General features: G+C 57.5%; 35 protein-coding genes and 2 pseudogenes. 15 read left to right on the forward strand and 22 right to left on the reverse strand.

Annotated elements, in window-relative coordinates; all coding sequences use genetic code 11:
- Positions 1–200 precede the first annotated feature (200 nt).
- Together RW023_RS07005 and RW023_RS07010 are read right to left on the reverse strand one after the other, a co-directional pair.
- The gene (locus tag RW023_RS07005; RefSeq protein ID WP_315580514.1) at positions 201–989 is read right to left on the reverse strand and encodes a hypothetical protein; all 789 of its coding nucleotides are present in this window, start codon (positions 987–989) and stop codon (positions 201–203) included.
- Positions 986–1,906, reverse strand: coding sequence for a hypothetical protein (locus RW023_RS07010; protein ID WP_315580515.1), 921 nt, complete (start codon positions 1,904–1,906; stop codon positions 986–988). Before RW023_RS07010 ends, RW023_RS07005 begins: the two co-directional genes overlap by 4 nt.
- 168 nt (positions 1,907–2,074) lie before the next feature.
- Between RW023_RS07010 and RW023_RS07015 the strand changes: the two genes are divergently transcribed.
- The 3 genes from RW023_RS07015 to aroD all read left to right on the forward strand — a co-directional run bounded on the left by RW023_RS07015 (position 2,075) and on the right by aroD (position 5,676).
- Positions 2,075–3,469 carry a glycine--tRNA ligase gene (locus tag RW023_RS07015; protein ID WP_399499474.1) on the forward strand — a complete coding sequence of 465 codons (1,395 nt, stop codon included), beginning with the start codon at positions 2,075–2,077 and terminating at the stop codon, positions 3,467–3,469.
- A gap of 84 nt (positions 3,470–3,553) precedes the next feature.
- Complete coding sequence (dusB, locus tag RW023_RS07020; RefSeq protein WP_315580547.1) at positions 3,554–4,792, forward strand: tRNA dihydrouridine synthase DusB; 1,239 nt, start codon at positions 3,554–3,556, stop codon at positions 4,790–4,792.
- 26 nt (positions 4,793–4,818) lie between these two features.
- Positions 4,819–5,676: a type I 3-dehydroquinate dehydratase gene (aroD, locus tag RW023_RS07025; protein ID WP_315580517.1), complete on the forward strand. Its 858-nt coding sequence runs from the start codon at positions 4,819–4,821 to the stop codon at positions 5,674–5,676.
- Positions 5,677–5,807: 131 nt separating this feature from the next.
- Here the strand turns inward: aroD and RW023_RS07030 are convergent, their stop codons facing one another.
- From RW023_RS07030 to RW023_RS07045, 4 genes are all read right to left on the reverse strand, one after another.
- Positions 5,808–6,263: a DNA starvation/stationary phase protection protein gene (locus RW023_RS07030; protein ID WP_315580518.1), complete on the reverse strand. Its 456-nt coding sequence runs from the start codon at positions 6,261–6,263 to the stop codon at positions 5,808–5,810.
- A gap of 177 nt (positions 6,264–6,440) precedes the next feature.
- Entirely contained in the window at positions 6,441–8,447 is a 2,007-nt protein-coding gene (locus tag RW023_RS07035) for a helicase HerA-like domain-containing protein (RefSeq protein WP_315580519.1), read from the reverse strand.
- A 35-nt stretch (positions 8,448–8,482) separates the two neighbouring features.
- Positions 8,483–9,088 carry a type II toxin-antitoxin system PemK/MazF family toxin gene (locus RW023_RS07040; protein WP_315580520.1) on the reverse strand — a complete coding sequence of 202 codons (606 nt, stop codon included), beginning with the start codon at positions 9,086–9,088 and terminating at the stop codon, positions 8,483–8,485.
- Between the two features lie 53 nt (positions 9,089–9,141).
- Positions 9,142–10,245 carry a hypothetical protein gene (locus RW023_RS07045; RefSeq protein ID WP_315580548.1) on the reverse strand — a complete coding sequence of 368 codons (1,104 nt, stop codon included), beginning with the start codon at positions 10,243–10,245 and terminating at the stop codon, positions 9,142–9,144.
- A 68-nt stretch (positions 10,246–10,313) separates the two neighbouring features.
- Here RW023_RS07045 and RW023_RS07050 point away from each other — a divergent pair, with 68 nt between their 5' ends.
- Together RW023_RS07050 and dnaG are read left to right on the forward strand one after the other, a co-directional pair.
- Entirely contained in the window at positions 10,314–11,576 is a 1,263-nt protein-coding gene (locus RW023_RS07050; RefSeq protein WP_315580521.1) for a deoxyguanosinetriphosphate triphosphohydrolase, read from the forward strand.
- A 63-nt stretch (positions 11,577–11,639) separates the two neighbouring features.
- Positions 11,640–13,598, forward strand: coding sequence for a DNA primase (dnaG, locus tag RW023_RS07055; protein WP_315580522.1), 1,959 nt, complete (start codon positions 11,640–11,642; stop codon positions 13,596–13,598).
- A 15-nt stretch (positions 13,599–13,613) separates the two neighbouring features.
- Here dnaG and RW023_RS07060 read toward each other — a convergent pair whose 3' ends face one another.
- Together RW023_RS07060 and RW023_RS07065 are read right to left on the reverse strand one after the other, a co-directional pair.
- Positions 13,614–14,108 (reverse strand): hypothetical protein, encoded by a 495-nt coding sequence (locus tag RW023_RS07060; RefSeq protein WP_315580523.1) that lies wholly within the window; start codon positions 14,106–14,108, stop codon positions 13,614–13,616.
- A complete protein-coding gene (locus RW023_RS07065) occupies positions 14,105–15,037 on the reverse strand; it encodes a hypothetical protein (protein ID WP_315580524.1) in 933 nt (310 codons plus the stop codon). The genes RW023_RS07060 and RW023_RS07065 overlap by 4 nt, the downstream gene beginning before the upstream one ends.
- Positions 15,038–15,179: 142 nt before the next feature.
- On the opposite strand from RW023_RS07065, the gene rimP reads away from it, so the two are divergent.
- The 4 genes from rimP to infB all read left to right on the forward strand — a co-directional run bounded on the left by rimP (position 15,180) and on the right by infB (position 20,012).
- The gene (rimP, locus tag RW023_RS07070; RefSeq protein ID WP_315580525.1) at positions 15,180–15,650 is read left to right on the forward strand and encodes a ribosome maturation factor RimP; all 471 of its coding nucleotides are present in this window, start codon (positions 15,180–15,182) and stop codon (positions 15,648–15,650) included.
- 8 nt (positions 15,651–15,658) lie between these two features.
- Positions 15,659–16,711 (forward strand): transcription termination factor NusA, encoded by a 1,053-nt coding sequence (nusA, locus tag RW023_RS07075; protein WP_315580526.1) that lies wholly within the window; start codon positions 15,659–15,661, stop codon positions 16,709–16,711.
- A 19-nt stretch (positions 16,712–16,730) separates the two neighbouring features.
- Positions 16,731–17,027, forward strand: coding sequence for a YlxR family protein (locus RW023_RS07080; protein WP_315580527.1), 297 nt, complete (start codon positions 16,731–16,733; stop codon positions 17,025–17,027).
- A 108-nt stretch (positions 17,028–17,135) separates the two neighbouring features.
- Entirely contained in the window at positions 17,136–20,012 is a 2,877-nt protein-coding gene (infB, locus tag RW023_RS07085; protein WP_315580528.1) for a translation initiation factor IF-2, read from the forward strand.
- A 135-nt stretch (positions 20,013–20,147) separates the two neighbouring features.
- On the opposite strand, the gene RW023_RS07090 is transcribed toward infB, so the two are convergent.
- Complete coding sequence (locus RW023_RS07090) at positions 20,148–21,740, reverse strand: TrkA C-terminal domain-containing protein (protein WP_315580529.1); 1,593 nt, start codon at positions 21,738–21,740, stop codon at positions 20,148–20,150.
- Between the two features lie 488 nt (positions 21,741–22,228).
- Between RW023_RS07090 and RW023_RS07095 the strand changes: the two genes are divergently transcribed.
- From RW023_RS07095 to RW023_RS07110, 4 genes are all read left to right on the forward strand, one after another.
- Entirely contained in the window at positions 22,229–23,992 is a 1,764-nt protein-coding gene (locus RW023_RS07095) for an acetolactate synthase large subunit (protein WP_315580530.1), read from the forward strand.
- Positions 23,992–24,498 carry an acetolactate synthase small subunit gene (gene ilvN, locus RW023_RS07100; RefSeq protein WP_315580531.1) on the forward strand — a complete coding sequence of 169 codons (507 nt, stop codon included), beginning with the start codon at positions 23,992–23,994 and terminating at the stop codon, positions 24,496–24,498. The genes RW023_RS07095 and ilvN overlap by 1 nt, the downstream gene beginning before the upstream one ends.
- A gap of 2 nt (positions 24,499–24,500) precedes the next feature.
- Positions 24,501–25,526 carry a ketol-acid reductoisomerase gene (gene ilvC / locus RW023_RS07105; protein ID WP_315580532.1) on the forward strand — a complete coding sequence of 342 codons (1,026 nt, stop codon included), beginning with the start codon at positions 24,501–24,503 and terminating at the stop codon, positions 25,524–25,526.
- A gap of 554 nt (positions 25,527–26,080) precedes the next feature.
- Positions 26,081–28,450, forward strand: a complete 2,370-nt coding sequence (locus tag RW023_RS07110) for an exo-alpha-sialidase (RefSeq protein ID WP_315580533.1) — start codon at positions 26,081–26,083, stop codon at positions 28,448–28,450.
- 163 nt (positions 28,451–28,613) lie between these two features.
- Here RW023_RS07110 and RW023_RS07115 read toward each other — a convergent pair whose 3' ends face one another.
- Entirely contained in the window at positions 28,614–29,015 is a 402-nt protein-coding gene (locus RW023_RS07115; protein ID WP_315580534.1) for a hypothetical protein, read from the reverse strand.
- Positions 29,016–29,103: 88 nt separating this feature from the next.
- On the opposite strand from RW023_RS07115, the gene RW023_RS07120 reads away from it, so the two are divergent.
- Complete coding sequence (locus RW023_RS07120; RefSeq protein ID WP_315580535.1) at positions 29,104–29,616, forward strand: PH domain-containing protein; 513 nt, start codon at positions 29,104–29,106, stop codon at positions 29,614–29,616.
- A gap of 432 nt (positions 29,617–30,048) precedes the next feature.
- Positions 30,049–30,543, forward strand: a pseudogene (locus RW023_RS08405) (Abi family protein); the annotation flags it as partial.
- 171 nt (positions 30,544–30,714) lie between these two features.
- On the opposite strand, the gene RW023_RS07125 reads toward RW023_RS08405, so the two are convergent.
- The 12 genes and pseudogenes from RW023_RS07125 to RW023_RS07180 form a co-directional block, all read right to left on the reverse strand.
- Positions 30,715–31,557, reverse strand: a complete 843-nt coding sequence (locus RW023_RS07125; RefSeq protein ID WP_315580536.1) for a type ISP restriction/modification enzyme — start codon at positions 31,555–31,557, stop codon at positions 30,715–30,717.
- Between the two features lie 278 nt (positions 31,558–31,835).
- On the reverse strand, positions 31,836–32,393 hold the full coding sequence (locus RW023_RS07130; RefSeq protein ID WP_315580537.1) for an SLATT domain-containing protein: 558 nt from the start codon (positions 32,391–32,393) through the stop codon (positions 31,836–31,838).
- Positions 32,371–33,264 carry an SMODS domain-containing nucleotidyltransferase gene (locus tag RW023_RS07135; protein WP_315580538.1) on the reverse strand — a complete coding sequence of 298 codons (894 nt, stop codon included), beginning with the start codon at positions 33,262–33,264 and terminating at the stop codon, positions 32,371–32,373. Before RW023_RS07135 ends, RW023_RS07130 begins: the two co-directional genes overlap by 23 nt.
- Before the next feature lie 174 nt (positions 33,265–33,438).
- Positions 33,439–34,011: a restriction endonuclease subunit S gene (locus RW023_RS07140; protein ID WP_315580539.1), complete on the reverse strand. Its 573-nt coding sequence runs from the start codon at positions 34,009–34,011 to the stop codon at positions 33,439–33,441.
- A gap of 176 nt (positions 34,012–34,187) precedes the next feature.
- A complete protein-coding gene (locus RW023_RS07145) occupies positions 34,188–34,937 on the reverse strand; it encodes a restriction endonuclease subunit S (RefSeq protein WP_315580540.1) in 750 nt (249 codons plus the stop codon).
- Positions 34,934–36,406 (reverse strand): class I SAM-dependent DNA methyltransferase, encoded by a 1,473-nt coding sequence (locus tag RW023_RS07150; protein WP_315580541.1) that lies wholly within the window; start codon positions 36,404–36,406, stop codon positions 34,934–34,936. The genes RW023_RS07145 and RW023_RS07150 overlap by 4 nt, the downstream gene beginning before the upstream one ends.
- A gap of 16 nt (positions 36,407–36,422) precedes the next feature.
- The gene (gene hsdR / locus RW023_RS07155; protein ID WP_315580542.1) at positions 36,423–38,825 is read right to left on the reverse strand and encodes an EcoAI/FtnUII family type I restriction enzme subunit R; all 2,403 of its coding nucleotides are present in this window, start codon (positions 38,823–38,825) and stop codon (positions 36,423–36,425) included.
- Positions 38,809–39,054 carry a helix-turn-helix transcriptional regulator gene (locus RW023_RS07160; RefSeq protein WP_315580543.1) on the reverse strand — a complete coding sequence of 82 codons (246 nt, stop codon included), beginning with the start codon at positions 39,052–39,054 and terminating at the stop codon, positions 38,809–38,811. Before RW023_RS07160 ends, hsdR begins: the two co-directional genes overlap by 17 nt.
- Positions 39,041–39,796 (reverse strand): hypothetical protein, encoded by a 756-nt coding sequence (locus RW023_RS07165; RefSeq protein ID WP_315580544.1) that lies wholly within the window; start codon positions 39,794–39,796, stop codon positions 39,041–39,043. Before RW023_RS07165 ends, RW023_RS07160 begins: the two co-directional genes overlap by 14 nt.
- Before the next feature lie 411 nt (positions 39,797–40,207).
- Complete coding sequence (locus RW023_RS07170) at positions 40,208–40,531, reverse strand: nucleotide pyrophosphohydrolase (protein WP_315580545.1); 324 nt, start codon at positions 40,529–40,531, stop codon at positions 40,208–40,210.
- A gap of 51 nt (positions 40,532–40,582) precedes the next feature.
- Complete coding sequence (locus RW023_RS07175) at positions 40,583–41,248, reverse strand: hypothetical protein (RefSeq protein WP_315580546.1); 666 nt, start codon at positions 41,246–41,248, stop codon at positions 40,583–40,585.
- Between the two features lie 65 nt (positions 41,249–41,313).
- Positions 41,314–41,498: pseudogene (locus RW023_RS07180) on the reverse strand (hypothetical protein); the annotation flags it as partial.

A 41,498-nucleotide genomic window follows, 5' to 3' on the forward strand; every position in this document is an offset into this window, starting at 1 on the left:
AGATAAAACAAACCACGACACGCCCATCCCATACACACATTTCGGGCATTAACCCACACTCTTAGTGCCAGTGCCCGCGGGCGCGGCCTCGAGAGACAAAACTAGAGTTCGACCTTGAGCTTCGTGAACATCTTTGAAATGTCTTCCGCGACAGTTGCAAAGAGCACGGCGGAGGCTGTCCACGCGATGGCATACAACGCCTAGGGCACAACAAAACGAGCGAGCTTTGCCCACAGCTCTGTTCGCGTGCACTTCTCCAAGTCTCCTACCGGGCATAAAGGCTGAGCAAGATCGTGCGCATTGGAGGGCCGTGTCAGATAGCTATCGGGAAGCGTGCGTGCACTCACCACGTATGCCGCCCAAGGAACAGAGAGAACAGTGTAACTGCGGTGCACATGATAGCCCTGGTGGGTTCGCATCCAGCTTGTCCACACGGCGTATTCCCAGTTCTTTTCCCTAACGAAGCGAGTAAAAGATGACCTCTTCTTCGATTTCTGCAACTCTTCAAGAAGGATGTCATGCGCGGTCACTACATCGCCGGAATTTGCCGCATCAATGAACTCGACGGGCACGCGTTTGGGACCATCGAAACGATTCTTGAGTGAGGGAAAGGTTGAAAACTCTGCGATGATCTGCGGTACATCGTGCGTCTCCGCACGATAAACCTGGGTTGTTTCAGGTTCTTTTAAACTACTGAGAATGGTCGACTGTCCCGGAGCAATGAAGGCACACTGCCTGCGAACTCCGGAAGAGGGGTAACGCGGTGACAGCGCAAATTGCGTGAGGGGAGTACTGTCCTCGCGGATCGGAGCAAGGAGCATCTGCGCTTGCTCGTTCAAAGCACCATCGGCCTCGAAAATCTTGTCGAGGCCCATCTGGGTTTCCCCCGAATTGCCTTCCCGCGCGGACTCTTCGGGGCCTGCGAGAGCAATGAACGCGGGAACCGAGGCTGTCGGTAGGCTCAGGGGAGCGGAGAAATAAGTGCTCATGGTGCCACGCTCATCTTCGTCACCATCGTGCCTATATCCTTGAAATGCTCGGGAAACATGCGCGTCGTTGTTGTTGCTGTGGCGGTGATCCTGACAAATGTCGACGAGTCGAGTTTTTCAACCCATGACCATTGAATAGCTGTCAAGGAAACGCCTTCATCAGTGTATGTTCCCGTGCACATGAGGGAGGCTTTAGGCTTGCGCTGCGTGATCTCGTCGAGCGTGAACCACCCCGGAATCTGCCTGGAAATTGCCTCGCTCAAAGTTCCTAGCGGTAGACGTTGCTCGCTGCTTGCCGGAGTTGCGCAGACTGACAGCGTTGATGGACGCAGATTCTTGTAATCCATAGGTCCTTGGGCGACCAGAACAACGGGGGCCAAAGGAACAGGCGTGAGATAAGAGGGCATTTCCTCAACGTGCTGCCAGCCTAGAGGAAGGTCAATACGAGTTGAGAACTCTCTTTTCTGGCTACCGCCCAGCGTGAGCTCTGTCGTGGTACGAACCCTGCCGCCGCGGGGAAGAAGGTTTCCTAATTCGTCAACAAGCCCTTTGCGGACACTGTCGTGCCATCTGGGATCCAGCCACGTCGGAAAGTCCAGAGGCAGACGGCACAGTGGGATTAGAAGAATAGAAGCGAACGTACTCCAGCCAAGAAAAAGCACGATGTGCATGGAGAAGCCGTGCTGCCGAGCAAAAACCGTCATTCCAGCAAGGAACGCAAAGAAAGTCCACGCGCAAAGGCGTAGAAAATTCGCCGGATCTAATGTGTGGACGTTCGTCAAGGGCCAGGCTCGCTGCGCTAAACGCGACTTACTGAATGCGACAAAAAGTATGAAAAGAAGACGCAGAGCAAAAGCAAGGACCCACACGATGACCCATTCGCGCGGGATCGTGTAGGCCAAGGTCGAAATCACCATGCGCACGCCTTGATGCTATGACAAGGGAATATTGCAAAGCAATCTGCTGACTTTTCAGCAATTATTGGCTCGCGTGACACTCTCCAAGCTCCCCAAGCATTCACCGGCTAAAATATGCACAGACCACTGCGCCGGCCAGGTGCGGTGAGCCCTAATAAAGGAGTTTTTGTGGCACAGCCATCCACCTCTCGTCTTGATTCCGTGATTTCTCTTGCCAAGCGCCGCGGCTTTGTTTTCCCCTGCGGTGAGATTTATGGCGGTACTCGCTCTGCCTGGGACTACGGCCCGCTGGGAGTGGAACTCAAAGAGAACATCAAACGTCAGTGGTGGAACTACATGGTTCGCCGCCGCGCAGACGTTGTCGGACTGGACTCCTCGGTGATTTTGCCGCGCGAGGTGTGGGTTGCTTCCGGGCACGTCAAGGCCTTCACCGACCCCCTCATCGAGTGCCTGAACTGCCACAAGCGCTCTCGCGAAGATCAGCTCATCGAAGAACTGGCTGATAAGAAGGGCGTTGAAGAATCCTCCCTGTCCCTGGAAGACATCGCCTGCCCCAACTGTGGCGTTCGTGGCCAGTGGACTGAGCCCAAGGCATTCTCGGGTCTGCTGAAGACCTTCCTTGGCCCCGTTGATGACGAGGCCGGCCTGCACTACCTGCGCCCCGAAACCGCGCAAGGCATCTTCGTGAACTTTGCCAATGTCATGACCGCTGCACGTAAGAAGCCGCCTTTTGGCATCGGTCAGATTGGTAAGTCTTTCCGCAACGAAATTACTCCCGGTAACTTCATCTTCCGTACCCGTGAATTCGAACAGATGGAACTTGAGTTCTTCTGTGAGCCCGGAACTGACGAAGAATGGCACCAGTACTGGATCGACTACCGCAAGGCATGGTACGTCGGCCTGGGTATTGATCCCGAAAACCTGCGTGAATACGAGCACCCCAAGGAAAAGCTTTCACACTACTCCAAGCGAACCGTTGACCTGGAATACCGCTTCGGTTTCCAGAACTCCGAATGGGGCGAACTTGAAGGTATCGCTAACCGAACCGACTACGACCTCGGCGTTCACGCCGAGGCCAGTGGCGCCAAGCTCGACTACTTCGACCAGACGACCGGCGAGCGCTGGACCCCCTACGTCATCGAGCCTTCCGCAGGCCTGACCCGCTCCCTCATGGCCTTCCTCATCGAGGCCTACCACGAGGACGAAGCCCCCAACGCGAAGGGCGGCGTCGACAAACGCGTTGTCCTCAAGCTCGATCCGCGTCTGGCTCCCGTCAAGGTTGCTGTCCTGCCGCTGTCGCGTAAGGATGAACTGACTGGTCCGGCTCAGGAACTGGCTCAGGAACTGCGCGACCTGTGGAACATCGAGTACGACGATGCCGGTGCCGTTGGCCGCCGTTACCGTCGCCAGGACGAAATCGGAACCCCCTTCTGCATCACTTACGACTTTGATTCCGTTGAGGATCACGCCGTCACCATTCGTGAGCGTGACTCGATGGAGCAGGTCCGTATCCCGCTCGACCAGGTCAAGTCCTACCTGATTGAGCGCTTGGGAGTTTGCTGAGTGACCTCGCAGTCTCACGCTAGTGGCCCAGCCTGCTTGCAGGTTGGGCCACTGCGGCTGTTTACTCCCGTCGTCTTGGCTCCAATGGCCGGAGTAACGGATGCACCTTTCCGCCGATTGTGTCGCATGTTTGGTGAAGAGGCCTTGGGCGGGCCTTCACCCTTGACCGGGATTCCCAGCCCGGCCGCTCTTCCCGGCGTTGCTGAAAGCACTCGCCCCGCCTCTGCCTCGAAAAACGGGAAAGAAAGTTGCGCGGGTGAAGAACTGACGCGCCACGTTGACGCCCCTGCGGGCCTGTACGTCATGGAAATGGTGACCTCGCGAGCCCTGGTCGAGGGCAACGCGCGGACGATGGCAATGATTCGGCCTGACCCCGCCGAACGCGTGCACTCCGTGCAGCTGTACGGAGTGAACCCCCAGGTCATGGCGCGCGCAACCCAGATCATGATCGAAGGCAAATACGCCGACCATATCGACCTCAACTTCGGCTGTCCCGTCCCCAAAGTGACGCGAAAGGGCGGGGGAGCGGCGCTTCCGTGGAAACGGGACCTCTACACCGACCTGCTGCGTGCGGTTGTTACCCAGGCGCAGGTCAGCGGGGATGCGTGTGGCCGCGAGATCCCGGTGACGGTGAAGATCCGCATGGGAATTGATAGCGAGCACGAAACCGGCCTCGAGGCCGCGCAGATCGCTCAAGAACTTGGCGTCGCAGCCGTGACGATCCATGCGCGCACCCAGACCCAGCATTACGCGGGCCAAGCGCATTGGGATTACATTGCGCGCATCAAAGAAGCCTTGGATATTCCGGTCTTTGGTAACGGCGATGTTTTCGAGGCCGCGGATGCGATGGAGATGCTACGCCAGACCGGCTGCGACGGTATTTCGGTTGGCCGAGGCGCCCAGGGGCGTCCGTGGATTTTCCGCGATATCGTCGCCGCCTACCACGGGCAGCCGGCTTTCCCGCCGCCGTCCCTTCGCGAGGTTGCCTCCATCATCGAAACCCATGCGCACTGGTGCGTGGAAGAAGAAGGCAACGAAGACCGGGCGATGCGTGAAATGCGCAAACACATCGGCTGGTACCTGCGTGGTTTCAAGGTGGGTGGGCCTCAGCGTCACGCGCTTGGTATGGTTTCCACTCTCGATGAGCTCAGCGCTCGCCTAGCGGACTTGGACCTTGATCAAGATTTTCCCGAGGCCGCGCGTGGGCCTCGCGGGCGCGCTGGGGGAGAGAAGACCCCGCACCTGCCCGACGGGTGGCTGGATCACCGATACTTGACCGACGCCGAGAGGGCGTCGATTCATCATGCAGAAGTTGGCTACTAAAAGGTTACTGAGTAGAAGGGAACGTCATGGAGCCTGTAGTTATTGGACGCAGTGATTTGGGTGAGGCCTACGGTGCAGCGCCTTCAGGAGTGGGCACGGGATTGCTTGACCCCGCGGGGGCCATTCCTCCGCGAGGCCGAGTGCTTCTGGGTGGCGGGCAGCCGGTAGTTTTTATTGTTCCTCTGATGGCGGGGGACGTGAGTGGAGTCGTTGAACAAATCGAGGCTGCCGCATCTGAGCCGCACGATATGTTCGAGTGGCGCGTGGACTACTTGGATGTTCTTAGGGGGCTTTCAGGTGAGGAACTGAGTGACCAGGCCCGCGAAGAAATTTCAAGGTCTGCGCGAGAAGTCTTGGATGCTTCGGATGTGCCCGTTTTGGCTACTATTCGAACAGTTGCTCAGGGTGGAAAAGCTGAAGTTTCGGCACCGATTTATGGCCAGATCGTTGAGCTGCTGGCTGAGTGCGGGATGGACGCGGTAGATGTGGAAATGGCTCCGGCTGCGCATGCATTGACCGAGAAGGTGCACGCTGCGGGTGCGAAGGTCGTCATGTCCTTCCATGACTTCGAGGTGACTCCCGAATCGGAGATCATGCGAGAGCTTCTGGAAACTATGGCAGTATTGGGCGCAGACGTCGCAAAGCTTGCGGTTTTGGCCAATTCGGAGCGCGACGCGCTCAATGTTGAATTGCTGCAGAGGTGGGCAGCTGAGTACGTGCCGGTTCCCTCAATCGTTTTAGCGATGGGAGAGTTTGGACGCCAGACGCGTGCGACTCAACCTGAAGATGGGGGAGTTGCCTCTTTCGTTGCCGTGAGCGGACGTGAGAGCGCGCCCGGTCAGTGGGGTGCTCGGGAATTGACGGAGAGGCTCGGGCGCGAATAAAGGCCCTCCCGGGGTGCTTTTCAGGGGTGAAATGCGCCTTGAGGGGTTATTGAGAGTGAAAGACAAAAGACTGAAAAACAAAACTGGGGCGTCTCGAAAGAGACGCCCCAGTTGAAGCCAGACTCAACTAATCAGTTGAGATCCTTGGTTGCTGCGCGCAGCATCCAGGCCTGCTTCTCCAGGCCGGTTGCAATGCCGATCAGCAGGTCGTTGGACAGGTGATCGTGCTCGTCAACGGGATCAAGGGTTGCCTTGATGCGCTCGGAGGTCGCCAGCAGGCGCTCTTCGTACTGGCGAGCAGTCTTATCGGTGGGCAGGAAGCCGGGCTCCATCGGATCAACCAGCGAGGTCGCTGCAACGGTCGCCGCACGCGCATCGGGTGCAACCTCGATGGCTGCCATACGCTCAGCAACATCATCAGCGGCAAGGCGAACCTCGTCGATGATTTCATCCAGGTGCAGGTGGAGCGAACGGAAGCCGGGGCCTTCGATGTTCCAGTGTGCCTGCTTGCCCTGAAGCGACAGATCGGTCAGATCAACAAGAGCCTGCTGCAAAGCTGCTGCAACAACCGGGTGTGCTTGAGTCATATTGTTCTCCTAAAACCTATCTGCAGGTGCGAACCGCAAGGGCCGCACCACTGCTATCACTTCTGACAACTCTATTTTTGGCGATCGCATTCCCTTTCGCACCATAAGGTGAAATATCCGACAAGGGTTGTGACACGACGTCGATAAAGCGTCAGAAGCGCTCAAAAATTGTGGAATTTACTTAAATAGTGTTCCCAAAATTGAACGCGTCAGTGAGCGCGCTGCAGTCGTTCCAACGGACTTGACTGTCGACTCAATCACGCGCTGCGTGGCGCGTGCGCGACGCTCCTCAGCCTTTTCGGCCTCGCGACGCTTACGCTCTTCGGCCTTCTCGACCTCACGCTGCAGGCGCTCAAGTTCCTTCTGGCGCGCTGCCTCTTCCTTCGCTGCCTGCTTCTCGGCTTCCTTCTGCGCCTTCGCTTCTTCAAGCTGACGCTGTGCCTCAGCGGCCTTCTCTTCCGCGGCTTTAGCGGCATCTGCAAGACGGGCTTGCATCAATTCGAATGCCGATTCGTTATCGACCGCGTCACGGTAACGCGACAGGAGCGGTGAGGAATTGATGATTGAAGAGACAACACCGGGATCAGCCGGGCCCATGACAGCGGCGGGTGCATCCAACATGGTCGGAGCAACCGGGGTCGGGCGACCCTTCTCATCCAGAACCGTCACGACAGCCTGACCGGTACCCAGCGAAGTCAGCACCTCAGCCAGATCCAGGGGAGAGGTCGGGAAGGTCGAAACTGCCTTCTTGAGGTTTGCCGCATCGTTTGGAGTGTGCGCGCGCAGTGCGTGCTGAACGCGTGAACCGAGCTGAGCCAAGACCTCGTCGGGAACATCGGTGGGGGACTGCGTAACAAAGACAATGCCCACGCCCTTAGAACGAATCAAACGCACTGTCTGCACGACCGCCTGGAGGAACTGCTTCGAGGCATCTGTGAAGAGCAGGTGGGCCTCGTCAAAGAAGAAGACCAACTTCGGCTTATCGGGGTTGCCCACTTCCGGCAAAGTCTCGAAGAGCTCAGCCAAGAGCCACATGAGGAAGGTCGAGAACAAAGCGCCCTGGCTGCCCAGGTCGGGAAGTTCCAGCGAGGAAATGACGCCGCGACCATCCATTGATACGCGCATGAGATCAGCGATATTGAAGGCGGGCTCACCGAAGAAAACATCGCCGCCCGAGGCCTCCAAAGCAGCGAGCTCACGCAGGATTACGCCTGCAGTTGCTGGGGAAACACCACCGATTCCCTTGAGCTCTTCCTTGCCTTCGTCATTGTTTGTCAGGTAGTCGATGACTGAACGCAGGTCCTTGAGGTCAATCAGCGCGAGCTGTTGACCATCGGCCCAGTGGAAGATCAACTGAAGGGCTGAGGCCTGGGTGTCGTTCAACCCCAGCACGCGCGAAAGCAGAAGCGGGCCAAATTCGGTGATGGTTGTACGGATCGGCACGCCTTCGCCGCGGCCACCCAGAGTGAGCAGTTCCGTGGGGAACGCCTTTCCTTCCCAGTTCTGGCCAATGCTTGCGCAACGTGCAAGGAGCTTCTCTGAAGAGGTGCCCGCCCGAGCCAGACCGGTGAGGTCGCCCTTGATATCGGTGACAAAAACGGGAACTCCGGCTTCTGAGAGGCGCTCGGCCATCAGCTGCAGGGTTCGTGTCTTACCGGTACCGGTTGCGCCCGCAACCAAGCAGTGACGGTTCATGAGTCCCAGCGGGATTCCGACAGGTGCGCCGGGAACCGGAGTATCACCATCCAAGAAAGCACCCAGTCGCATTGAGGGCGAGGTGAAGGAGTAGCCCGCGCGGACCTGCTCCGCGTAACCCTGCAGTTCGCCTTCACTTGCCGAGGCCTGGGCCGGGGTGGCGGGAGCGGCTTGTACAGGTGCAGCCGGGGCGGCCGGTGCACTTTCCGCAGGCATAGCTGTCGGGGTTTCTGCGGGAGCTGCTTCAGAAGGTGCTGCCTGCTCAGCCAAAGCGGTATCGAGGGCTGCCTGTGCGGCCTCGGCCTTTTCGGTTGCCGCATCGGCAGCGGCGGCCTGGGATGCGGCCTCGTTCTGGTCGCCCTGGCCACCTTGGGCGGCAAGAGCAGCATCGAGGGCAGCCTGCGCGGCCTGAGCCTTTGCGGCAGCGGCTTCGGCGGCGGCCTGCGCGGCCTCGGCCTTCAGACGTGCAATTTCAGCGGAATCGGTCATCGTGGGTCCTCGCAGTGTTGTGGTGGAAGTGGTTGTTAGGCATTCCAGTGCTGGCGCAGAGCGTCGCACACGGCATTGTAGGTTGAGTGGTCTACGGTCGCTCCTTCACGGCGAACATCGCCGGGGGCAACAATGAGCAGGCGGTCCAGGCGTACCTGACTGGGGCGGCCCTGCGGATCCCACGCGCCGGTTCCGATGGGGAACCAGTAGCGTCCCCAATGTGCCTCTTGCTCGGCATCCTTGCGGTGGTCCTTGGACGTCAACTGGGCAACAACAAGCCCCTGCTGTACTCGCGAAAGCACGACAACGGGACGATCTTTGCCCCGGGTTGGGTCCTCTTCATAGGACACCCACGTCCACACGACCTCGCCGGGATCCGCATCCCCATCGGGATCCGGCCTGTATTGGAAAGGAGGGAGTCCGTGTGTGCGAACGTCCCACACTTTGTTTCCCTTTCCCGAGGCCTGGGCGGCGGAGGAAGAAGAATTGCGTGCGGTGTCTGAACTGTGCGAAGACGAAGAGGAGCGTGAGGATGAGCGCGACGAGGAACGTTTGCGTCCCTTCGAGGAACCCATTTCCTCTTTCATGCTTTGGCCTGCGGCCTGGATAAAGATCGCGAGAAGTCGCTTAATGAAGTCCACGTGGTCTCCAGGTTTGATGGAACAATACCCTAAGTGTAAAGGGACGGAGGCGCTTATTCTGTGGCAAAAACGCGAGGTCGAACGCGCGCGGTTTCAAACCATGCACACTCCCCGGGCGCAAGTGGGGTATCGCTGTTGAGCTGAGTGGGTAAAACCCCCGTTGAGACAAGCGGTCGGTGCTCGGAAGGCACAACGACAGTGGAGTCCGAGGTATTGAAAACAACTAAAACTTGAGCGCTCATATGGACCAGACAATCCGGACCAGCCCAAGCGAGGCCTCGTACGTGGGCAAGAGAGCCCGTTCCCATTCCGTGCTCAGCTCGGGTTCGCAAAGCTTGCTGGACCATCAGCACAAAGGGACTGGAAATGTCGTCTTTTGGCGGCGAATTAAAATAGGTAGCTCCCGGAAGGGCCAGCGCAAAAAGAGTGCGCGCACGATGAATCTCACTGTCATCGTAGGGAAGCGCTGGCCATGCGGCCACGTGCCCCACAGGGTCGCGGTTGGCAAAAGTGTTGACGATGGCATCGCACAGCTGCGGGTTCTTCCACTCAATGTCGAGCAAAGTGTCGTTGCGCAGGTGATGGAACCAGGATTCTTGAAGAATTTCCTTCAGATCTGCATCATCCATATGCGGCAGGCTGGAGGTGAGAATAGGCAGAGTATCCGTATTAGCAACCTCGGCCATCACTAGGCGAAGTAGATGCATGAACTCTTGGCGTTCAGATGAATTCGGTCCGTAGTGCGTGAGCGGCAAAGTTCCAAGATCAATCCCGTCGACTTCCGCATCAACGCATGCCCGTACGCGGCCAAGCAGAGTCGTCACCGTTTCGTCAGCGGAGTATGGACCGTTGAAATCGCGTGTATCCCAGTCAGCTGCACCAGGAAGATGGACGATGATCTTGATGCCGACCCGATGGAAATGTTTGACAAGAGCAGCGAGTTCCGGATTAACGCCCCAGATCATTTGGGGAATCGGGGAAAGCGCGAGAGCATCTACGCCCGCTCGAGCGAACTGAATTGTTTCCTTGCTCAGCAGTTGAGCAAGATCATGGTCAACGCGTTGGGGGATACGGCAAATTGCAGGTGAATGCCACCAAGGATGGGTGCCTTTCCGGGCAGGATGAACCAACGTCGTTACTACCCGGGTCCCCTTCATTGCATTCACAGAACTATTCTTGCAGTTTTAGGCATCGAAAGGGTACTTGAAGCAGTTAGGCTTATCACGTGCACACTCAGTATCCGTATAGCTCCGCAGACCGTGAGCGTTTCGTTTCAGAGACTCAGAAGTCCTCTGTTCGTACAGATTTTGAACGCGATCGAGCCAGGGTGTTGCATTCCTCAGCGCTGCGACGTTTGGGTGAAAAAACGCAGGTCCTGGGGCCAACCTCTGATGATTTCGTGCGCACGCGCCTGACTCACTCCCTTGAGGTTGCGCAGGTCGGACGCGAGCTTGGAAAAGAACTCGGGGCCAACCCCGATGTTGTTGATGCTGCATGTCTGTCCCACGACCTCGGCCATCCGCCATTTGGACATAACGGTGAACGCGCGCTTAACGAACTTGCGGCTGAAATCGGTGGCTTTGAAGGGAATGCCCAGACACTACGAATCGTCGCGCGCCTTGAACCAAAGGTCATCGCAGAGGAAGGCCCCGCTGGACTGAATCTTACGCGCGCAACTCTTGATGCGATTTGCAAGTACCCCTGGGCGAAGGGCGAAGGTCCGAACCGGGAAAAATCCCTGCGGAAGTATTCGGTCTACGACGATGATCGTCCGACTTTTGAATGGATGCGTGAAGGTGTAACTCCCGGGGCGCGTTGCTTGGAAGCTCAAATTATGGATCTTTCCGATGACATTGCGTACTCGGTGCACGACGTCGAAGACGCGGTTGCAACTGGAAAGATGGATCTTGAGCACTTGCGCAGCGATGCACACACCCGCGGTGTTATCGACTCAACTATGAAGTGGTACGGGACCTCGGTTTCTGAAGACGATCTGATTCAAGCATTTGAGCGCCTGGTGACCATGCCTGAATGGCTCAGTGCTTTCAGTGGCTCGTATGCGGATTTGGCCGCCTTAAAAGATCTCACCAGCGAGCTGATCGGGCGATTCTGTAACGCGACAGTTGCGGCCACCCGTGAAATTGCAGGAGACGAACCCCTGGGCCGGTATCGCGCGGAGCTTGTTGTTCCGGCGCAAACCCGGGCGGAAATCCAGGTTCTTAAGGGGATGGCTGTCCACTACGTCATGAGTCCGCGCGAAAGCGAACCTGTTTACTATCAGCAGCGCACGCTGCTCAATGACTTGGTTGATGCCCTTATCAACGCAGGCCCCGAATATCTTGAACCTCCTTTTGCCGCTCAATGGCGCGCAACCACGGATGAGGGGAAGCGTTTGCGAGTCGTTATCGACCAAGTCGCCTCGTTGACCGATATCTCTGCCTCGCGCTGGCACGCGAAGCTGTGTGGGATGCTCTCCTCCCAGCTTTAAACAGAGCTCCGGGTCAATCCACATGCCCCTGCTAAGGAAGTGTCCACTCGCTAAACTGAACTCATGGCCGGCCTGATCCTCAAAGAAGACATCGCCGCCGTACGTGATGCCTCGCGCATTGAAGAAATCGTCGGCGAGCGTGTCGCACTGCGCCCTGCGGGTGTTGATTCTTTGAAGGGATTGTGCCCATTCCATGATGAACGCACTCCCTCGTTCCATGTTCGTCCCTCCCAGGGGTTTTGGCACTGTTTTGGCTGTGGAGAAGGCGGGGACGTCATCAGCTTTGTCCAGAAAGTTGATTCTCTTTCCTTTACCGAGGCCGTGGAAGCCTTGGCCCTCAAAGCTGGGATTACTTTGCGTTACGAGGCCGCGGGAAGCGGGACTCTTCGCCGCGAGGAGCCGGGTCGCCGCCAGCGCCTTCTTGATGCACACCGCGTGGCTGAGGAGTTTTATCAGGCACAGCTCGCGTCCGCAGAAGCGCACCTCGGGCGTCAATTTTTGGGCCAAAGGGGCTTTGGTGAAGCAATGTGCCGCCGTTTCGGGATTGGCTACTCTCCGGCCTCGTGGGATGCGTTGACACGTCACCTTCGTTCGAAGGGATTCACCGATCAAGAGATTGAAACTGCCGGCCTGGCAACTCGGGGTAACCGCGGACTTTATGACCGTTTCCGAGGAAGACTGATGTGGCCAATCCGTGATATTACGGGCGCGACTGTTGGTTTTGGTGCCCGGCGTTTGAATGATGAGGACAAGGAATCCCCGAAGTACCTCAACACCCCTGAAACGCCGATTTATCACAAGTCCCAAGTCCTGTACGGTTTGGATCTTGCAAAGAAAGAAATCACTCAGGGACGCAGGGTTGTCATTGTTGAGGGCTACACCGATGTCATGGCTGCCCACGCTGCGGGTGTCGGCTGCGCTGTTGCAACCTGTGGTACCGCTTTTGGTGAAGAACACGTCAAGATTGTTCGCCGACTGCTGGGAGATACCGCCGATAGTGCAGCGGGAGTGGTTTTAAGCAATGGGAAGACCCATGGCGGTGAAGTGATCTTCACCTTCGATGGCGATGCTGCCGGTCAAAAAGCTGCGCTTCGTGCATTTGATATGGATCAAAACTTTGCGGCGCAGACCTTTGTCGCTGTCGAGCCCCATGGCATGGACCCCTGCGAACTGCGCATGGCCCAAGGCGAGCGTGCGGTTGTGGAGCTGGTGAACTCTCGGACTCCACTTTTCGAGTTCGTCATTCGCTCCGTCCTGCGCCAATTGGATCTCAGGACTGCGGAGGGCCGCGTCAAGGCTCTTCGTGCGGCGGCTCCCGTGGTCGCGCGCATTCGTGACCGCGCTCTTCAACGTGAATACACCAGGTCGCTCGCCGGCTGGATTGGTATGGATATCTCTGAGGTAGCGCGCGCGGTTCGCTCCTCTGGCAGCTCGCGCCCGGCCTCGAACGGACGCGGAGCGACTCCTGAGGCCTCGACCCCCATGCCTGCAAGGCGCGGTCCGGAAGACCCCGTGTCAAAGATTGAACGCCAGGCCTTGGAAGCGTTGGTTCAATACCCCATGTACGTGGTGGGTTCGGGATTTGAGGAACTTGGGGGAGAAGCATTCTCGGTGCCTTCCTACCGCGCAGTTCACGACGCGATTCGAGCCGCAGGCGGTCTTGACGCTTTCGTCAAACTTCTCCGTCAGGCCGAAGAACATTTCGGTAAAGGGGAGAAAGCCGTGCAAGCAGCGACTCGTGCCTTCGTTGATGACGTGCGCGAGCTGATGATTCCCGAAGTTGCAGCGGTTTTGATGGAACTTGCGGTTGCTCCACTGCCGCAGGATCGCGAAGATCAGCTTCGTGCATACTGTCGCGGAGCGATGGGAGCAATGGTGCGTTTAGACGTGACGCGCAGGCTTGCCGATGCGAATGCGAACCTTCAGCGCCTGAGCGAAGATGACCCGCAGTACACCCAAGCATTCCGAGAGCTGATGCGTCTGGAAGAAGTGCGTCGTCGCTTTACCGAACGCGCACAATAGCCCGCGCGGCAGGTACTACTCCAGTCCAACGCTTTCTCGCAGCTGGCGTTCAAACGATTGAGCCAGTGCGATTCCTTCATCATCCAGTGGGCCGTTGGCCGCAAGGACAGAGAATAACTCACCGTCTTCGCGTCTGCGGATCTGGCCGGTGATCACCGTTCCCGAAGGAGCCGTGATGTTTCGGACAACGATCTGCGTGCGGTTCACCTTTTCGGAAAGGTCTTCCATAAAAGGACGTATCGACGAGTCGTTGGATTGCACAATCAAAGGAGCGCGGGAAGGATCAACCCAGGTCACGCGAAGTTCCTGTTTTTCACCGTTCCATCGCGCATTTTGAATTTCGTACCACATTCCCGAATCAACAACGCGATCTTCTTCGATCAGGATCAAAGCAAAATGCCCCGAAACCAGAACTCGCGAATCGGAAAGCTCAATATGAGGCGAGTTGGCATCCCCAGCGGGAACAAGGCGTTGCCAGCTCAGTTTGGTGTTTTCACTTTCCGTGCTCATTGCAGTGTCACCACCGCTGGAGTCGAGACACCGGGAGCTTGCCTCCATAGGCGAACATCATCCAGTGCGGCGCGAGCACCAAAAAGTCGTACATCCTGGGAGTCTGAAGCGAAGAGATTGATATCCGCACGCATCGATGCTTGAGCAAGAGATGCGGGAGAGTGGTCAGGCATCGAACAGCGCAGCTGGCGGGTGTCTTTACTCCCGCGTTCCAAAGACCGTGAGGCTCGATCTAGAAGTGCGTTTTGAATGGTTTCTGCAGATGCGAAGTCCTCGCTTGTCACCGCAGACTTCGGCAGCGTCTGAGCGATGCAATCCCAATTGGCCGTTGTTTGAGCGGCCTGTTCCGAGTTCGCAAAAGCAGAAGTCGTCTGTGAAGGCTGGGGGAGGGCTAAATCTGAAGAGGCGCCGCTGCGAACAATCCACGAAGGCGTCTTTCCGCTTTGGTCAATCAGCCGCTGCGCCAGCGCATCAACATCGTGTGTGCCCTCATCCACGTCAATCGCGTAGGCATTGGCCAATTGCACTGCCGAGGCGTAGCGCCCCAGCGCGACTGCGCTGAGCTGGCGTGCTTCCTCGCTCGAGGTTATGGTCGGGTTTGCCGCGGTCTGAAGATCTCGACGAGCTGAGATGACCAGCCAGGAGACGAAATCCTTCACCGTGTAGGGGGCTTCTGCAATAGCCTCGGGTTGGGGGAGTGAAGCGGCATCCTCGCGGCCCTTCCAGGGCTCCCACACTCCTCCGAGGAATTCCAAACGTTCCCGGGAACTCGTCGCTACGGCCTCGAGAGCGGAAGAACACGAGGCGCACTGCGTGGCAAGGGACGCAAGGGAATGTGCGCGATCGGCGGCCGCGGCCTCGGTGCGCGCAGAGGTGTCACGGGAGAGTGCGAAACCGGTCAAGGCGGGCAGGCTACTGGGAGATTCCACGTGGATTCCACATGCTCCGAGGCAAAGAGCACTGGCAGCAATGAACGCAGTGAAGAGTTTCGGGTGTTTCACAACAACATCATCCCATGGTCAAAAGACGAGTACGATTGCCTAGAATACCGTGTCGCGTGAAGGAGTGAAGGTGGCACCCACACAGATTGAAGAACAAGTCCGTGCGCTGGTTGAAGGTATTGTCACCGGGGCCGGAGCCGAACTTGATGCGGTGGCTATTCTTAAGCAGAATGGCACCCTGGTCTGCCGAATCACCGTCGAAGAGCCCCTGGGAAGCGAAAAGCTGTCCTCGGATGCGCTCGCGGATATTTCACGCGCAATCTCCAAAGCTATGGATGCCGCTGACCCGATTTCTGACGCATACATGCTGGAGGTCTCCACCCCCGGGCTGGAACGCGATTTGAAGAAACCTGACCATTGGAAGCGCCAAATTGGCGGATTGGTCAGCGTGAAGATGCGAAATGGTGACAAATTTGTGGGACGGGTCAGCAATGCCGACGATAAAGGCGCTACTGTAGATACTGGCGCTGAAAGCCACACAATTGCATATGACGAGATCAAGAAGGCGCGTTCGCGCGTCGACTTCGGCTCGTGGGAATGAGGGACGCTATGGAAATCGATATGACCGCCCTGCGGATGGTCGAACACGAGAAGGGGGTATCGCTCGATACCCTGGTTGATGCCATCGAAGAGGCATTGCTGAAGGCGTACCACAACATCCCCGGCGCAATTGCAAAGGCTCGAATTGAGATCGATAAGCGCACGGGTCGCGTGACCGTTATGGCCACCGAAGAAGACGAAGAGGGTAACCCCATCGGCGAATTCGATGACACTCCCAAGAACTTCGGTCGCATTGCACAATCCACCGCGCGTTCGGTCATTATGCAGCGCCTGCGTGACGCCGACGATCAGCGCGTTTTGGGTGACTTTGCCGGTAAGACCGGGCAGATTGTGACCGGTGTCGTGCAGCAGTCGCGCGATTCTCGCCTGACCACCGTGAAGCTCGCTGATGATTTCGAGGCCATTCTTCCCGATTCTGAGAAGGTCCCCGGAGAGGACTACTCGCACGGTACCCGCCTGCGTGCACTGATCGTTTCGGTCGAGCGTACCGATCGCGGTGCTCGCATCACCTTGTCGCGCACTCACCCCGGCCTCGTCAAGGGTCTTTTCGAGCGTGAGGTTCCCGAAATTCAAGAGGGACTGGTCCGCATTAAGGCGATCGCTCGCGAGGCTGGTCACCGTTCCAAGATTGCCGTGGTTGCTACTCGCGAAGGCGTGAATGCCAAGGGTGCGTGCATTGGCCCGATGGGCTCGCGTGTGCGTGCGGTTATGACAGAGCTTGGCGGCGAGAAGATCGACATCGTGGACTGGTCTGAAGATCCGGCACGTTTCGTTGCAAACTCGCTGTCTCCGGCTCGCGTGTCCCGCGTGGTTGTTCACTCCGTGGAGCAACGCACTGCCACCGCTATCGTTCCCGACTTCCAGCTTTCGCTGGCAATCGGTAAGGAAGGGCAAAACGCTCGACTTGCGGCACGCCTGACCGACTACCACATTGACATCCATTCCGATACTGAGAATGGCGAAGAAGGACTGGCATCGCGTTCATCTACACCGGATGACGTGATCAGTCGCTCACAATCCGATGGCTTGGAAGAGGACTGACTCGGCTAAGCTTAAGGGCGTGTCTGACTCCACTCTGATGCTTCGCACCTGCGTGGGGTGTGGATTACGCGCGCAACGTGCGGAACTCATCCGTGTTGTTGCGACCTTGGACGGGGATCTTCATGTTGATCACCGTCGTCAACTTCCCGGTCGGGGAGCGTGGTTTCATTCCGAGGCCCGCTGCCTAGACCTCGCCCGCCGCAAGCGGACGATCGGACGTTCACTGCGTCGATCAGTAGAAATGACTGACGAACAGTGGACTGAACTTGGGAAGGAAATTCTGTCTGCGGCGCACAGGGCGCCGGACAACGAGTAGCGAAAGCGGGTTGAAAGCCCATGGGCACCCGATGAGTACCCAGCGATGAGCTGCCTGCATTATCAGTGATACGTCTCCGTTCGGGGACGTTCCCGAACAAGGAGAAAAGTGGCAAAACTGCGTGTCCACGAGCTCGCCAAAGAGCTCGGAATCCCCAGCAAGGAATTGCTGGCCTACCTGCGAGACAAGGGCGAATACGTTAAAGCTTCTTCGTCCGCACTTGAACCGCCCGTAGCGCGTGAAGCGCGCGAGCACTTTGAAAAGCTTTCCGGTTCTGCATCGGGCGACGATAAGAGCGCCCCGAAGAAGGCTGCTTCCAAGCCCAAGGCGAAGGCTTCCGCGAAGGCCGCTGAAACCGCACCGGCAGCACCCGCACAGGACGAGGTGCCTGCAGCTGCCGAAGCTCCCAAGCCTTCTGCTCATAAGCCGGCGCCTCGCGCGCCCAAGGCAGCAACGCCCAAGGCAGCAGCAGCCGAAAAGGCCGAAGCTGCACCCCGTGCTCCCAAGCCGGCTCCGCGCCAGGCTCGTGGAAGCCATGAGGAAGCCCCCAAGCCTGCAGCTGCTGCTCCGAAGCCCGGAGCTCCTCGCGCCCCGCGTCCCGGCGGCTCTGCAGCCAAGCCGGGTGCGCCTCGTCCCGGAGCACCCCGTCCCGGCGGTCCTCGTCCCGGAAACAACCCCTACGCATCCAGCCAGGGCATGCCTCGTCCCGGCGGCAGCCAGGGTGGTCGCGGTGGAAACCGCCCCGCACGTGGCGCACAGGGCGAACGGCCCGCACGTTCCGGTGGTGCTCAGGGAGCGCGACAGGGTGGGCCTCGCCCGCAGCGCAGTGGCGCACCTTCGGGTGGCGGCCCGCGTCCGAACCCGGGAATGATGCCCGGACAGGCGAACTTCGCTCGCTCGGATCGTCCGGCACCTTCTTCTGAACGTCCTCGTGGTGGCCGAGGCCGCGGTACCCGTCCGGGTGGCGGTAATGGTGGTGGCCAGGGTGCTCCTGGAGCAAATGCCGGTGGCGGTTTCGCTCCGCCGCGCGGTGGTCGCGGTGGCGGCCGCGGTGCAACGCCGGGCGCATTCGGTCGCGGTGGCGGCAAGAGCTCGCGCGGGCGTAAGTCGAAGCGTGCAAAGCGTCAAGAGTTTGAACAGCAGAACGCACCCGTCATTGGTGGCGTTTCGATTCCTCGTGGCGATGGACAGCAGATCCGCATCCGTCAGGGTGCCTCCCTTGCTGACTTCGCTGAGAAGATCAACGTCAATCCCGCAGCGCTGGTCACCGTTCTCTTCCACCTGGGAGAGATGGCAACCGCCACGCAGTCGCTGGATCAGGACACCTTCGAAGCGCTGGGTGCAGAGCTCGGCTACGATGTCAAGGTTGTTTCGCCTGAAGATGAGGATCGCGAACTGCTCGAGTCCTTCGACATCGACCTCGAAGCTGAAGAACTGGACGATGCAGAGAACATGCAGCCGCGTCCCCCGGTCGTCACGGTCATGGGCCACGTCGACCACGGTAAGACCAAGCTGCTGGACGCGATCCGTCACACCGATGTTGTCGACTCTGAGCACGGTGGCATTACCCAGCACATTGGTGCCTACCAAGTGAAGGTGAAGTCCGAGGATGGAACTCCTCGCCGTATTACCTTCATCGATACCCCCGGTCACGAGGCCTTCACCGCTATGCGTGCCCGTGGTGCGCAGGTCACCGATATTGCGATCCTTGTGGTTGCAGCGGATGACGGTGTCATGCCTCAGACTGTTGAAGCAATCAACCACGCGCAGGCCGCTGGCGTGCCGATCGTTGTTGCCGTCAACAAGATCGATAAGGAAGGCGCGAACCCCGATAAGATTCGCGCCCAGCTCACCGAGTACGGCCTGGTTGCCGAAGAGTACGGCGGCGACGTTATGTTCGTCGACATCTCGGCCAAGCAACGCAAGGGTATCCGTGAACTTCTCGAGGCCGTGCTGCTGACTGCTGATGCAGCGCTGACCCTTGAAGCGAACCCCGATACCGATGCCCGCGGTGTTGCCATCGAAGCGAACCTGGATAAGGGCCGCGGTGCAGTGGCGACCATGCTGGTTCAGCGCGGTACCCTGCGCGTCGGTGATTCCCTGGTTGTCGGTTCTTCGCACGGCCGTGTTCGTGCGATGTTCGACGACTCTGGTAACGATGTCGCCGAGGCCGGTCCCTCGACCCCCGTTGCAGTGCTGGGCTTGACCTCGGTTCCGCGCGCTGGCGACTCCTTCTTGGTCGCCACCGATGACCGTACTGCCCGCCAGATCGCTGACAAGCGCGAGGCCGCAGAGCGTCAAGCACTTCTTGCAAAGCGTCGTAAGCGTGTCTCCCTTGAGGACTTCGATAAGGTCCTTAAGGAAGGCGAGGTCGATACCCTCAACCTGGTCATTAAGGGTGACGTCTCCGGTGCTGTTGAAGCCCTGGAAGACTCGCTGCTGCGCATCGATGTGGGTGAAGAGGTTGCTCTTCGCATCATCCACCGCGGTGTTGGTGCAATCACCCAGAACGATGTCAACCTGGCAACCGTGGACAACGCGGTCATCATTGGCTTCAATGTCCGCCCGGCTGAACGAGTTCAGGAACTGGCCGATGCCGAGGGCGTCGAGATCAAGTACTACAACGTCATCTACTCGGCGATCGACGATGTCGAGGCCGCAATGAAGGGCATGCTCAAGCCGATCTACGAAGAGGTCGCACTGGGCAGCGCGGAAATCCGTCAGGTCTTCCGCTCCGGCAAGTTCGGCAACATTGCAGGCTCGATTGTTCGCAATGGCACCATCAAGCGTGGAACCAAGGCTCGCTTGGTCCGCGACGGTGTGGTTGTTGCAGACAACCTGGAGATTGCATCGCTTCGCCGCGAAAAGGACGATGTCACCGAGGTCCGCGAGGGCTACGAATGTGGTATCACCTTGGGTTACAAGGACATCGCAGAAGGCGACATCATCGAGACCTGGGAAATGCGCGAAAAGCCGCGTGACTGAGGTCTTCGCTGAGACAAGGGTTTGGGCCCCGCACCAGCTGGTGCGGGGCCCAAACTTTAGTTTCGTCGGTGGCTGTTTTGAGCGCGGCTTGATTGAGCGCGCTCAAAACAGCGGGGGAGCACAGTGGGGGAGCGATTACATGCCGCCTATGATCTGTGCGACGAGGATCTTTCCGATCATGGCAACGGGATAGACCAGCGCGTAGCCCAAGGAAACGCGTGGATCCATGTTCGTTCGCGAGTTCGCGAAGGCAAGGACTGCAGGTTGTGTTTGAGCGCCAGCGAGCAGACCGGAGAGCTTCGTTCCACCCATCTTGAACAACCAGCGCATGACGACGTACAGGCCAATGGCCATGATCGAGGTCATGATGATGCCCAACAACAGGATCTGAAGCCAGGTGCCAGAGGTGAAGGCCTTTTCGATCTGTCCACCTGCGTTAGCACCCGCCTGTGCGAGGAAGACCAGAAGGCCGAACTCTGCCAGAACCTGACTGGCCGTGAACGGCATTGCGGTCACGAAGGGACCGATACGTCCCAGACGCCCGAAGATCAGGCCGACGATCAACGTTCCAGCAGCCGAACCGATCGAGAAGTAAGCGCCGGTCGGGGTAAAGATCGGGATTTCGCCAATCAGAATGCCCAGTGCCATGCCGATGCCCAAGGCGATTGGGTTCAGGTCGGAGAGGCCTCGTGCAGAGTCCCCAAAGAACTTCGTAATCTCGCGCATCTTTGAGGTGGGGGCCACGACACGAACGCGGTCGCCCTGCTGGAGGATCAGTCCGGGTTCAGCGATCATATCGACGTCGCCTCGGCGCACGCGGGAAATTGTTGCGGAGTACTTATCCGCCAGGCCCAGTTCTTCAACGGTATGACCGGCGAGCTTCGGGTTAGAAATCGTCACGCGACGGAAGTCCAAGTATGCACGGTCTTCGATCAAGGAGTGCGACGAGGGGTGACCGAGTTCAGTTGCAACTCGGGCAACCAACTCACGCGGGCCAACGACGGTCACCAAGTCGCCCTGGTCAAGGGTGTCGTTCATTGAAGGACGCATGATAGGGCCGGTTTCGCCTCGGCGCAGACGTGAGAAGGTCACCTTTGAACCCATCATTGTGTGGATATCGCCGATGCAAGGATGATCACCGCGTTCGACGCGAATCGTACGGTTCGCCAGGGGAGAGGGGGCATCTTTATCGCGCTTGCCGTAAGAAAGAGCTGCTGCAGAAGCGATGAGCATTCCGACGACGCCGAAGAGATAAGCAATCGAATAACCGACCGTCGCAAGGTCCAGCTTTCCCGAGGCCTCGCCAGCTGCAGCCAGCGCGGGGGTGTTGGTTACTGAACCGGCGAAGGTCCCTGCGATGAGTGCGGGGTCCATTCCCCACATGCGGCCGATAACTTCTCCGACGGCCGCGGACACTCCATAAAGGGCAAGCATTGCCAAGATCGGTCCGACCGCGCTCTTGATGTTGTGGAAGAAGGAAGCTCCGGAGTTCATGCCGATAGCGAAGGCGAAGAGCGCAAGGCCAAGTGTGCCCAGCTCTCGGGTGACGCGTAGGTGAATTCCGTAGGTTTCAGCCCATGCGGACATAATGATTGCAAGGAAAAGGACAGCTGCTGCGCCCAGCCCGATGCCCTTGATCTTGATGTGGCCAAAGGCCATTCCCACGCCAATAAGGAGGAACAAGAATAGGACGGGCTGATCAGCAAGCTTGGTAAATAAGATCTCCACTGTGAGGGCTCCATTGTCTGGTGATCAGGATTTTTTCTATCCGTTTTCAGTATCTGACTCTTTAGGAAAAGGACAAAATGGGCGATTCGCGAGATTCTGCGGAAATGGTGCTAATTGCTGTTAGCTCACGTCTGACAAATTTTCGATTTTGAGGCCAAGGTCCCATTTATCTTGCACTGTGAGATCAAAAGGCCGACGGCGACGCAAGCCCGTACGGTTAGAGACGTGATGAAGCTTCGCATTTCAGGAATTCTCGTCTCGGTCATCGTACCCAGGCGTGCGATTCCTGCCGTGTGAATTGTCGGATGGAACGCACGCCACAATCCCCGCGCACTTGCGCTACGCGTTATTCGGCCTCGGGAATAGAGGAGGACGCGCCCGCACCTGTGAAGGGGATTTTTTCATGCCAACACCCCATGATTCGCGCAAGGAATTGCGGCGCGAACCGCACTCCTTGAAGCGGAAGCGTAGAACCGACTGGAAGGCTGATGATGACTGAAGAACAACGCCAGGTCATGACCGGCGCACAGGCCATTGTGAATACCCTTGAAGCCCTGGGGGTTACCGACGTTTTCGGTATGCCCGGTGGTGCGATCCTGCCCACCTACGATCCTTTGATGAGCTCCTCGCTCCGCCACATCCTCGTGCGTCACGAACAGGGTGCAGGCCATGCGGCGCAAGGATACGCCCTGGCCAGCGGTAAGGTTGGCGTTGCGATCGTGACCTCTGGTCCGGGCGCGACGAATACCCTGACCGCAATCGCAGACGCGAATATCGATTCGGTCCCGATCGTTGTGATCTCCGGCCAGGTCGGCGCGTCGCTGATCGGAACTGATGCATTTCAGGAAGCTGACATTGTTGGGGCATCGATGCCCTTGGCCAAGCACTCGTTCTTGGTGACGGACCCGCGTGACATTCCCGCTCGCCTCACCGAGGCCTTCCACATCGCCAAGACTGGCCGACCGGGCCCCGTCCTCGTGGATATCACCCGATCCGCACAGGTCGAAGAATTCGAATACATCTGGCCCGTGCCCATGGATCTCCCCGGCTATCAGCCCGCTTTCGAGCCCATTCCGCGTCAGATCGAGCGCGCAGCAGAGGAAATCGCGCGAGCCCAGGCTCCGGTGCTCTACGTCGGTGGCGGCCTGCTCCGCGCCCATGCGGAAGAAGAACTACGCACACTGGTGGAATTGTCCGACGCAGCAGTCGTCACAACGCTTCCCGCGCGCGGAGCTTTCCCCGACTCTGACCCGCACAACCTCAAGATGCCGGGAATGCACGGTACGGTTCCCGCGGTTGGCGCGCTGCAGCGTGCGGACTTGATTGTGGCTTTGGGGGCGCGCTTTGATGACCGCGTGACCGGGCAGCTGGACTCCTTTGCGCCTCGCGCACGCATTGTGCACGTCGATATTGATCTGGCAGAGATGTCGAAGAACCGCTACGCAGACGTGGCCGTGGTTGCGGATTTGAAGCCCGCCTTGGCTGCTCTCAATGCTGCTCTTCCCGAGGCCTACGAACGCTTGGGGCGCCCGGACCTTTCGGGATGGTGGCGTTACCTTAACCGTCTGCGTGAGAAATATCCGCTTGGCTGGAGCGAGCCGACCGACGGTCTCATGGCTCCCCAAGAGGTGATCTCGAAGCTTTCTGAGATTGCCGGTCCTGATGCGATTTACGTGACCGGCGTGGGCCAGCACCAGATGTGGGCGGCTCAGTTCCTTCAGCTGGAAAAGCCTTCCCACTTCATTTCGTCGTGTGGTCTGGGAACCATGGGATACTGCATCCCCGCAGCGATGGGCGCTCAGGTTGGTGCCCCCGAATCGGTCGTCTGGGCGATCGATGGTGATGGTTCCTTCCAGATGACGAACCAGGAACTGGCAACCTGCTCGATCAACCGCATCCCGATCAAGGTCGCGCTGATCAACAACTCCGTGTTGGGAATGGTCCGTCAGTGGCAGACGCTGTTCTATTGTGAGCACTACTCGAACACGACCCTGAACCCGCAAGATGGTGAGCAGATTCCGAACTTCGAGATGCTTGCTCAGGCCTATGGAATGGCCGCGCGGACCGTGCGCCATGCAGAGGAAATTGACGAGGCCATTGAATGGGCCATGTCAATTAACGATCGTCCAGTTTTGTTGGACTTTAGGGTTTCTAAAGATGCTATGGTGTGGCCGATGGTTGCAGCCGGCGTCCCCAATGACGATATCCGCTACGCGCGAGATATCGCCCCCGACTGGGAGGTGGAAGACTGATGAGGCATACGCTTTCTGTTCTGGTGGAAAACAAGCCCGGTGTTTTGACTCGAGTGTCCGGCTTGTTCGCACGCCGCTCGTTCAACATTAAGTCCCTCGCAGTGGGGGAGACTGAACAACCCGGCATCTCACGTATGACGATCATCGTCGAGGCCGATTCTGCTCCCATCGCGCAGGTGAAGCGCCAACTCAATAAGCTCATCAATGTGCTCAAGATTGTTGAGCTCCACCCCGAGGAATCCGTCGAACGTCGTCTGCTCATGATGAAGGTTCACGCTGATGAATCTCGTCGCACGGGCGTCTTGCAGGTCGTGGATTTGTTCCGCGCGCATGTTGTCGACGTTCAACCTGAGTCGGTCGTCATTGAGTCGATCGGTTCACTACCCAAGCTGGAGGCGCTGCTGCGGGCCATGGAGCCCTACGGCGTCATCGAACTCGTTCAATCGGGCGCCGTGGCGATCGGTCGCGGTGACCACTCGATTACGGATCAACTAAAGGAGAATTAACAATGGCAGAGATCATCTACGACGACGGCGCAGACCTGTCGCTGATCCAGTCCAAGAAGGTGGCCGTTATTGGTTACGGCTCGCAGGGGCATGCGCATGCACTGAACCTGAAGGATTCCGGCGTTGAGGTGGTCGTTGGCCTGCGTCCCGGTTCCTCTTCGTGGGCCAAGGCCGAGGCCGCTGGCCTCGAGGTGAAGGATGTTCCCGAGGCTGTGGCTGAGGGCGACGTCGTCTCCATCCTCCTGCCCGACCAGGTGCAGCGCTTCGTTTACGCCGAGCAGATTGCCCCCAACCTGAAGGAAGGCGCGGCCCTGCTCTTCGCGCACGGCTTCAATATCCGCTACGGCTACATCGAGGTCCCCACCGGTCACGATGTCATCATGGTTGCCCCCAAGGGCCCCGGCCACAAGGTCCGCGAGACCTACACCCAGGGCAAGGGCACCCCGGATGTCGTCGCCGTTGAGGTTGACGCTTCCGGTCAGGCTTGGGACCTGGTTCTGTCCTACGCAAAGGCAATCGGTGGCACCCGTGCAGGCGTCATCAAGACCACCTTCACTGAAGAGACCGAAACCGACCTCTTCGGCGAGCAGGCTGTTCTGTGTGGCGGCGTTTCTCACCTGATCCAGGCTGGCTTTGAGACCCTGGTGAACGCTGGCTACCAGCCCGAGATCGCCTACTTCGAGGTCTGCCACGAGATGAAGCAGATCGTTGACCTGATCAACGAAGGTGGCATCACCAAGCAGCGTTGGTCCTGCTCTGACACCGCTGAGTATGGCGATTACATCTCTGGCCCGCGCGTCATTGGCGAGTCTTCCAAGCAGGCTATGCGCGACATCCTCACCGATATTCAGGACGGTACCTTCGCACGCCGCTTCATCGAGGACCAGGATAATGGTGCTCTTGAGTTCAAGGCACTGCGTGCTGAGGAAGAGTCTCACCCGATCGAGGCCACTGGCCAGAAGCTGCGTAAGGCTTTCGGCTGGACCCAGGCCGATGAGGACTACACCGAAGGTAGCGCAGCTCGCTGAGCTGATGCGATCTCAGGTTCGGCCGGCTTCCTTAGCTGAGCTGACTACTGATTAAGACAGAGGTTTTGATCAAACGGCTACGGGCCGGTGCGTATGCACCGGCCCACAGCGTTTTTTGTTCGCGCGGACCGGTCCGCCCGCCTCTGCCCGTCCTCGGCTTGGCCTCCGTCCGTGCGCATGGTCTGCCCGCCCGGCCTCCTCCCAGCAAAAGACACAGGAAGTCGGTGAATGCCATGCCTTATAGCCTGTGTCTTTTGTCGACTTCATGTGGAGTACGGGGAGAGAGGCCTGGAGGGCCTGCGAGCGGCCTTGGATAGCCTGTGTCATTTCTCGACTTCATGTGCCAAAGCCAGTTACAGATGCGCAGCCTCGCCGCTATTCGCACGCGCGTCAACAAAAGTGATGTGAATACCCTGAAAATGCTCGGGAAATAGCCTGATGTTATTGTTGGGAGATTCTGGTAATTTGTAAGATGACTTACGTGATGGCTGAGACTTGACTCAGGTGTCGTTTTTCAGTCTCACATTCATATCATTCATCCAGAAGGACCAAAGATGACCCTCCGTCGATATGGACGGGCCCTAGCGGCCGTCTCAGGTGCAGCGCTCATGTGCGCCTCGTTCTCCCTGCCGGCACTGGCAACCCCCGAGAGTGACACCCAACCCGGCGACGTTGCCACGGCCTCGGCAAGCGAAACAACCCCAGCGCCGATCGCCGTTACCGCAACGCGTACAGACACCCTCGGAGACAAGGTATATGTGGGGGACACACTCACATTCACCTTCACCTACACGAATGAGACTGACAGTGCTCTGACCGTATTCCCGAAGGAATCAAACCTCGCAGGCGTCCTGACGACCGGCTCGCCGAACTGTCGCTGGCACAACCTCAGTGCGCACACCACCAAGCAGTGCACCAGTGCGACGCACACCGTGACCGAGGCCGACCTGGCTGCCGGCTCCTTCACCCCAACTTCGACGTGGGCGGCGACCCGTGACCGCAATGGCAACGATGTGATTGCCGGTGGAATTTCCGCCAATGCCGAGGCCATCACCGTTCTTCCGGGCTCGCGTGCAGCAGAGCCGGATCCGGTGGAAACTCCCAAGGACTACGCGATCGGCGAAGTTGCGCGACTGGCCTCGCCCGGGCTGGCAGGCTTTAAGTGCCACCGCATCCCCGCGCTGACCACGGCCACCAACGGTTGGATCATTGCCGCGTGGGATGGACGCCCCGAGACCTGTCAGGACGCGCCCCAAGCGAACTCGATCGTCTACCGCATCTCGAAGGATGGCGGGAAGTCGTGGACACCGATCCAAACTGCCCTGGCCGGAACTCCCGGGGCGAATAAGGTCGGCTTCTCAGATCCTTCGTTCGTTGTTGATCGAACCACCGGGACGATTTTCCTGTTCTCTGTAAAGTCATTTGACGCGGGGCTCTTCCAGTCGCAGCTGGGAACTGATCCCAACGCGCGCAACATCCTCCACGCACATGTTGTTGAGTCGCACGACAACGGACAGACCTGGGTGAACCCTCGCACCATCACCGATCAGGTGACGCAGGGGTATGAAGATCAGTGGTTCACGCGCTTTGCCTCTTCAGGTGAAGGCATCCAGCTGCGTTACGGTGCACACGCTGGTCGATTGATTCAGCAGTACGCGGTCGCAAATTCGGGTAGCACCTCGCTCATGGCTGTTTCTGTCTACTCCGATGACCACGGCGCAACGTGGAAGCCGGGCGCTCCCAGTGAAGGTAGCGCGGATGAGAACAAGGTCGTCGAGCTCTCCGACGGGCGCCTGCTGCTCAACTCTCGTACGCAGGGAACCGCGGGTCAGCGCCTCGAGGCGATTTCCTATGATGGCGGCCAGACCTGGGGTCCTTTCCGCCACAACTGGGACCTGACCGATCCGCGCAATAATGCCTCGATCATCCGCGCATACCCGGATGCGCCTCAGGGATCGGCGCGTGCGCGCGTTCTGCTCTTCTCGAATGCAGATTCGTCGAGTGCCCGCGCGAATGGAACGATTCGCGTCTCCTACGACGATGGCTTCACTTGGAACGAGGGCAAGGTTTTCGAAAGCGGAGACATGGCCTACTCGACGCTGCATGCCCTGAATGATGGAACCTGGGGTCTGCTGTATGAGACCGGCGGGTACAAGAACATTGACTTCATGCGCGTTGATGCCGCGTACCTGGGTTTGAAGGACCCGGGCGAGGACGTCGCACCTACTCCGCAGCCGTCGCCATCGGTTGACCCGCAGCCGACGCCCACGCCGGCTCCGACGGCGGACCCGACTCCGGCACCCAGCCCAGACCCCACGGCCTCGGCGGACCCGACTCCGGAGCCTTCCCCGTCCGTCGATCCAACTCCCGCTCCTCAGCCCACCCCTGATCCCGAGCCGACACCGGCCCCCGATCCCACGCCTTCTGCAACCCCCGCACACTGGGTGAACACCGCCGATGGGTGGAAATGGCAGCTCGAGGACGGTAGCTTCGCGGCCTCGCAAAGCGTTGTCATTGGTGATGCGACCTACCGCTTCAACGCCGATGGAATCATGGTCACCGGTTGGGACCAGCAGGATGGAAAGTGGAGCCACTACACCTCCTACGGTGCGCGTACGAATGGTTGGTTCGAAGAAGGCGGTCACTCGTACTACTTCGATCCGAGCACGGGTGTCATGAAGATCTGGTGGGCACAGATTGATGGCCACTGGTACAACTTCGGACTTGACGGCCGCATGGTGACTGGCTGGAAGAACCTCGACGGACACTGGTACCGCTTTGGAACGGATGGCCATATGGCAACGGGTTGGCAGCGCATTGGCCTGTCCTGGTACTACTTCGGCGACGATGGTCAGATGCGTACCGGCTGGCAAAAGATCGATGGCCGCTGGTACTACTTCGCTCGTTCGGGAGCGTGGATCTGAGCTGATCGTCTGATGTGTCGTTGATTAACGAGTCATCTGCTGATTAACGAGGCCGGGGCCGGGGAGTGCGATGATGCTCCCCGGCCCCGGTGTCTGTTGAGGTCGTAGTCGGGGGGGGGGAGAGAGAAAGTCGTTATCGGGGGGAGGGGGGAGGAAGGGGGGGCTAGGCCTCGTCGGTGGAGGACTGATCTTCTTCGATCGTCGCCAGCGCAACCTGGGTGGCGCCTGCTCGCGCGTTCCAGCCGAGGCCCCCGACGGTGAGCGCGCCCATCACAAGGAAAATCAGGCTGGTTGAGGTTGAGCCAGGGGAGTGCATGAAGGCCATCGCGATGACGGTGATTCCTTGCGCGGTGCCCAGGACCCCGCCCATAAAGAGGAGGACCCAGACGGCTTGATGTCCGGCGTTCCACGCGTGGGAGCCGACAGGGATATCTTGCAGATACAGGCCGAGGGGAGGGCGTACGGCTTGGTTGCGGACCAAAAGTCCGGTCACGAAGAGATGGAGGCCGGCAACGACAACGATGAGTGCAGCGCAAACCAGAAGGATAGTGACCAGGGTGTTCATGTGTTTCCTCTCGACTGCTCCAGACTAGCAGGCTCGAGGGGAGTCGAAATTCCCAGAAGACGTGGACATTGTCTGGCAGAATGAGGCCATGGGTTTGTCAAAAAAGCTCCTGAGCAAAGATGAAGTCGTTGTTCGCCACATGCACACGCACATCAAGGTGCTGCTGTGGAGGATTGTGGCGGTTGTACTGCTGCTTGCTGCCGCGATTGCTGGATCGGTGTTTGTGCCCGTGGACTCGCGAAAGTGGGCGCTGCCGGCGATTTGGATCGTCTTTGTGATCGTTGCGATTCCGCTGTTTGTCGTGCCGTGGGCCAAGTGGATGGCCGCGACCTACACGGTGACAACGAAGCGGATCATCACGCGCTCGGGTATTTTCCAGCGCACGGGGCATGACCTTCCGCTCAGCCGTATCTCGGACATTCAGATGGTCAAGGATCTGAATGACCGCCTGTTTGGGTGCGGAACGCTTGCCTTGCAGACCTCGGCCGATGACCCGCTCCTGCTACACGATGTGCCAAATGTGGAGATCGTGCAGGTTGAGATCTCGAACCTGCTCTTTAACGACGTTCAAGGAGCGATCGACGCCGACCCGAATTCGTGAGGGTAGACCGTGGGTGTAGCGGCAGGGCGGTGGACAGGGAGCATCTGCAGGTGCTGTGAGGGGCTCTGATTGTCTATATCCTACGATGAGCGGGTGGTCCGAATTGTGATAGATGGCCTGGTCTCTACGCGCAACTCATAAACGTCGCCCGGTGTTCCATACCGAACTTGGGAACGGATAATGCGGAGTAAACACGCAATGTGACTAAGAGTACGCATCTGCGTTTGACAAGTCTCCTTCCTTGCTTGTTAGCATGAATGCACAACGTAGATCTAGTCGGGTTCGCCCCGCCGGGATCGGGAGGGGAATGAACTGGTCGTTCATCCCCTCCTTTTCATTACTGTTTCCTTCAAAGGTGATGTGCGCATGTCTCATTATGGGCTTGACGAACAAATTGATCATCTTCGTCGTAGTGGCATTTCTTTTGAGGTTATGTCCGAATCTGATGCGCGTCGATTCTTGAATGAGAATACGTACTACTTTAAAATTAAAGCCTATAGACACAATTATCGGCGCGATGAATGCGGCAGGTATTCCTGCGACTTTGCGCATCTCGTTGAACTATCCCGGATTGATATTTCGCTCAGTCGCCTCTGTCTGGACCATTGCCTAGCAATCGAGCATGCGCTGAAGGTGTGGTTAAATGCCCGCCTGATGGACGAAAGGGATCCGGGCATGGCTGAACGAATCGTGCGTGAAGCTGGTGTTAATGAGTGGGAAGACCAAACTGCTGCATCTTCTAATCCTTACATTGAACGCCTCGTTGAACATTGTCAAGCAGACCGTTCACTATGGCACTGGTGGGAGCTAGGAACATTCGCGTCACAAATTCGTCTCTATAAGACCTATTGTAAAATTAAAGGTGAAGACGCTGTTCTTGAACATTTATTATTCATTGTTAGAAAGCTACGAAATGCAGTTTCTCACGGTTGTTGCCTCTTGTCTGACGTGACTATTGTTGTTCCGACGCAATCTATGGGATCGCAAGGCGGCGCACCATATGATATGCAAGTGCTTAGACAGGGGATGTGGCTGTGCGGACGAGATCCTCACTCGAAAGGTGTGAGAAAGAGTTCGCTGGGAAAGAGCTACAGACAACTAATTGTCCACAATTACTCGACGATGCTTTATACCTATCTTCGCTTGGTCAATAGTCATGGAATGTTCAAACACTCCGTCGAGGACGTCCAGAAGCTTAATGAACGCATGGAGAAGAAGCTTGAGGAGTATTTTGGACGCAAAAAGAACATGTCGATGGAGCAGAATCCGAAAGTGTATCGCACCATCAAGACGCTCATCGAAATTGGGCAGGGTTACTGTGCCCGCGTCGAAGAGCGGACATTTGACGGCCTTGTGACTGAATAGCGGTGTGCAGGAGTCCGCAGATCTACACGTCGGCTGATATTGCTGGCGGTCTGTGTCCTCCGGAATCTCGAGGGTCGGCAGGGTCTTTAGCAACTCCTGGGTTCGCATCGAGACCGTCACCAGGTGCTTGATCAGGTCCACGACCGCGTCGGGGCGGCCCTGCTCGCGCAGGAAATCGTTCGGGTTGTTCACGATGCCCGACGCCTTGTCCGTCTTCACGTGGTAGCGGTCGATGATCCACTCGAGCGGGCTACGGCCCGAAATTGAATAGCCCTGCGCCTGTTCCGGAATGCCCGTCAGGGTCACGTAGTCGTTGTACTCCAAGCCCGCGAAGTCCTCGGTGATCGTGCCGTCGCCCTCGTGCAGCTGGAAGGTGTCCGTAAGTGTCATGCCCGGGAACTCGACGTAGCCTTCGTCCACGCCCTGCTCGGCGCGCACCTGGTGGTAGACCTGCTCGATGTTGATCGACGCGATGTAGTAGGAGAGCAGCACGAACTCGTTTGCGAAGATCTCGTTCTTGTATTTTTGCTCCAGGGCCTCGGGCGGGATGACCCCCAGCTGCAGCAGGCGCGCCACGAAGGTGCCCGTCCCTGCGAAGGGCTCGCACAAGCGAGCGGATTGAATACAAGGGGGCGTATCAACGGCAGTTGGCCGAATCCTGGAGATACGGCGAGAACCGCGCGGTTTCGGGGCAAAAGCGCTCGTGGGAGTTGTTGACCGCCAAGAGACTGTGCCGTCCCTCCGATGCTTCAGCGTTGAGCAGTCCGTCGCCAAGGTATCGCCTGCACCAACGAAGCCAGTGCCAACGGGCATTCCGCCAAAGGGTGTTCGTCGCGCCAAATGGTTCCGCGAGGTCACTGTCTCAGCCCTTCGGGCAGTAACAGGTTTAGTTCGTCTCGACTGAACTCTCTCAGTCCTTCCTTCTGGAGTCGATCACGCGCAATGTTAAAGCTCTTGTTATCTGTCCTGGGAATGGATGTATAGATCGATTTGGTTTGTTCTACAAGCCTGTCTCTTTCCTTGCGGACTTCCTCATCACTCATCGAGTTGAAGTCAGTCAAACAAGCCAAGTACTGCCGCTGGAGATACCAAAGTTGATCGGCAGCCTTCTGATGGTTCGCTATTTGCGTTCCCAGTTCGAACCGAAAGCTATACGAGTTAAGCGTAAGGAGCGTGAAAGTGAGTAGTCCCGTAGCTACCGTCGCCCATTGCTGCTGCGTCACAAAGATACCAACGATACCAGCAGTTGAAGCCGCAGAAAGAATGATTTGGAAAGTCTTGATTCTCCACTCCGAGCGCGCAAGCCTCGTACGCTGTTCTTCCTGCGCGGCGTGAGAGTAGACCACATTCCCATACTCGTTCTCGAGCTGGGAATACAGTCTGTTGCGTTCAGGACTTCGGGAATCGGTCATCGAAGATCCTCCTCCAAAACTCTGTTGCTTGGCATGTGTCCGTCGCATCAATCGCAGTCTTGGCAATGTCCGCGTAAAGCGCTAGAAGATCCACCATAGGAGGTGGAGCAAATGCGTCAATTCGTCGACGTGTACCCGGAGCTACAACAACGCCACCACGGGAAAACTCGTTCTTCCAGTATTCGAAGAAGTCTCTGGTGTGCCAGTCGAAATATAGGTATGGCAGGTTGTCAGCCCACAGGCTCTGTTCCCAGTATTCGAACGCCATTGCGTCCAGTGCCTGCCCGCTGAAGTACTGCCCCTTTTTGTTCCACGCTCTAAGCATCCGGCAGAACTTCTTCAGGCCACCTGGGTGATCCTTGCTCAAGCCATTGAACACTTCCAGCTCACGGCGCGGGTTCATTGTTGGCCAAGAGCCGCCGTCATGCGTGTCTGGGTAACGGTACGTGCCGGGCGTTTCCGCCCGAAACACGGGGACTATCTCGAATCGAACTCCATCTGTGAACTCGGCGACGACGACTTGTCCGTCCCCACGCAGCTTGGTTTGGGGATAGGTCGCACTGAGACTTCGTTTCACCTTTTGGAGTAGCTCGGATGGCCCGTTCCCACCAAACAGGGATCGCATCCAAGCGTTGTTGTATTCACCGGGCGGTAGCTCCACGAGAATATCGATATCACTCGTCGAGATCGCTGTACCGCGACCATATGACCCGGCGTACCAGGAGTGATCTGTGTCTGAGGACGTTCCCCAGAAGTCCACATTGATGCGCCGGGTGATGGCATGGTATCGATTGCGCACCGCGCTGACTGTCGCCGGAGTCATGCGGAGATTCGCTTCGAATTGTCGAAACAATCGGTTTTCGTCACCCATCGCCTTCTCGCCTCCTGCCAGTAGTCACTGGTGAGCAGAGTATCTGTGCAACGCCCACCCATACCGCCTCAGGCAGTGCAGTCTGATCTTCGAAACCCGAACTTCGCGTCATCTCAGCTGGTGTGAGGACAATCTCCTTGAAACAACGAAAGCCTCGAAAGTGAACCTTGGTGATCACGACACCAGCTCCCCAAGGCCTCGCGCGAGGGGTAGCGCTCGGTCGAGCTTGGCAGCAATGCGCTCCTGCTCATCCACAGGCGGAACTGGAACTGGCAGCGATAGCGCACTGGTCGAGTTGAGCCCCTCTTTTGTCCCACCATTCTGGCGCTGCATAATCTGCCGAAATCCAAAATCTGAGGTGATAACAGTTTGAATGTATCGTGCTAATCGCGGATCTATCAGGCGGATCGTGAGGATGTGCTGATTGGTTTTGCTCGGCGCAAATCCACTCGGAACAACTGCTGCCCTGCCAATCGAAGCCCCCGTGATATTCAAAAGCAGATCCCCCGGATAGGCAGTGTTTGATCCCAGAGTCTCCACCGTTGCTTGAGATACGAAAGCGACATCCTGGGTTCGAAGGCCATCGTTGTGGATGTTCTGCGAACGTAGGAACATTGTGCCCTCGTGGACGTAGACAGCTTTCCCACCTTTGGGAGTACTACCGGAACCCGAGTATTTGACCAACTGACCGAGTCGAACCCAAGCCCAAGCAGGCGGAACGTCGAAAAGGTCGACTTCTTCGCTCATCAGAGGCAGTGGCTTCTGCTTCTTGATTTTGCCCTCCTTTTCGAGTTGCTGGCGTTCGGTTTTGATGGTTTCGAGGAGTTCTTCTGCGGTGCCGTCTTCGGGGTGTTGCTTGGTGAGTTTGCCGCTGATGGCGGCTTGGAGGATCGCGCGTTCGATTGCTTTGGCGAACTCGCGGTCTAGATACTCTCTCTCTCTCTCTCAAGTTCAGCAAGTTGGTCAATGAGCGGCAGCACCTCATCAAGCTTCGCGACGATCCGCTCTTGTTCCATTGGTGGTGGCAGTGGAATCGGAAGGTTAGCGATGCTCTCTGAATTGAGCGTATTACCTTTGATGGCAGCCTTGGAATCACCCAATTGCGAAAGGAGAGGGAGCGCATGTGACAGGTACCTGCTAAACGAATCTCCTGCTGACGCGGCGGGAAATATCGACACGATCGCTTCATTATGAACCGCATCTCGCCCAAGGAAACTACAGCGTCCAATGGTAAGTTTGAAGCTCATGATAAGAGTACCAGCAGGAGAGAGTTGGCCACCATAACACTCGGCAATGGCGACAGCGCTAACACCTTGTTTAGTTGACGTGATAGATCCACCCTGCGTCATATCTGAAATTGCAACCCATGGAATTTCTGAGGGTGACCAGTACTTAGGTTCCGCCTTTTTAGGGGTCTTCCCAATTCGAAACTGACTGACGTCCTGAAAGCGCACCCATTTCCAGCTAGCCGGAAGCACGAACGGCTGGGTATCCTCCGTCACGGGGTGAAGATCCTTCTGCTTCTGAAGTTTCTTTGCTTTGGCCAAAACAGCCCGTTCCGCAGCGATTTGTTCGAGGAGGTCTTTAGCGGTGCCATCCTCTGGGCGTTGGTCAGTCAGTTTGCCACTGATGGCTGCGTGGAGGATGGCAGCGCGGAGGCGGTCGGCGATCATTCGGTCACCGCCAGGAGTGCTTCGATTTGGGCGATCTTGGCGTCGATTTGCGCGTCGAGTTCGGCTCGTTTGGTCTTGTAATCAGCGATTGTTTCTTCTGGGCTGAGCACGACGGTTGTTTGTTGCGGGAAGCCGCAGAGATCAAGGTTGTAACCGCCCTCGATAAGTTGATCGGCGGTGAACCGCTGGGCTTTGGGGTTGCCGTCAGCGTCTTCGATCTCTCGGCGATCCATCCACCACTCAGCGGCGTCGGCCAGGTGTTCCCTCAGCATTGGTCTGGTCTTGGAGAACGCTTTGTAGTCTTCGGGGAGGTCTACTCGGTAGTACCAGGTTTCTTTGGTTGCGCCGGTGTTATCGAAGAACAGCAGGTTGGTAGCAATGGAGGTGTAGGGCGAGAACACAGAGCCCGGCAGGCGGATGATGGTGTGGAGGTTGAACTCCTTGAGGAGCCGTTCCTTCAGTGCGACTTTTGCGCCGTCGTTGCCGAAGAGGAACCCGTCGGGCAGTACGACCCCGGCTCTGCCGTGTCGTTTGAGCCGGTAGGTGATGAGCGCGATGAAGAGGTCTGCGGTTTCAGAGGAACGGAAGGCTTGCGGGAAGTTCGCTTTGACCGATTCTTGCTCGGTGCCGCCGTAGGGCGGGTTCATGGTGACGACGTCGAACTTCTCGCTGTCTTTGAAGTCGCGCACGTTGCGTTCGAGTGAGTTGCCGTGAATGAACTGGGGCTGGTCGACGTCGTGTAACAGTAGGTTGGTCACGCCAAGTAGGTACGGCATTGGCTTCTTCTCAATGCCGTAAACGCTGGAGCGATATGCCTCGCGGTCTTCGACGCTTTCGACCTGTTCGTCGAGGTGTTTGAGCGTTGAGGTGAGGAACCCGGCTGTTCCAGCTGCGAAGTCCGCGACGGTCTCTCCGAGCCTGGGGTTGATCATTTCGATCATGAAGTCGGTGACCGCGCGCGGCGTGTAGTACTCACCTGAGCTGCCCGCGCTTTGGAGTTCTTTCAGCAAGGTCTCGTAGATCTCGCCGAAAGCATGCCGGTCTGTATAGTCCTCGAAGTCAATCTCGTCGATCAGGTTAACGAGTTGACGGATGAGGATGCCGTCCTTCATGTACTGGTTCGAATCCTCGAACACTGCCCGAACCACGGATTGACTGAGCGGCGTCGATGCGGTGATCGGCAGCGATTTGAGGACTGGGAAGAGTTCAGTGTTGAGGAACGTCAGCAGTTCCTCACCGGTCTTGGAGCGTCCGTCTTTTCGGTCGGGTGCCCAAGATCGCCAGCGGAGATGTTTGGGGATGATCGACTGGTAGCCGGGGTTGTGGAACTCCCAGTCGGCTTCTTTCGCGTCGTAGACCTTGAGGAACAACAGCCAGGTGAGTTGGGCGATGCGTTGGGCGTCGCCGTCGACCCCGGCGTCTCCGCGCATGATCTTGCGGGAGGTTGAGATGAACGAGTTCAGGCTCATTAGCTACTTGTGCTCCTTATGCAGCTTCGTAGAGGGCCTCTTCGAGTTCACGAATGGCCTGGAGGTAGGCATCGCGTCCTCCGAAGAGGCGGGCAATCTTCTGCGGTGACCCGTACTGGGTGAATGGGTCAACGCTGAGGATTCTGGTTGTTTCGATTTCAGATATACCGATATCTGCGTACTTATCCAAGAGTGCTTCCAACACTTCGCGGCACGTGTCTGAGTATTTGTGGAGGTAACCGCGCTTCTTGACGTGATCGATACGCTCTTGTTTGGTCAGTGGAGGCTTGTCGAAGGCAACGTGGAGGATCAGGTCGAAATCGTCAACGTCGAAGAACCTACCGTCAGCTTCTTCGCGTATCGCCTCAAGGAAGACGCCACGGCTGCTGAGCTGGCCGATGAGTTCGTCCTTTCGCTCGGCCTGCGACCAAGCGGTAAGGAACGAGTCGAGGCTGGAGTACGTGTTCAGCAATGACCGCTTCGAGAAGTCGCGGATCGATTCGGTCATGAGTTTGCCGGTGACGGGATCGACGTACTGGACGCGCTCGTTGAGCAGTTTGACTTCGACACCGCGAACTCGCACCTTGCCTTGCTTTTCAGGGGCTGGGTCGTCGATCCAAGGCGGATCACAGATGATCACATCATCGGGGCCGAAGGCCTCGATGTCATCTTCAGACCCGGGTTCTTCCACGGTTTCGTCGTCTTCTGGCCATTCGGGTTCGGGGATCTCGCCGTCATCTCCAGGCTCGGGCAAAGGCATGTCTATGCTGCCTGCTGGGTTACCGTCGAAATCCGGGTCGGCGAAGAGTCGGGTCGATCCACGGAAGTCCATGATCGTGAAGAACTCTTTGCCATGCTCAGGATCGAGCCGGGTGCCGCGTCCGACGATCTGTTTGAACTCCGTCATCGACCCAATGTTGGACTCCAAGACGATGAGCTTGATCGTTTTGACGTTGACGCCTGTGGTGAGCAGTTTCGATGTGGTCACCAGTGTCGGGTACTGCTCGTTGACGTCAGCGAAATTATCGAGCTGACCCTTGCCTTCTTTATCATCTCCGGTGATCTTCATGACGTACCGGTAGTCCTCGATGACCCGTTCAAGGTTCTCGTTCGCTAGGGCTTGGCGCATTCGTTCAGCATGCTCAATATCGACGCAGAAGACGATGGTCTTCGAATCAGTGCCGTACTTCTCCAGCCAGGACGTCACGTACTTGGCGACCATCTGGGTGCGCTCATCAATGATGAGGTTACGGTCGTAATCCTTGACATTGTACTCGCGATCCTCAACTTCGTTGCCATCAACGTCGACTTGCCCCTCGAACGGTCGCCAGTTCTCCAAGTCGACGTCCAAGCCAACACGGATCACCTTATACGGAGCGAGGAAGCCATCCTCGATTCCCTGTTTCAAACTGTAGGTGTAGACAGGCTCACCAAAGTAGTCGATGTTCGACACTTCCTTGGTTTCTTTCGGTGTTGCCGTCATACCAATGTGGATGGCGCTAGAGAAATAGTCGAGGACACGTCGCCACAGCGATTCTTCGCGTGCTGATCCACGGTGACACTCGTCAATGATGACGAGGTCAAAGAACTCTGGTTTGAACTGCCGGAATGGTTCTTCACCCTCCTCACCAGCGAGCTGTTGATACAGGCTCATGTAAACCTCGTAAGAGGAATCCAAGTGCTTGCCTTTGACCTTGGTGATGCGGCCAGAGAGCGGCTCGAAGTCGCCGGTGATGGTCTGATCGATCAGCACGTTGCGGTCGGCAAGGTACAGTACCCGTTTCACTGTTCCAGCTTTGAGGAGCCGCCAAATAATCTGAAAGGCCGTGAATGTCTTGCCGGTGCCGGTGGCCATCACCAGGAGTAGACGGCGGTCGCCGTGTGCGATTGCTTCCAGCGTTCGGTCTACCGCTACCTGCTGGTAATAGCGAGCTTCTTGCGGTTTGAACGGGTCAACATGATATGGCTCAGCAATCAGTGCCGCACCCTGAGCGTCAAGTCCTTTGCCAACCAGATAGCGTTGCCACAACTCATCCTCGGTAGGGAACTCATCCAAGCCGATCTCTCGCTCAGCGCCGGTGAAGAAGTCGTGCTCGATGAAGCCCTTGCCGTTTGACGAGTAGGCGAACGGGGCGTCAAGCTTCGCGGCATAACCTAGTGCCTGCTGCAGACCTGCACGAACAGTGTGCTCCATGTCCTTGGCTTCAACAACCGCAAGCGGCTTACGCGACTTCGAACCAAGCAGCACGTAATCCGCTTTGCTGATCTCGCCCCGTTTGGTCTTGGTACCTTGAACGATGACCTGGCCAGGAGCGATGACAAGCTCCATACGAAGTTGCTCTTTAGGCCAACGAGCCCTCTCTGTGATCGCAGGTGTAATGAACCTGAGTTTGACGTCCTCTTCAGTGAGCTTTGGCATCGTTATCTCCCTTCACAGATTCGATGACTTCGAAGATCTCCGCGATGTCGGTCAGTCCGTAGTCCAGTGCTTCGGCGATCTTGACGAGAACGGCGGTGGTGACGTTCTCGTTCCGTCCGAGCTTGGTAACGGTTCCAGTGCTGATGCCAGCTTTTTGCTGGAGTTCGCGCTTCAGCCAGCCTTTGTCGACGAGCTTCTTCCACAACGGGTTGTAGCTAATTCTTTTCATTGCTCCTCCGCTTCTTGCTCGTCTGTTTTCCTGTTCCATTGCCAACCGTAAAGGGCTTTGCCGTCAGGATGTGCTGGGCCAGTATCTCCACCGCGGAGACATTATCCACCGACGGATTCAAGGTCTGGCGCAGCGCAGCCACGAACTCCTGGAAGGCGTCCTGGCGCTCGGGGTCTTCCAGCAACTGTTCAATTAAGCGGATGTAACGTCCAGCGATCGTTGCGATGTCCTTAGACCAATCATCCCGATACAGGGACGAGCCCACCTTCTTCACGATCCTTCCGAACACCGACTCTTTCCAATCTGAGGGCAGTAGGGTGAGCTGTCCTTGGATTTCTTGGGTGAGCGGATCCGTTCCGGATTCTATAGACCCGGCCTCGTCCCCATCGGACGCAGTGCCGCTGAGCGGATCGTCCTGCTTCTTCGCCTTCTCGAGGGACACCTGCTCGACGATGATGTTCTCGGGGCCCTGCCCGTTGAGCTCCATCGAATTGATCGCTGCGTCAAGGGGTTCATCGTACGCACGCAGAGCCTTGAGAACCTGCCACACGACCTGGAAACGCTTGTTGTTGTCGAGCGCGCGCTCCGGCGCCATACCCGCCGGTGCGGCTACAGGAAGAATGATGTAGCCAAAGTCCTTACCCTCCGCGCGGCACATCACACGGCCCACCGCCTGGATGACGTCCACCTGCGACTTGCGGGGGGCCAAGAACAATACTGCATCCAGAGTGGGAACGTCCATGCCTCGAAGAGTGTGCCCTTCTCTCGCTCGCTTGTCGCGCGCGCACGGTACTCGTTCAGGAGCATATCCGGTGCGCTGGCTGAAGAAGATGGGGGAGTGGAAGGCTCAGTGACCGCCGATGCAGAAGGGGTAGAGCTGTCGTTGGGCGTTGGGGCGCCATCAACGTCAAATGCGAGCTGGTCTGCATTGGGATCACTGTGCATGGAGATGCCCTTCTGTGTGCGGATAGGTGCCGGGTGAACATCGCTGATCACTGGCTGCATTCTTGGGGATTTCCCCGAAGGCGTGCTGCGTATTCCCAGATTAATGCATCTGAATGACGCAGATGTAATTTTTGCGTGTTGTTTTTCGTCTATTTGGCGTTGGTATTGCGTGGATTTGTACAGGTGTCAATCGCTGTTGTCCGCCGGCTCAATCCAGCTGGTCATACTTCACGCTGCTCCCGCGAGACTTTTCAACTGGATACTTCTGGGCGGTGACGGCAAGCTTTTCCAACACGATCTGGTCGGGTTCAAGTCCGACCTTCATCGCGAGGAAGTAACAGTAGGTGAGGACATCGGCGAGCTCTTCCTTGATCGCTTGGGGATCCCCATTAGGCGACCACTGGAAGCACTCTAAGAGTTCCGCGGCCTCGATCGAAATAGATTTCGCCAAGTTTTCGGGAGTGTGGAACTGGTCCCAATCGCGCTCCTCAGAGAATGCGCGTAATTTCTGTGCAACCGCATCGTTAAGCATGCTTTCACTTTACTGCGAAGCACTCACATCCGGGGCGCGTGTATGAGCCTTCTACCCAATGGCTAGTTGGTATCTTTTCCTTCGCGGATTTCTGAATGCGTCCTCGCCATAAAAATCGATTTGCCTGTCACCCCACCAGGCAAGAAACTCCTCGGCGGTTTCGCCGTTGTGCTTGTCGTCGAATGCGGAGTCAAATGAGGCGATGATTCCTTCGGTTGCTTCAGCCAGAGCTGCGCAAACCAAACCGTAACCTGTTGAAGCAACGGGAGGGCCACCAAAGTTTCGCTCATCGGTCCAGTAGTGGTCTTGTGCCAGAATTTTTGCCAGTCGAGTTGGAGGAACAATGTCTTCGAATTCTTCAACGATGTACCACAAGCCAAGGTGTTCCGGTTTTGAGTCGAATGGATAGACCAAGTCTATTTCCCTAATTCGATCGTCATCTTCGACGAAAGGACACCTAGGCCAAGAAGCCGAATCCCAGATCCCGTCAATCAAGTAATCGAAAGTGAGATACAAATCCGGTGTCCACACCGTGTCTTTTTCAACGTACTTAATTGGTATATCTGCCCGAGAAGGATAGAGAGCTTTAACCTCTATTGTTGAACCGATACCATGACGGTTCAACAATGTTTGAAATAACTCTTGTGTGCGCCCACGAATCTCCTCAACAAGAGGCAGAGCATCTACTGTCGGATAAACATGAATGGTTGTCGACATGGGGTTATGCTACTCACCCCCGCCTTCAATTTGTGCCTGTTTGTCACACATGCGGAACGTGCATTTTAGATCCAGTTTCCATCCGACCCTGATCCATGCCAGTCGTAGCCTCGGAAGCGTCGCCCTTCACCATCGCAACGCTCGCTTGGGGGTTCCCACAACAGCGCGTAACGAACAGGAACAGGCTGAGGTGCCACACCGATCGCAGAGCTAATTCGTCTGCGCAGCTCATTCCAATCGTTGAAATCCA

The organism is uncultured Actinomyces sp., assembly GCF_963542285.1.
In the GTDB taxonomy this organism is placed as follows: Bacteria; Actinomycetota; Actinomycetes; order Actinomycetales; family Actinomycetaceae; genus Pauljensenia.

Bases quoted from the DNA above. Each gene is read 5' to 3' on its own strand.
- RW023_RS07005 (WP_315580514.1), bottom strand. From the start codon at position 989: ATGAGCACTTATTTCTCCGCTCCCCTGAGCCTACCGACAGCCTCGGTT.
- RW023_RS07010 (WP_315580515.1), bottom strand. From the start codon at position 1,906: ATGGTGATTTCGACCTTGGCCTACACGATCCCGCGCGAATGGGTCATC.
- dusB (WP_315580547.1), top strand. From the start codon at position 3,554: ATGGCCGGAGTAACGGATGCACCTTTCCGCCGATTGTGTCGCATGTTT.
- aroD (WP_315580517.1), top strand. From the start codon at position 4,819: ATGGAGCCTGTAGTTATTGGACGCAGTGATTTGGGTGAGGCCTACGGT.
- RW023_RS07030 (WP_315580518.1), bottom strand. From the start codon at position 6,263: ATGACTCAAGCACACCCGGTTGTTGCAGCAGCTTTGCAGCAGGCTCTT.
- RW023_RS07035 (WP_315580519.1), bottom strand. From the start codon at position 8,447: ATGACCGATTCCGCTGAAATTGCACGTCTGAAGGCCGAGGCCGCGCAG.
- RW023_RS07045 (WP_315580548.1), bottom strand. From the start codon at position 10,245: ATGAAGGGGACCCGGGTAGTAACGACGTTGGTTCATCCTGCCCGGAAA.
- dnaG (WP_315580522.1), top strand. From the start codon at position 11,640: ATGGCCGGCCTGATCCTCAAAGAAGACATCGCCGCCGTACGTGATGCC.
- RW023_RS07060 (WP_315580523.1), bottom strand. From the start codon at position 14,108: ATGAGCACGGAAAGTGAAAACACCAAACTGAGCTGGCAACGCCTTGTT.
- nusA (WP_315580526.1), top strand. From the start codon at position 15,659: ATGGAAATCGATATGACCGCCCTGCGGATGGTCGAACACGAGAAGGGG.
- RW023_RS07095 (WP_315580530.1), top strand. From the start codon at position 22,229: ATGATGACTGAAGAACAACGCCAGGTCATGACCGGCGCACAGGCCATT.
- ilvN (WP_315580531.1), top strand. From the start codon at position 23,992: ATGAGGCATACGCTTTCTGTTCTGGTGGAAAACAAGCCCGGTGTTTTG.
- ilvC (WP_315580532.1), top strand. From the start codon at position 24,501: ATGGCAGAGATCATCTACGACGACGGCGCAGACCTGTCGCTGATCCAG.
- RW023_RS07110 (WP_315580533.1), top strand. From the start codon at position 26,081: ATGACCCTCCGTCGATATGGACGGGCCCTAGCGGCCGTCTCAGGTGCA.
- RW023_RS07115 (WP_315580534.1), bottom strand. From the start codon at position 29,015: ATGAACACCCTGGTCACTATCCTTCTGGTTTGCGCTGCACTCATCGTT.
- RW023_RS07120 (WP_315580535.1), top strand. From the start codon at position 29,104: ATGGGTTTGTCAAAAAAGCTCCTGAGCAAAGATGAAGTCGTTGTTCGC.
- RW023_RS07130 (WP_315580537.1), bottom strand. From the start codon at position 32,393: ATGACCGATTCCCGAAGTCCTGAACGCAACAGACTGTATTCCCAGCTC.
- RW023_RS07135 (WP_315580538.1), bottom strand. From the start codon at position 33,264: ATGGGTGACGAAAACCGATTGTTTCGACAATTCGAAGCGAATCTCCGC.
- RW023_RS07140 (WP_315580539.1), bottom strand. From the start codon at position 34,011: ATGAGCGAAGAAGTCGACCTTTTCGACGTTCCGCCTGCTTGGGCTTGG.
- RW023_RS07145 (WP_315580540.1), bottom strand. From the start codon at position 34,937: ATGATCGCCGACCGCCTCCGCGCTGCCATCCTCCACGCAGCCATCAGT.
- RW023_RS07150 (WP_315580541.1), bottom strand. From the start codon at position 36,406: ATGAGCCTGAACTCGTTCATCTCAACCTCCCGCAAGATCATGCGCGGA.
- hsdR (WP_315580542.1), bottom strand. From the start codon at position 38,825: ATGCCAAAGCTCACTGAAGAGGACGTCAAACTCAGGTTCATTACACCT.
- RW023_RS07160 (WP_315580543.1), bottom strand. From the start codon at position 39,054: ATGAAAAGAATTAGCTACAACCCGTTGTGGAAGAAGCTCGTCGACAAA.
- RW023_RS07165 (WP_315580544.1), bottom strand. From the start codon at position 39,796: ATGGACGTTCCCACTCTGGATGCAGTATTGTTCTTGGCCCCCCGCAAG.
- RW023_RS07170 (WP_315580545.1), bottom strand. From the start codon at position 40,531: ATGCTTAACGATGCGGTTGCACAGAAATTACGCGCATTCTCTGAGGAG.
- RW023_RS07175 (WP_315580546.1), bottom strand. From the start codon at position 41,248: ATGTCGACAACCATTCATGTTTATCCGACAGTAGATGCTCTGCCTCTT.